General features: G+C 67.2%; 53 protein-coding genes and 1 tRNA gene (2 of these 54 running past the window's edge). 37 read left to right on the plus strand and 17 right to left on the minus strand.

Annotation, left to right across the window (positions count from 1 at the left end):
- The 15 genes from secY to G5B40_RS20455 all read left to right on the plus strand — a co-directional run.
- Positions 1 to 354: the 3' portion of a preprotein translocase subunit SecY gene (gene secY / locus G5B40_RS20385; protein WP_165102806.1), read on the plus strand. Its footprint begins 1,014 nt before the window's first position; the window shows 354 of its 1,368 coding nt (coding positions 1,015–1,368); its start codon lies off the left edge, out of view; the stop codon is at positions 352 to 354.
- Complete coding sequence (locus G5B40_RS20390; protein ID WP_165102809.1) at positions 354 to 1,007, plus strand: adenylate kinase; 654 nt, start codon at positions 354 to 356, stop codon at positions 1,005 to 1,007. Before secY ends, G5B40_RS20390 begins: the two co-directional genes overlap by 1 nt.
- 177 nt (positions 1,008 to 1,184) lie before the next feature.
- Positions 1,185 to 1,553 (plus strand): 30S ribosomal protein S13, encoded by a 369-nt coding sequence (gene rpsM / locus G5B40_RS20395; protein WP_165102812.1) that lies wholly within the window; start codon positions 1,185 to 1,187, stop codon positions 1,551 to 1,553.
- A 12-nt stretch (positions 1,554 to 1,565) separates the two neighbouring features.
- Entirely contained in the window at positions 1,566 to 1,955 is a 390-nt protein-coding gene (gene rpsK, locus G5B40_RS20400) for a 30S ribosomal protein S11 (protein ID WP_165102815.1), read from the plus strand.
- A 121-nt stretch (positions 1,956 to 2,076) separates the two neighbouring features.
- On the plus strand, positions 2,077 to 3,096 hold the full coding sequence (locus G5B40_RS20405; RefSeq protein ID WP_179961591.1) for a DNA-directed RNA polymerase subunit alpha: 1,020 nt from the start codon (positions 2,077 to 2,079) through the stop codon (positions 3,094 to 3,096).
- 160 nt (positions 3,097 to 3,256) lie between these two features.
- A complete protein-coding gene (gene rplQ / locus G5B40_RS20410; RefSeq protein WP_165102821.1) occupies positions 3,257 to 3,682 on the plus strand; it encodes a 50S ribosomal protein L17 in 426 nt (141 codons plus the stop codon).
- A 320-nt stretch (positions 3,683 to 4,002) separates the two neighbouring features.
- Positions 4,003 to 4,665, plus strand: a complete 663-nt coding sequence (locus G5B40_RS20415) for a VPLPA-CTERM sorting domain-containing protein (RefSeq protein WP_165102824.1) — start codon at positions 4,003 to 4,005, stop codon at positions 4,663 to 4,665.
- Between the two features lie 136 nt (positions 4,666 to 4,801).
- Entirely contained in the window at positions 4,802 to 6,052 is a 1,251-nt protein-coding gene (locus G5B40_RS20420; protein WP_165102826.1) for an adenylate/guanylate cyclase domain-containing protein, read from the plus strand.
- Positions 6,049 to 7,149, plus strand: coding sequence for a trypsin-like peptidase domain-containing protein (locus tag G5B40_RS20425; protein WP_165102829.1), 1,101 nt, complete (start codon positions 6,049 to 6,051; stop codon positions 7,147 to 7,149). Before G5B40_RS20420 ends, G5B40_RS20425 begins: the two co-directional genes overlap by 4 nt.
- A 1-nt stretch (position 7,150) precedes the next feature.
- Positions 7,151 to 8,461 (plus strand): replication-associated recombination protein A, encoded by a 1,311-nt coding sequence (locus tag G5B40_RS20430; RefSeq protein ID WP_165102831.1) that lies wholly within the window; start codon positions 7,151 to 7,153, stop codon positions 8,459 to 8,461.
- A 58-nt stretch (positions 8,462 to 8,519) separates the two neighbouring features.
- On the plus strand, positions 8,520 to 8,894 hold the full coding sequence (crcB, locus tag G5B40_RS20435) for a fluoride efflux transporter CrcB (protein ID WP_165102834.1): 375 nt from the start codon (positions 8,520 to 8,522) through the stop codon (positions 8,892 to 8,894).
- Positions 8,891 to 9,931: an RluA family pseudouridine synthase gene (locus tag G5B40_RS20440; RefSeq protein ID WP_165102837.1), complete on the plus strand. Its 1,041-nt coding sequence runs from the start codon at positions 8,891 to 8,893 to the stop codon at positions 9,929 to 9,931. Before crcB ends, G5B40_RS20440 begins: the two co-directional genes overlap by 4 nt.
- Positions 9,928 to 10,632, plus strand: coding sequence for an alpha/beta fold hydrolase (locus tag G5B40_RS20445; protein WP_165102840.1), 705 nt, complete (start codon positions 9,928 to 9,930; stop codon positions 10,630 to 10,632). The genes G5B40_RS20440 and G5B40_RS20445 overlap by 4 nt, the downstream gene beginning before the upstream one ends.
- A 112-nt stretch (positions 10,633 to 10,744) precedes the next feature.
- Entirely contained in the window at positions 10,745 to 11,152 is a 408-nt protein-coding gene (locus G5B40_RS20450; protein WP_165102843.1) for a (R)-mandelonitrile lyase, read from the plus strand.
- A 135-nt stretch (positions 11,153 to 11,287) separates the two neighbouring features.
- Complete coding sequence (locus G5B40_RS20455) at positions 11,288 to 11,929, plus strand: VPLPA-CTERM sorting domain-containing protein (protein ID WP_165102846.1); 642 nt, start codon at positions 11,288 to 11,290, stop codon at positions 11,927 to 11,929.
- A gap of 246 nt (positions 11,930 to 12,175) precedes the next feature.
- On the opposite strand, the gene polA is transcribed toward G5B40_RS20455, so the two are convergent.
- The gene (gene polA / locus G5B40_RS20460) at positions 12,176 to 14,998 is read right to left on the minus strand and encodes a DNA polymerase I (RefSeq protein ID WP_165102848.1); all 2,823 of its coding nucleotides are present in this window, start codon (positions 14,996 to 14,998) and stop codon (positions 12,176 to 12,178) included.
- Positions 14,999 to 15,052: 54 nt separating this feature from the next.
- Entirely contained in the window at positions 15,053 to 15,661 is a 609-nt protein-coding gene (locus tag G5B40_RS20465) for a CDP-alcohol phosphatidyltransferase family protein (RefSeq protein WP_165102851.1), read from the minus strand.
- A 156-nt stretch (positions 15,662 to 15,817) separates the two neighbouring features.
- Between G5B40_RS20465 and G5B40_RS20470 the strand changes: the two genes are divergently transcribed.
- The 6 genes from G5B40_RS20470 (at position 15,818) to G5B40_RS20495 (ending at position 23,472) form a co-directional block, all read left to right on the plus strand.
- Entirely contained in the window at positions 15,818 to 16,270 is a 453-nt protein-coding gene (locus G5B40_RS20470; RefSeq protein WP_165102853.1) for a (2Fe-2S)-binding protein, read from the plus strand.
- A gap of 3 nt (positions 16,271 to 16,273) precedes the next feature.
- A complete protein-coding gene (locus tag G5B40_RS20475; protein ID WP_165102856.1) occupies positions 16,274 to 18,598 on the plus strand; it encodes a xanthine dehydrogenase family protein molybdopterin-binding subunit in 2,325 nt (774 codons plus the stop codon).
- 176 nt (positions 18,599 to 18,774) lie between these two features.
- Complete coding sequence (locus G5B40_RS20480) at positions 18,775 to 19,212, plus strand: universal stress protein (protein ID WP_165102858.1); 438 nt, start codon at positions 18,775 to 18,777, stop codon at positions 19,210 to 19,212.
- A 10-nt stretch (positions 19,213 to 19,222) separates the two neighbouring features.
- Positions 19,223 to 20,773, plus strand: coding sequence for an alanine/glycine:cation symporter family protein (locus tag G5B40_RS20485; RefSeq protein WP_165102861.1), 1,551 nt, complete (start codon positions 19,223 to 19,225; stop codon positions 20,771 to 20,773).
- Positions 20,774 to 21,113: 340 nt separating this feature from the next.
- Positions 21,114 to 22,589, plus strand: a complete 1,476-nt coding sequence (locus G5B40_RS20490; RefSeq protein ID WP_165102864.1) for a hypothetical protein — start codon at positions 21,114 to 21,116, stop codon at positions 22,587 to 22,589.
- 187 nt (positions 22,590 to 22,776) lie between these two features.
- The gene (locus G5B40_RS20495; protein ID WP_165102867.1) at positions 22,777 to 23,472 is read left to right on the plus strand and encodes an NAD-dependent deacylase; all 696 of its coding nucleotides are present in this window, start codon (positions 22,777 to 22,779) and stop codon (positions 23,470 to 23,472) included.
- Between the two features lie 25 nt (positions 23,473 to 23,497).
- Here the strand turns inward: G5B40_RS20495 and G5B40_RS20500 are convergent, their stop codons facing one another.
- The 6 genes from G5B40_RS20500 to G5B40_RS20525 all read right to left on the minus strand — a co-directional run bounded on the left by G5B40_RS20500 (position 23,498) and on the right by G5B40_RS20525 (position 28,080).
- On the minus strand, positions 23,498 to 24,010 hold the full coding sequence (locus tag G5B40_RS20500; protein WP_165102870.1) for a copper chaperone PCu(A)C: 513 nt from the start codon (positions 24,008 to 24,010) through the stop codon (positions 23,498 to 23,500).
- A 42-nt stretch (positions 24,011 to 24,052) separates the two neighbouring features.
- Positions 24,053 to 24,382, minus strand: coding sequence for a hypothetical protein (locus tag G5B40_RS20505; RefSeq protein WP_165102872.1), 330 nt, complete (start codon positions 24,380 to 24,382; stop codon positions 24,053 to 24,055).
- A gap of 68 nt (positions 24,383 to 24,450) precedes the next feature.
- Positions 24,451 to 24,738 carry a 50S ribosomal protein L28 gene (gene rpmB / locus G5B40_RS20510; RefSeq protein WP_165102874.1) on the minus strand — a complete coding sequence of 96 codons (288 nt, stop codon included), beginning with the start codon at positions 24,736 to 24,738 and terminating at the stop codon, positions 24,451 to 24,453.
- Between the two features lie 93 nt (positions 24,739 to 24,831).
- On the minus strand, positions 24,832 to 26,058 hold the full coding sequence (locus G5B40_RS20515; RefSeq protein ID WP_165102877.1) for an MFS transporter: 1,227 nt from the start codon (positions 26,056 to 26,058) through the stop codon (positions 24,832 to 24,834).
- Between the two features lie 58 nt (positions 26,059 to 26,116).
- Entirely contained in the window at positions 26,117 to 27,109 is a 993-nt protein-coding gene (gene meaB, locus G5B40_RS20520) for a methylmalonyl Co-A mutase-associated GTPase MeaB (protein ID WP_165102880.1), read from the minus strand.
- Between the two features lie 86 nt (positions 27,110 to 27,195).
- Positions 27,196 to 28,080, minus strand: a complete 885-nt coding sequence (locus tag G5B40_RS20525; RefSeq protein ID WP_165102883.1) for a hypothetical protein — start codon at positions 28,078 to 28,080, stop codon at positions 27,196 to 27,198.
- 220 nt (positions 28,081 to 28,300) lie between these two features.
- Here G5B40_RS20525 and hrpB point away from each other — a divergent pair, with 220 nt between their 5' ends.
- A complete protein-coding gene (gene hrpB, locus G5B40_RS20530) occupies positions 28,301 to 30,766 on the plus strand; it encodes an ATP-dependent helicase HrpB (RefSeq protein WP_165102886.1) in 2,466 nt (821 codons plus the stop codon).
- 7 nt (positions 30,767 to 30,773) lie between these two features.
- On the opposite strand, the gene G5B40_RS20535 is transcribed toward hrpB, so the two are convergent.
- Positions 30,774 to 31,463 carry a FadR/GntR family transcriptional regulator gene (locus G5B40_RS20535; protein ID WP_165102889.1) on the minus strand — a complete coding sequence of 230 codons (690 nt, stop codon included), beginning with the start codon at positions 31,461 to 31,463 and terminating at the stop codon, positions 30,774 to 30,776.
- A 77-nt stretch (positions 31,464 to 31,540) separates the two neighbouring features.
- Between G5B40_RS20535 and G5B40_RS20540 the strand changes: the two genes are divergently transcribed.
- Entirely contained in the window at positions 31,541 to 32,290 is a 750-nt protein-coding gene (locus G5B40_RS20540; RefSeq protein ID WP_165102892.1) for a sulfite exporter TauE/SafE family protein, read from the plus strand.
- A gap of 161 nt (positions 32,291 to 32,451) precedes the next feature.
- Here the strand turns inward: G5B40_RS20540 and G5B40_RS20545 are convergent, their stop codons facing one another.
- The 5 genes from G5B40_RS20545 to G5B40_RS20565 all read right to left on the minus strand — a co-directional run bounded on the left by G5B40_RS20545 (position 32,452) and on the right by G5B40_RS20565 (position 37,307).
- Positions 32,452 to 32,748, minus strand: a complete 297-nt coding sequence (locus G5B40_RS20545) for an antibiotic biosynthesis monooxygenase family protein (RefSeq protein WP_165102895.1) — start codon at positions 32,746 to 32,748, stop codon at positions 32,452 to 32,454.
- 65 nt (positions 32,749 to 32,813) lie between these two features.
- Positions 32,814 to 35,072: an NADP-dependent malic enzyme gene (locus G5B40_RS20550; RefSeq protein ID WP_165102898.1), complete on the minus strand. Its 2,259-nt coding sequence runs from the start codon at positions 35,070 to 35,072 to the stop codon at positions 32,814 to 32,816.
- A 126-nt stretch (positions 35,073 to 35,198) separates the two neighbouring features.
- A complete protein-coding gene (locus G5B40_RS20555) occupies positions 35,199 to 35,336 on the minus strand; it encodes a hypothetical protein (protein WP_165102901.1) in 138 nt (45 codons plus the stop codon).
- A gap of 107 nt (positions 35,337 to 35,443) precedes the next feature.
- Entirely contained in the window at positions 35,444 to 36,619 is a 1,176-nt protein-coding gene (locus G5B40_RS20560; RefSeq protein WP_165102904.1) for a type III PLP-dependent enzyme, read from the minus strand.
- Positions 36,620 to 36,851: 232 nt separating this feature from the next.
- Positions 36,852 to 37,307, minus strand: coding sequence for a GNAT family N-acetyltransferase (locus tag G5B40_RS20565; protein ID WP_165102907.1), 456 nt, complete (start codon positions 37,305 to 37,307; stop codon positions 36,852 to 36,854).
- A 92-nt stretch (positions 37,308 to 37,399) separates the two neighbouring features.
- Between G5B40_RS20565 and mutS the strand changes: the two genes are divergently transcribed.
- Entirely contained in the window at positions 37,400 to 40,057 is a 2,658-nt protein-coding gene (gene mutS, locus G5B40_RS20570; protein WP_425500097.1) for a DNA mismatch repair protein MutS, read from the plus strand.
- Between the two features lie 105 nt (positions 40,058 to 40,162).
- On the opposite strand, the gene G5B40_RS20575 is transcribed toward mutS, so the two are convergent.
- The 3 genes from G5B40_RS20575 to G5B40_RS20585 form a co-directional block, all read right to left on the minus strand.
- On the minus strand, positions 40,163 to 40,525 hold the full coding sequence (locus G5B40_RS20575; protein ID WP_165102910.1) for a YbaN family protein: 363 nt from the start codon (positions 40,523 to 40,525) through the stop codon (positions 40,163 to 40,165).
- 51 nt (positions 40,526 to 40,576) lie between these two features.
- A tRNA-Arg gene (locus tag G5B40_RS20580) sits at positions 40,577 to 40,653 on the minus strand.
- Between the two features lie 20 nt (positions 40,654 to 40,673).
- A complete protein-coding gene (locus G5B40_RS20585; protein WP_165102913.1) occupies positions 40,674 to 40,982 on the minus strand; it encodes an ETC complex I subunit in 309 nt (102 codons plus the stop codon).
- Between the two features lie 353 nt (positions 40,983 to 41,335).
- On the opposite strand from G5B40_RS20585, the gene xrtD reads away from it, so the two are divergent.
- The 13 genes from xrtD to G5B40_RS20650 form a co-directional block, all read left to right on the plus strand.
- Positions 41,336 to 42,955, plus strand: coding sequence for a VPLPA-CTERM-specific exosortase XrtD (xrtD, locus tag G5B40_RS20590; RefSeq protein WP_165102917.1), 1,620 nt, complete (start codon positions 41,336 to 41,338; stop codon positions 42,953 to 42,955).
- Positions 42,956 to 43,227: 272 nt separating this feature from the next.
- Positions 43,228 to 44,115 (plus strand): ExeA family protein, encoded by an 888-nt coding sequence (locus G5B40_RS20595; RefSeq protein ID WP_211907379.1) that lies wholly within the window; start codon positions 43,228 to 43,230, stop codon positions 44,113 to 44,115.
- Positions 44,116 to 44,188: 73 nt separating this feature from the next.
- The gene (locus G5B40_RS20600; RefSeq protein ID WP_165102920.1) at positions 44,189 to 45,793 is read left to right on the plus strand and encodes a GumC family protein; all 1,605 of its coding nucleotides are present in this window, start codon (positions 44,189 to 44,191) and stop codon (positions 45,791 to 45,793) included.
- A 30-nt stretch (positions 45,794 to 45,823) separates the two neighbouring features.
- On the plus strand, positions 45,824 to 46,690 hold the full coding sequence (locus G5B40_RS20605; protein ID WP_165102923.1) for a CpsD/CapB family tyrosine-protein kinase: 867 nt from the start codon (positions 45,824 to 45,826) through the stop codon (positions 46,688 to 46,690).
- Between the two features lie 120 nt (positions 46,691 to 46,810).
- Entirely contained in the window at positions 46,811 to 49,225 is a 2,415-nt protein-coding gene (locus G5B40_RS20610; RefSeq protein WP_165102926.1) for a tetratricopeptide repeat protein, read from the plus strand.
- A 158-nt stretch (positions 49,226 to 49,383) separates the two neighbouring features.
- Positions 49,384 to 50,199: a cyclase family protein gene (locus tag G5B40_RS20615; protein ID WP_165102930.1), complete on the plus strand. Its 816-nt coding sequence runs from the start codon at positions 49,384 to 49,386 to the stop codon at positions 50,197 to 50,199.
- Between the two features lie 65 nt (positions 50,200 to 50,264).
- Complete coding sequence (locus tag G5B40_RS20620) at positions 50,265 to 51,047, plus strand: MBL fold metallo-hydrolase (protein WP_165102933.1); 783 nt, start codon at positions 50,265 to 50,267, stop codon at positions 51,045 to 51,047.
- Between the two features lie 150 nt (positions 51,048 to 51,197).
- Positions 51,198 to 53,000: a DNA polymerase III subunit gamma/tau gene (locus tag G5B40_RS20625; protein ID WP_165102936.1), complete on the plus strand. Its 1,803-nt coding sequence runs from the start codon at positions 51,198 to 51,200 to the stop codon at positions 52,998 to 53,000.
- A gap of 21 nt (positions 53,001 to 53,021) precedes the next feature.
- Entirely contained in the window at positions 53,022 to 53,357 is a 336-nt protein-coding gene (locus G5B40_RS20630; protein WP_165102939.1) for a YbaB/EbfC family nucleoid-associated protein, read from the plus strand.
- 462 nt (positions 53,358 to 53,819) lie between these two features.
- Positions 53,820 to 54,293 (plus strand): division/cell wall cluster transcriptional repressor MraZ, encoded by a 474-nt coding sequence (locus tag G5B40_RS20635; RefSeq protein ID WP_165102942.1) that lies wholly within the window; start codon positions 53,820 to 53,822, stop codon positions 54,291 to 54,293.
- On the plus strand, positions 54,290 to 55,306 hold the full coding sequence (rsmH, locus tag G5B40_RS20640) for a 16S rRNA (cytosine(1402)-N(4))-methyltransferase RsmH (protein ID WP_165102945.1): 1,017 nt from the start codon (positions 54,290 to 54,292) through the stop codon (positions 55,304 to 55,306). Before G5B40_RS20635 ends, rsmH begins: the two co-directional genes overlap by 4 nt.
- A complete protein-coding gene (gene ftsL, locus G5B40_RS20645; RefSeq protein ID WP_165102948.1) occupies positions 55,306 to 55,851 on the plus strand; it encodes a cell division protein FtsL in 546 nt (181 codons plus the stop codon). The genes rsmH and ftsL overlap by 1 nt, the downstream gene beginning before the upstream one ends.
- A protein-coding gene (locus tag G5B40_RS20650; protein ID WP_165102951.1) for a peptidoglycan D,D-transpeptidase FtsI family protein crosses the window boundary here: on the plus strand, positions 55,848 to 56,371 show its beginning. It continues 1,273 nt past the right edge of the window; only the first 524 of its 1,797 coding nucleotides appear in the window; it begins with the start codon at positions 55,848 to 55,850; its stop codon lies beyond the right edge, outside the window. The genes ftsL and G5B40_RS20650 overlap by 4 nt, the downstream gene beginning before the upstream one ends.

Here is a 56,371-nt window from a genome sequence, read left to right on the forward strand (position 1 = left end):
GAAGATGTGGCGGAGAACCTTAAGAAGCAGGGCGGGTTTGTGCCGGGTATCCGGCCCGGCAAGCGCACGGCTGAATATCTCGACTACGTGCTGACGCGCATCACCACCGTCGGCGCGGCCTATCTGGCGGCGGTCTGCGTCCTGCCTGAGATCCTGATTTCGCGTTTCGCGGTGCCGTTCTATTTCGGTGGAACTTCGCTGCTGATCGTCGTCTCGGTCACCATGGACACGATCAGCCAGGTGCAGAGTCATCTTCTGGCGCACCAGTACGAAGGCCTCATTGAAAAATCGCGGCTCGGCGGCAAGAACCGGGCGAAAGCGAGAGCGGGGCGGAAACCGGAAAGGCGGCGCTGATGAATGTGATACTTCTTGGGCCGCCTGGCGCGGGCAAGGGGACGCAAGCGCGCCTCCTGACGGAATCCCGCGCTATGGTGCAGCTTTCCACCGGCGATATGCTGCGCGCCGCCGTCGCCGCCGGAACCGAGGTTGGCCGCGCGGCCGATGCGGTGATGAAGGCCGGCGGACTGGTCTCCGACGAGATCGTCGTCGGCGTTGTCGGCGAGCGGCTCGATCAGCCCGATGTGGCCGCCGGGGTGGTGTTCGACGGCTTTCCGCGCACCACGGGTCAGGCGGAGGCTCTCGACAAGCTTCTGGCCGAGAAGAACATGTCGCTCGACTCGGTGATCAATATTGAAGTCGACGACGAGGCGATGATCGAGCGGATCTCCGGCCGATACACCTGCGCCAATTGCGGCGAAGGGTATCACGATACGGACAAGACGCCGGCAACGCCGGGCGTCTGCGACAAGTGCGGCGGGACGACGTTCAAGCGCCGCAAGGACGACAACGCCGAAACGGTTCGCGCGCGGCTGCAGGAATACCACGGCGAGACGGCGCCGTTGATCGCCTATTACCGCGCGGCGGGAAAGCTGAGCGACGTCGACGGGATGGCTTCGATCGACGAGGTGGCCGGCGCGATCGAGTCGGCTCTGGGCGACGAAGAATAGCCCCGTTCCGGGGTTGACCGGGGGGCGCGCGGCCATATACTCCGCGCTTCCTTCGGCAGATATGGTCTGCGATGCGATAAAGTGTTGCGGAACAAAGGAATTCCGGGGGCGTCTGCGAATCGCGCGGTCGCTCTGTGAAGAAGATGGCCCGAAGGGGCGGAGAGACGGAGCTGGATCGTGGCGCGCATTGCAGGCGTAAACATTCCGACGAACAAGCGAGTGCATATCGCGCTCACCTATATTCATGGCATCGGCGAAAGCGGCGCGCGCGCAATCTGCGAGGCGACCGGCGTGGACACCTCGCGGCGCGTCAACGAGCTGAGCGACGCGGAAGTGCTGTCGATTCGTGAGCATATCGACGCCAATCTCGCGGTCGAGGGCGACCTCCGGCGCGAGAATGCGATGAACATCAAGCGCCTGATGGATCTGGGTTGCTATCGCGGGCTGCGCCATCGGCGCGGTCTGCCGGTTCGCGGCCAACGGACCCACACCAACGCCCGCACCCGCAAGGGTCCGGCGAAGGCCATCGCCGGCAAGAAAAAGTAAGAGGGCACAATAATGGCGCGCGAAAAAGTCCGCACGAAACGCAAGGAACGGAAGAACATCTCGACGGGCGTGGCCCACGTGAATTCTTCCTTCAACAACACGATGATCACCATCGCCGATGCGCAGGGGAACGTTATCTCCTGGTCCTCGGCGGGCACGATGGGCTTCAAGGGTTCCCGGAAATCGACGCCCTACGCGGCGCAGGTCGCCGCCGAGGATTGCGCGAAGAAGGCGCAGGACCACGGTATGCGCACGCTCGAGGTTGAGGTGCAGGGGCCGGGCTCGGGCCGCGAGAGCGCGCTGCGCGCCCTTCAGGCCCAGGGCTTTACGGTCACGGCGATCCGCGACGTCACGCCGATCGCGCATAATGGCTGCCGTCCGCCGAAGCGCCGCCGGGTCTGATCGCGAGATTTGTTTCTGAGCGGCCCGCCTTTTCGAAGGTGGGTCGTTCGATTTGACGGATGACTTTTCCTCGGGCGCGTCCCGACGCCGGATCCGGCAGGGCGCAAGGATGGAGGACCACATGACGATCCACAAGAACTGGCAGGACCTGATCAGGCCGACCGGCCTCGACATCACGCCGGGCGCCGACGCGATGCGTTTCGCCACCGCGACCGCCGAGCCGCTGGAGCGGGGGTTCGGGCTGACGCTCGGGAATGCGCTGCGGCGGGTGCTGATGTCGTCGCTGCAGGGCGCGGCGATCATCTCGATTCAGATCGACGGCGTGCTGCATGAATTTTCCTCGATCCCGGGCGTCCGCGAGGACGTGACCGACATCGTCCTTAACATGAAGGGCGTCGCCATCCGCATGGATGTCGAGGGCCCGAAGCGGCTCAGCCTTCGGGGCAAGGGGCCGGGCGCGCTGACCGCCGGCGACATTCAGGAGATCTCGGGCGTCGAGATCCTGAACAAGGACCATCACATCTGCCAGCTCGACGAGGGCGCGGATCTCCATATCGAACTGACCGTCACGGGCGGCAAGGGTTTCGTCGCGGCGGACAAGAACCGGCCCGAGGACGCGCCGATCGGTCTGATTCCGATCGATGCGCTCTACAGCCCGGTGCGCAAGGTTTCCTACAAGGTCGAGCCGACCCGCGAGGGCCATGTGCTCGACTATGACAAGCTGACGCTGAATGTCGAAACTGACGGTTCGCTGACCCCCGAGGACGCGATCGCCTACGCGGCGCGCATCCTGCAGGATCAGCTGCGCACCTTCATCAATTTCGACGAGCCGAAGGACGATGTGTCCTCCGACGAGCCGGAGGATCTGGAGTTCAATCCGCTTCTGCTGAAAAAGGTGGACGAGTTGGAGCTTTCGGTGCGTTCGGCGAACTGCCTGAAAAACGACAACATCGTCTATATCGGCGACCTGATCCAGAAGACCGAAGCGGAGATGCTGCGCACCCCGAATTTCGGGCGCAAGTCGCTGAACGAGATCAAGGAGGTGCTGACCGGCATGGGCCTGCATCTCGGCATGGATATCGTGGACTGGCCGCCGGACAATATCGAGGATCTGGCGAAGAAGTTCGAAGATCAGTTCTGATCGCACAGGCGATGAGCGCCGCCGCGGCCTGAGGTTGGGGCGGCGAAGACGGAGACGACCGGGCAATGACGCCCCAAGGAGGCGGTTCCCACGCAGGGCCGCCAGACAAAGTATAAACCGGATGCGGCTCACATCGTGAGGCGCGCACAGGAGACTAGAAATGCGTCACGGACACGGATACCGGAAGCTCAACCGGACCCATGAGCACAGAAAAGCCATGTTCGCCAACATGGCGGCCTCGCTGATCGAGCATGAGCAGATCAAGACGACGCTGCCGAAGGCGAAGGAGCTGAAACGCATCATCGACAAGCTGATCACGCTCGGCAAGCGCGGCGATCTGCACGCCCGCCGGCAGGCGATGGCCTCGATCAAGCAGGACGAGGCGGTGAAGAAGCTCTTCGCGACGCTCGGCGCGCGGTACAAGGATCGGTCCGGCGGGTACAGCCGGGTTCTAAAGGCCGGTTTCCGCTATGGTGATATGGCGCCGATGGCGATCATCGAGCTTGTCGACCGCGATACGGCCGCCCGTGGCGCCGGAGACAAGGCGCGTGTCGCCGCCGAAGAGGCTGAACTCGACGAGGCCTGATCGGAGGCGAACTAGCGCCGCCGGATTCCGGCGGCGCGCGCCCGCGGCGGGTCTGTGTGAAGCGGCGTCATTCCGTGAGGTGATTCGCACTAAGGCGCGTAGCCGAGGTGCGAAATGCGCTTGGCGACAACCTTAAATGGTCTCGCGGACATGGCTTCAATCCAAAGTGGTCAGCGCGCTCGTCGATGCCTGATTCCGGGCCGGAGTTGTGGCCAATTCTTCGGGATTCGGTTCGATTTTTAGGTGATTTGAGCTATTCTTGGCGCTCCCGATTTGTGGCGAGTGGTGTATTCGCCGTCGGGAATTGTGGGAGTGTCAACATGTCAAATCCAGGCAAGGTATTCGCCGTGGCGATCGCGGCGATGGGACTTTTCGGCGTCACGGCGGCGAGCGCCGCGACGATCGATTTCACAACCGCGGACCCGTTCACGCAACCGGACGTCTTCGGCGTTTCGGTCAGCGTGACCGCCAATGGCGGCTCGGGGACGGCGACTACTTTCGACGGCGGCGCTCTTGGAAGTGGCGCGCCGTGTCAGAACAGCCCGCTGGCTTGCATCTCCGACGGCATCGGCGTCGGCGACGATGAGATCACCGGCAACGGGGTTCAGTCCGTCGATGTCGCGTTCAGCGGGCCGCTCTCGGTCACCGGTTTCCATTTCCTCGACCTGTTCTTCGATCCGAACGCTAACGATCAGGAAGCGGCGCAGGTGCTGTTCAATGGCGATGTGGTGGCGAGCTACACCTTCGCGGCGCTAGAGGCGTTCCAGGTGGAAGGCGGCTATGGCTTCTTCGCGATTGCGCCGACGGTGGCGACTTCGCTGCGCTTCATCGCCGCTTCCGGCAATGACGGCGTCGGCAACCCGGATTACGCGTTGGCCGGGATCGACGTCAGCGCGGTTCCGCTTCCGGCGAGCGGTCTGCTGCTGCTCTTCGCGGTCGGCGGCTTCGGCTTCTTGTCGCGCCGGCGCGGCGCGGCGGCCTGAGCCCGCGATCGACGCGCCCCTGACGCGTTGTGTCGAGGGGGTTCTGAAAGAGGCGCCGTCCCTTCGGGGGCGGCCCTTTTCCTTTTCGGGTCGGGCGCCTATTTTCGCCGGGGTCGCCGTTTAGGAGAGTCGTTTCATGCAGGGCAAGCCATCCGCCGCGGCGGCTAGCATCGTTGAATGGATGGTCGGGGCCGCGCTGCACTCGAAGCCGTCGGAAGAGACCTTCGCGCAACTTGTCGAGGCGCTGCGCAATCATGGCATTCCGATCGACCGCGCATTCTTCGCGCATCCGACGCTACACCCGCTCTATCACGGGGCTGCGTTTGAATGGACGCCGGCGACCGGTCTGACGCGAGAGACCTATGGCGGCGACGTGGACGCGCCGCATGATATTCTGGCGAGAAGTCCGGTCCGCCATGTCATCGTGAACGAGGTGACGCGGTTCCGCCGGCGGCTGTCCGGCCCTGGCGCGATGCTCGATTTTCCGCTTCTCGAGGATTTCGCCGCGGAGGGTTTGACGGATTATCTTTTGCTCGCGGTCCGGTTCGACGGATTCCGAACCACCGCTGACGATGATCTGAAGGGCCGTTCCGGCATGGTCTGCTCCTTTGCGACGAAACGCCCGGAGGGATTCACGGACGAGGAGATCGAGACGCTCGACTGGCTGAGAAAGCCGCTCGCCATTGTCGTCAAGATCGCGGACCAGCGTCAGGTCGCGCTGTCGCTGGCCGAGTGTTACATCGGCAAGGAAGCGGGTCCGCTCGTTCTGGGCGGCGCGATCCGGCGCGGCGATTTCGCGACGACGCGGGCCGTGGTCTGGCTTTCCGACCTGCGGTCCTCGACCGAACTGGCGATGTCTCTTCCGCGCGAGGAGTTCGTCTCCACGATCAACGAATTCTTCGACTGCACCGCCGGTGCGGTGGAGGAAGAGGAGGGCGAGCCGCTTTCCTTCATCGGCGACGCCGCGCTTGCGATCTTCCCGATCGAGCGGCTGGGCGAGGCCGGCGCGCGCGCCGCCGCGCTGCGCGCCGCTTCGCGGGCGGCGGAGGCGAGCGAGGAGATGAACAACCGCCGGCGGGCGCGGGGAAAGGCGCCGCTGGCGTGGGGGCTCGCGCTTCATGCTGGCGAACTCGGCTACGGCAATCTCGGCTCACCGACCCGGCATTCGTGGTCGGTGATCGGCCCGGTGGTGAACGAGACCGCCCGACTGGAAGGGATCACCAAGCTGATCGGTGAACCGGTGGTGGCGAGCCGCGCTTTCGTCGAGGGGCTGGAATCCGCCGCGGACTGGCGGGCCATGGGCGCATTTCCGCTCGAAGGCGTGCCGCGGGCCTTCGAGGTATTCGCGCCGCCGGCGCGGATCTGCGCGCGCGAGGACGCGGCATGAGGCGCGCGGCCGCGACGATCCTCGTCGCTGCGCTGGCGTTTGGCGCGCCGGCGGCGGGGCAGCAGGTTCCGCAGACCCAGGCGGAGATCACGCTTTCTTTCTCTCCAGTGGTCAAACGCACGGCGCCGGCAGTGGTGAACGTCTACACCCGCAAGATGGTGCGGCGGGTCAACCCGTTCCAGGGAGATCCGTTCTTCGAGCGCTTCTTCGAGGAGTTTGGCCCGCGGGGCGGGCGACGAAGCCAGAATTCGCTCGGCTCGGGCGTGATCGTGACGGAAGACGGATATATCGTCACCAACTATCACGTCGTCGCCGGCGCGGACGAGGTGCGGGTCGTTCTCAACGACAAGCGTGAATTTGACGCGGATATCGTCTTCGCCGACGAACAGGCCGATATCGCGTTCCTGCGACTGCCGGGCGCCAGCGGGCTGCCGGTGCTCGAGTTCCGTGATAGCGACACGCTGGAGGTCGGCGATCTGGTGTTGGCGATCGGTAATCCGTTCGGCGTCGGTCAGACGGTGACATCCGGCATCGTCTCTGCGCTGGCGCGCTCCAGCGGGTCGAGGCGCTCGGGCGGGATCGGCGGTTATTTCATCCAGACCGACGCTGCGGTGAACCCCGGCAATTCCGGCGGCGCGCTGGTCGATATGGCGGGCCGGCTGGTCGGCGTGAATAGCGCGATCCTCACCCGGTCCGGCGGCTCGAATGGTATCGGTTTCGCGATTCCCGCCAATCTCGTGCGCCGGGCGCTGATGAGCGCGCTGGACGGCGAGACCTCGCTTCAGCGGCCCTGGGCGGGGATCATCGGCCAGAGCGTGACGGCGGATCTCGCGGAGGGGCTGGGCCTCTCGGCGCCGGCCGGGGTGGTGATCGCCGACATGCACCCCGAGAGCCCGTTGAAGGAGGCGGGGCTGAAAATCGGCGACGTGATCGTCGGATTCGACGGTCATCCGGTCAGCTCGATCGAGGGCCTATCCTTTCGCATGGCCGCGGTCGGGATCGGCGGCGAAGCCGAGGTCGAATATGTCCGCCGTGGCGTGCGCCGGACGGCGCGCATGCCGCTTCGCCGCGCGCCAAAAACACTGCGCCGGAACTGAGATGGCCGATCTTTTCGACCGGGATGAGCCGGCCCGGACGCCGGCCGCCACGGCGCCGCGCCCGCTGGCCGACAGGCTGCGTCCGGCGCGCCTGGTCGAGGTGATCGGGCAGGGTCATCTCCTCGGCCCGGACGGGTCGCTCAGCGCGATGATCGGGGCGGGCGCGCTCTCCTCGCTGATCTTCTGGGGGCCGCCCGGTGTCGGCAAGACCACGATCGCGCGGCTTCTGGCGGCGGAGACCGATCTCGCGTTCGAGCAGATCAGCGCGATCTTTTCCGGTGTCGCGGACTTGCGCAAGGTGTTCGAGGCGGCGGCGCTGCGGCGGCGGAACGGGCGCGGCACGCTTCTTTTCGTCGACGAGATTCATCGCTTCAACAAGGCGCAACAGGACGGCTTCCTGCCGCATATGGAATCGGGCGCAGTGACGCTGGTGGGCGCCACCACCGAGAACCCGTCGTTTGAGCTGAACGCCGCGCTCCTGAGCCGCTCGCAGGTGATGGTGCTGAAGCCGCTGGACAGCGCGGCGCTTTCGACTCTTCTCGACCGCGCTGAGGCGCTGGAGGTGAAGAAGCTGCCGCTTGACGCCGATGCGCGCGCCGCGCTGATCGACATGGCGGAGGGCGACGGACGCGCCCTCCTGAACATGGCGGAGCAGCTTTTCCGGCTTGGCGGCGATCCGATGGGCGCGGCGGAGATGGCGCTGCGCGTCTCTCGCCGGGCGCCGGTCTACGACAAGTCCGGGGATGGGCATTTCAACCTGATCTCGGCGCTTCACAAGGCGGTTCGGGGCTCGGACCCCGACGCCGCGCTCTACTGGCTCCGGCGGATGCTCAACGCGGGCGAAGACCCGCGCTACCTGGCGCGGCGGATTATCCGCATGGCGGTCGAGGATATCGGCCTCGCCGAGCCGGAGGCGGTGAAGCAGGCGCTGGCGGCGGCGGAGGTCTACGAGCGGCTCGGCTCGCCCGAGGGGGAGCTGGCGCTGGCGCAGGCGGCCGTCTACCTGGCGCTCGCGCCGAAATCCAACGCGCTCTACCGGGCCTATGGCGCGGCGGGAGAGGCGGCGCGGAAATCCGGCGCAGCCGCGCCGCCGAAGCATATCCTGAACGCGCCGACAAAGCTGATGAAGGAAGAGGGCTACGGCGCCGGGTATGAATACGATCACGACGCAGAGGACGGGTTTTCGGGCCAGAACTATTTTCCCGACGGCATGAAGCGCGGCGTGTATTATCTGCCGAAGGATCGCGGGTTCGAGCGTGAGCTGGCGAAGCGTCTCGACTGGTTCGCGAAGAAGCGGTCGGAGAAAAGCTGAGTCCGCCTTGACAGCGCCGCGCGCCGCGCGTTGAAGCGGATCGAAGGAGGGCGCGCGCATGAACCTGTTGATCATCGGTCTTGGCGGCGCGCTTGGCGCGGTGCTGCGATATCTGAGCACTATGGCGGCGATCCGGCTGTTCGGCCCCGGCTTTCCCTGGGGCACGGCGTTCGTGAATGTCGCCGGATCGCTGGTCATGGGCGTCGTGGCGGTTCTTCTGATCGAAGCGAGCGTGCTCCGCCCGCAACTCGCCCTGTTCGCGATGACCGGCGTTCTCGGCGGTTTCACCACGTTTTCGGCATTTTCGCTGGACGCCGCGCAACTGATCGAGGCCGGAAGGATGGGCGAGGCGACGGCCTATGTCGTCGGCTCGGCCGGGCTGGCCATCGCCGGGCTTTTCATCGGATTGGCGATCGGGCGGATGCTGACATGAGCGGCGTTCAGCATCTGACGGTGACCGAGGACGAGACCGACCAACGGCTCGACCGGTTTCTGCGCAGGCATTTCCCGCATCTTCAGCAGGGCCGGATCGAGAAGCTCTGCCGCAAGGGCGAGTTGCGCGTCGATGGCGGCCGGGTGAAGCCGTCGACCCGCGTCGAGGCGGGGCAGGACGTGCGGGTGCCGCCGTTGCCGGAGCCCGATGAGGCGGGCGCCGCGCCCGCGACCCGAAGGATCACCGACGAACAGGCGGCGATGATCCGCGACGCGGTGATCTACAAGGACGCGCATCTCATCGCGCTGAACAAGCCGCCCGGCCTCGCGACGCAGGGCGGGACCGGGCAGAGCGTGCATCTGGCGATGCTGGCGGAGGCGCTCTGTTTCGAGCGCGAGGATGCGCCGCGCCTCGTCCACCGGCTGGACAGGGACACCTCCGGCGTCATCCTCATGGCGCGCACCGGGCGCGCGGCGGCCGCGCTGGCGAAGGCGTTCCAGAGCCGCGAGACCGAAAAGACCTATTGGGCCGCCGTCGCCGGCGCGCCGCGCCCGCGCCGGGCGACGATCCGTTACGGGCTGGTGAAGGCCGGCGGGGCCGGGGCGGAGAAGATGCGCTGCATCCATCCCGACGAGGTCAGAAACACTGAAGGCGCGAAGCGCGCGGTGACCGACTACGCGGTGCTGGAGACGATGGCGCAGCGCGCCGCCTGGGTCGCGCTCCGCCCCGTCACCGGGCGCACCCACCAGCTGCGCGCGCATATGGCGGAGATCGGCCATCCGATCGTCGGCGACGGCAAATACGCCGGCAACTCCACCGTAAACGATGGCGACGGCTGGGGGGCGCAACTGGGCGGGGCGGTGAGCCGCAAGCTGCACCTTCATGCGCGGAGTCTGCTGCTGGAGCACCCGATGGAGCGCACCCGCCTGCTGTCGCTGACCGCGCCGCTCCCCGAGCACATGGCCCGGACGTGGGAGATGTTCGGCTGGCGCCCGGCCGATGCGCCGAAGGACCCGTTCGACCCGGACGAGGAATGACGAATTTCGTCCTCCTGCACGGCGCGTGGCATGGCGGCTGGTGCTGGGCGCGGGTCGTGGAGATCCTCCGGGCGCGCGGCCATCGGGTTACAACGCCGACGCAGACCGGGCTTGGCGAGCGCGCGCATCTTCTCTCCGACTGGATCACCATGACGACCTTTTGCGAGGATCTGCGGCTGCACCTGGAGTTCGAGAACCTGACGGATGTGGTTCTGGTCGGCCACTCCTTTGGCGGCTCGCCGATCTCCTACGCGGCGGAGCGGGCCGGCGACCGGATAAGCCGGCTCGTCTATCTCGACGCGCTGATCGTGCTTCCGGGGGAGAGCCCGTTCTCGTCGATCCCGTCCGATGTCGTCGCGCTGCGCCGGCAGCAGGCGGAGGATACGAGCGGCGGGCTGACCCTGCCGGCCCCGCCCGCCGCGGCGATGGGGATTTCGCGGAAAGCGGACGCCGCATGGATCGAGCGGCTGATGACGGCGCACCCGATCCGCACCTACGAGACGAAGCTGGAGATCGTCCGCCCGCCCGGCGCCGGCAAACCGGCGCGCTACATCACCTGCGTCGACCCGGTCTACGTGCCGCTTGCGGCGTCGCGGGAGCGCGCGCGGGCGCTCGGCTGGCGGATGGAGGAACTCGCCGCCGGCCATGACGCGATGGTGTCGGCGCCCGAAGCGCTGGCGGACATGCTGGAGGCGGGCTGAGCCCGGCCGCGTCCGGCGCTGCTTCGCGCCGGTGGTCGATTTCCCGCTTGCGTCCGGCGGGCCGGACCCGTTCAGATGGCGCCGGAACGGACCCGGGAGAAGGAGACCAGCGATGAAGATCATGGAGGCCGGAAGCCGGCCGACAAAGAAGGCGAGCGCGGACTGGTTCACCGGGACCGTCTGGCAGGACCCGGTGCACGAGGCCCCGGAGCCGGCCCGGCTGCGTGCGCTCCGTGTCGCGTTCGAGCCCGGCGCGCGCACGGCCTGGCACTCGCATCCGTTGGGGCAGACGCTGCACGTGCTTTCAGGGCTCGGCCTTGTCTGCACCCGCGGCGACGCGCCCCGCCGCATCCGTCCCGGCGACACGGTCTGGATTCCGCCGGGGGAAGAGCATTGGCACGGCGCCGCCCCGGGAACGGCGATGGTTCACCTGGCGATGCAGGAAGCGATGGACGGGGTGAGCGCCGACTGGCTGGAGCATGTCAGCGACGAGGACTACCAGCGTCCTCCGGCGGGGTGAGGCGACGCAAGAGAGTAAGACGTAACAAAATCAACTATAGGGTGTATTATTCAAATGCGTGTAGAATGACACTAGATTCAATCGAAAGTTTTCGGTAGCCGATAGCCTCTGTTTGTGTCAAATTGGGGTGTCATCATGAAACTGAATTTGCTTGCGCTCGCTGCTGCGGGCGTCCTGGCCATCTCGTCCGCTGCTTCCGCGGCGACGACCGGCTTCACCGTGGGTGTCACCGAAGGTGGCGGCAACCGCGATCTCGTCGACGGCACCACGCTGATCGCCGATGCGGCCAGCCCGAACGGGTCCAAGGACCTTGGCACGATCGGCGCCGGCGACGTCTTCGGCCTCTACGGCCGCATCGTCAGCGCGATCGATCGCTACAAGTTCGGCTTCACCGCCACCTCCGGCTTCGAGGTCAACTTCGATTTCGACGGCTACTACACCGACGGCGGAAATACGTTCGTCGCGAATTCGGGTCTCGTCAAAGAGAGCGGCTCGGCCCAGAAGGGCGTGATCTTCTCGCTTCAGGACGCGAACGGCGACGAGCTTTTCTCGACCGGCACGCTTCTGACGAACATCACCTCGGGCAACGCGTTCCTCTTCGGCGCGGGCGCGGGGGACTATTTCCTCGTCGTCGACGGCTCGCAGGGGCCGAACAGGAATGGCGCCGCGCTCTATGACCTCAACATCTCGGCGGTTCCGGTTCCGGCCGCGCTGCCGCTGCTGTTGACCGGCATCGCCGGCCTCGGATTCATGTCGCGCCGCCGCAAGGCCGCCTGAGCCGCGAGAGCGGAGAAGAATGCGAAAGGCCGTCCCGGATCGGGGCGGCCTTTTTCGTTTCGAACGGCTGTGTTCGGTGCGCCGCCCGCATCACCCGCCGTGACGGTGTCCCGGAGGCGAGATCGCCGCCGTCAGAATCAGCGGGTGCAAAGGCTGGTGGTTATCCAGCGCGCGAAGGCCGGGTGATGGCGTTCGTGTGCTCGCCGCCGTCGCGAAGGCAGGTGAAAACCAGTCGCATGGTTCTTATCAATGCGCCTCGGCCCAGTTCCGGCCCTTGCCCGCATCGGCGACCAGCGGCGTCGTCAGGGCGACGGCGGGGAGGTTGGCGCCTTCCATGACTTTCCGGACGGTCTCAGCGGTCTCGTCCGCCTCCGATTCAGGAACCTCGAAGATCAGTTCGTCATGGACCTGAAGGAGCATCCGCGCCGTAAGCTTCGCCTTGGCCAGCGCCGGCGGGATGCGGACCATCGCGCGGCGGATCACGTCGGCGGCGGAACCCTGGATCGGCGCGTTGATCGCGGCGCGGCGCTGGAAGCCGCCCATTGGCCCCTTCGCGTTGATCTCCGGCGTGTGGATGCGCCGGCCGAACACGGTTTCGACATAGCCCTGTTTCTTGGCCGTCTCGACGGTCGCATCCATATAGGCGCGGATGCCGGGGAACTTCTCGAAGTAGGCGTCGATGAAACGCTTCGCGTCCTCACGCGGTATGCGCAGGTTGTTGGCGAGACCGAAGGCGGAAATGCCGTAGATCACGCCGAAATTGATCGCCTTCGCTTGCCGGCGGATCATCGGGTCCATGCCTTCGACCGGAACGCCGAAAATCTCCGAGGCGGTGGCGGCGTGAATGTCCTGCCCCTCGGCGAATGCCTGTTTCAGGGCCTCGATATCGGCGATATGGGCGAGAAGCCGCAGCTCGATCTGGCTGTAATCGAGCGAGAGGAGGACGTTCCCCTCGTCGGCGATGAACGCCTCGCGGATGCGGCGCCCCTCCTCCGAGCGCACCGGGATGTTCTGGAGGTTCGGGTCGGTCGAGGCGAGGCGGCCGGTGGATGCGCCGGCGATGGAGTAGGAGGTGTGGACGCGCCCGGTCTCGGCGTTGATATGGGTCTGAAGGGCGTCGGTATAGGTGCCTTTCAGCTTCGAGAGTTGACGCCAGTCGAGAACGCGGGCGGGAAGGTCATGGCCCTCGGCCGCTAGCGTCTCCAGCACATCGGCGCCGGTGGCGTAGGCGCCGGTCTTGCCTTTCTTGCCGCCGTCCATGCCCATCTTGTCAAAGAGGATCTCGCCAAGCTGCTTCGGTGAGCCGACATTGAATTTTTCACCGGCGAGCTCGTGAATCTCCGCCTCCAGCCCCGCCATCTTCTGCGCGAAATTGTTGGAGAGACGCGAGAGCGCGTCGCGGTCGACCTTGACGCCGGCGCGCTCCATATCCGCCAGCACCGGGACCAGTGGGCGCTCCATCACCTCGTAGACTCGGGTGACGCGGTTCCGAACGAGACCCGGTTTGAGGATTTTCCAGAGCCGGAAGGTGACGTCGGCGTCCTCTGCTGCGTAGGGCGCGGCCTTGTCGATCTCCACCCGGTCGAAGGTGATCTTCTTCCTGCCGGCGCCGAGCAACGTCTTGATCGGGATCGGCTCATGGTCGAGATGGCGTTTGGAGAGCGCGTCCATGCCTTGCCCGCCCATCCCGGCCTCCTGCGCGTAGGAGAGCAGCATGGTGTCGTCGAAGGGAGCGACCCAGATCCCGTAGCGGGCGAGCACCTTCAGATCGTATTTCATGTTCTGCGCGATCTTCAGGATCGACGGGTCCTCAAGCATTGGCTTCAGGATCGCGATCGCGTCATCGAGCGCCATCTGCCCCGCCGCGCGCTCGGCGGCGCCCAGCAGGTCGCCGTCGCCGGTCTGGTGGCCGAGGGGGATGTAGCAGGCGCGGCCGGGGGCCGTGGCCAGCGAGACGCCGACAAGCTCGGCGGTCATCTCGTCGAGCGATGTGGTTTCCGTGTCGACGGCGACTTCGCCGCGCTCATAAATTTTTTCGATCCACGCCTTCAGCGCATCGGCGTCGCGGATGATCTCATAAGCGCTCGTGTCGATCTTCGCGGCCTCGACGGCGGCTTCGGCGCCCGGCTCCGCCGCCGGGACGGCCTCCGGTTCCGGGGCGGGCGCCGCGGCGGGTGGTTCAACCCCGAAGATCGCGGCGATGCGGCGGGTGAGGGTGGAGAACTCCATCTCGTTGAGGAAGGACAGCAGCATTTCGGCTTCGGGCTGGCGGCGGGCGAGTTCGTCATAGGCGGGAAGGTTGCCGACATTGTCGTCGAGAGTGACGAGACGTTTGGAGATGCGGATCAGCTCGGCGTTCTCGATCAGGCTTTGGCGTCGTTTCGGCTGCTTGATCTCCGCGGCCCGCTCCAGCAGCGTTTCGAGATCTCCATATTCGTTGATGAGAAGCGCGGCGGTCTTGACGCCGATGCCGGGCGCGCCGGGAACGTTGTCGACGCTGTCGCCCGCGAGCGCCTGGACGTCGATAACCCGCTCCGGGCCGACGCCGAACTTCTCGCGCACCTGTTCGACGCCGATGACCTTGCCCTTCATCAGATCGACCATGCCGATGCGCCCGCCCACCAGTTGCATCAGATCCTTGTCGGACGAGACGATCGTGACCTCCGCGCCGCCCGCAGCGGCCTCGCGGGCGTAGGTGGCGATGACGTCGTCGGCTTCGTACCCGTCGATCTCGATGCAGGGCAGGTTGAAGGCGCGGGTGGCGTCGCGGATCAGACCGAATTGCGGGCGAAGATCCTCCGGCGCGTCGGGGCGCTGCGCCTTGTATTCCGGGTAGAACTCGTTCCGGAAGGAAAAGCGCGAGGCGTCGAAGATCACGGCGACATGGCTTGGGGCGTCGTCCCCCTTCAGGTCCTGCAGCATCTTCCAGATCATGTTGCAGAAGCCGCTGACCGCGCCGACCGGCATTCCGTCGGATTTTCGCGTCAGCGCCGGGAGCGCGTGATAGGCGCGAAAGATGAAGCCGGAGCCGTCGACGAGATAGAGATGGTCTTCAGGCTTCGCGGGCATCGGTCGCTTTCCTTTCGCGGGTCGGGGAGAGCATGGCGGAAGGCGCGGGACCGCTCAAGCGCCGAAGATCCGCCAGGCCAGCAGCATCCGCGCCCCGGCCGAGACGAAGCAGAGCGCGCCGAAGCCCCAGGCGAGCGGGGCGAACCAGCTGGGGAAAAGACAGAAGAGGACGAAGAGCGCGATCGTCTCCCCCCCTTCGAGGAGGCCGCCGACGTAATAGAGCGTTTTCGCGCCCTGCGCCCGGCTTTCCATTCCGCGCCGCTCGGCGACGGCGGCGAAGGCGAGGAAGGCCGAACCGTTGGCGTAGAAGCTGGCGAGGAGGACTGCGCCGGCCGCGCCGTTGGCGACCGGGTCCGCCAGCACGAAGCCGAGCGGGACGGCGCCGTAAACGATGAAATCGCAGGTGATGTCCAGGAATCCGCCGAAATCGGTCCGCCCGGCCGTGCGGGCGATGGCGCCGTCGAGCCCGTCCGCGAGCCGGCCGAGAAGCAGCGGGACGAGCGCTGCGAGCGGCAGGCCGAACGCGATCAGCGCGACGGCGAGGAGGCCGAGAGCGAACCCCGCGAGGGTTACGCTATTGGCGCCGACGCCGGCGCGGGCGAGGGCGCCGCCAAGCCGGTCGAGCGGCGGGTCGATCAGCTTGCGGAGACGGGAGTCGAACATTCCTCCGATATGCCCGCGGGCGCGCCCCACGCCAAGGGGGGAGAGTTTTTTCCCTATGCGGGACGATTCGGAGGTAAGCTCACCCTGAGGATGCGCGCGCCCGAAGAACATGGGGCGAGGAAAGAACGCGTCCGGCAACTTCGGAGGAAACCCAGCATGGCGAAATTGTCGATCAATGGCGCCGACAGCGAGGTTGATGCGTCCGCGGATATGCCCCTCTTGTGGGCGATCCGCGACATCGCCGGGCTGCCGGGCACGAAATACGGTTGCGGCGTCGGGCTCTGCGGCGCATGCACGGTTCATGTGGACGGTGTGGCGCAGCGCTCCTGCCAGCTCACCGTCGGCGAGGTCGAGGGCGCCGAGATCACCACGATCGAAGGCCTTCATCCCGAGGGCGACCACCGCGTCCAGGTCGCCTGGCGCGATCTCAACGTGCCGCAATGCGGCTTCTGCCAGGCCGGGCAGATCATGCAGGCGGCCTCGCTCCTGGCCGAGAACCCGAAGCCGACGGACGAGGAGATACTCGAAGCGATGGCCGGCAATGTCTGCCGGTGCGGCTGCTATCAACGCATCGTCGCCGCGGTGCGCCTTGCAAGCACGGGAGCCTGAGCCATGCTGCATTTCCTGAAAGAGATAGACGCCGCGGCCGGGCCGCTGGCGCAATCGGCGGCGCAGGCGTTTCGCATCGAGAAACTCTCCAGGCGCGCCTTCATGGGTGGAACCGCGGCTTTCGCCATCGGCGCCTTCGCGTCGCGGGCCGACGCGTTTCCGAAATGGCCGACGGGCGGCGAGACGATGCCGCACGGGCTGGTCGACGATCCGCTGGTTTTCGTCTCCATCGACGCTGACGGCACGGTCACGCTGGTGGCGCACCGGTCGGAGATGGGAACCGGCTCGCGGACTTCGCTGCCGATGATCATGGCCGACGAGATGGAGGCCGACTGGGCGAAGGTGAAGATCGTCCAGGCCGAAGGCGATGAACCGAAATACGGCAACCAGGACACCGACGGGTCGCGTTCTCTGCGCCACCATATCCAGATGGCGCGGAAGATCGGCGGCTCGGTCCGTCACATGATGCGCGCCGCCGCGGCGGCGCGCTGGGGGATCGATCCGAAGGACGCGCGGGTCGAGAACCACGCGGTGATCGCCTCCAAGGGCGACGTGCTGACATTCGGCGATCTCGCGGCCGACGCGATGAAGCAGCCGGTGCCGGCGCATGAGGACATCGCCTACAAGACCGAGGCCGAGTTTCGTTACATCGGCAAGGGCGAGGTGCAGATCACCGATCTGCGCGACATCACAGTCGGCAAGGCGGTCTATGGGGCGGATGTCAGCCTGCCGGGGATGAAATACGCGGTCATCGCCCGGCCGCCGGTGGTCGGCGGCAAGGTGAAATCCGTCAACGACAGGGCGGCGCTGGCCGTGCCGGGGGTGGAGAGCGTGCATCAGATCGCCGGCTCCATCCCGCCGGCGAAATTCGCGCCGCTCGGCGGCGTCGCCGTCGTGGCCTCGAACACCTGGGCGGCGATGGAGGGGCGGAACGCGCTGGAGATCGAATGGGATGACGGCCCGCATGGCGGCTACGATTCCGCCGCCTATATGGCGGAGCTGAAGGCGACGGCGGAAAAACCTGGAACGGTCTTCAGGAAACAGGGAGACCCCGAGGCGGCGTTCGCCAGCGCGGCCAAGGTCCTTTCGCAAACCTATACGCAGGACCATATGGCCCACGCGCCGATGGAGCCGCCGGTGGCGCTCGCGTCGGTGACGGCGGAGGGGTGCGAGATCTGGGCTCCGGTGCAGTCGCCCTACGCGGCACGCACGGATACGGCGGAGGCGCTCGGCCTCGACCCGTCGAAGGTGAGGGTGAACGTGACGCTGCTCGGCGGCGGGTTCGGGCGGAAGTCGAAGGCCGACTATGTGACCGAGGCGGCGCTTCTCAGCCGCGAGGTCGGCGCGCCGGTCAGGGTGCAGTGGACGCGGGAGGACGATATCCGTCACTCCTTTTACCACACCACCTCGGCCGAGCGGATCGAGGCGGCTTTGGACGACAAGGGCAAGGTCACGGCCTGGCGGCATAATTCCGTCGCGCCCTCCATCCTCTCCACCTTCGCGCCGGATAGCGGGCACCAGTTCATGATCGAGAGCGGGATGGGCCATGTCGACACACCTTTCGACATCGCCAACGTCTCCTGCGAGAACGGCGAGGCGCTGGCGCATACGCGGATCGGCTGGTTCCGTTCAGTCTCCAACATCCCGCGCGCATGGGCCATCGGCTCATTTGTCGGGGAGTTGGCGGCGGAGCTCGGCAAGGACGACCGCGATATGTGGCTGGAACTGATCGGCGCGCCGCGCACGGTCGACCCGAAGGCGGAAGGCTACCCGGAGGATTTCTGGGATTACGGAGAGCCGTACGCCGAGTTCCCGATCGAGACCGGCCGGCTCGCGAATGTCCTGAACATCGCCGCCGACGCCATCGGCCAGAGCGGCAGGGTGGTGGAAGGCGAGGGGATCGGCCTCGCCGTTCATCGGAGCTTCGTCTCCTATGTGGGCTGCGCCGCGCGGGTGAAGCTGGTGGAGGGGCGCATCACCGTGCCGGAGGTGCATCTCGCCATCGACTGCGGTTTCCAGGCCAATCCGGAACGAGTCGAAAGCCAGCTTCAGGGCGCGGCGGTGATGGGGATGACGCTCGCGCTCCATTCCTCGATCACATATGAGAAAGGTCGCGTGCAGCAGTCGAATTATTACGACTACGATGTCGTGCGATCCGACAATTTCCCCGTGAACGTGGTCACGCATGTCGTGAAGCACCCCTTCGAAGTCCATTCGACTGGGGTGGGCGAGCCGGGCGTGCCGCCGATCGCGCCGGCCATCGCCAACGCGCTGTTCCACGCCACCGGCGTGCGGAAGCGGTCGCTGCCGTTCGGCGACATGGTCTGAGCCGGGGGCTCCAATCGTTGCGGGGCGCGGCGCCGGCGGGCGCCGCGCCTTTATCGTTTGACGAGAGCGAACTGTGTTTGACACTCGCCAGAATAGTGTAAAAACTTCGTCATTGCCGGGGGCTTTTCGGCCCGGCCAAAGTGCGAAGCACAATTTAAAGCAGGGGAATTCATGTCATGACAGTCAAACTTGTCGTCGGCATCGACGGCGGAGGGACGGGAAACCGCGCTCTCTCCTATGCGCGGAAGGTCGCCCGCCTTATCGGGGATTGCGAGCTTGTGCTCGTTTTCGTCATCGAGTGGTCGCCATACAGTTTCCACACGGCTGAAGAAAACGAGCAGCGCCAGAAGAGGCGGGTGGAGGAGATCGACTCGGCGCGCACCCGGATCCTCGACCCCGCCCTGGCGGAGATGAAGTCAGAAGGCATCGCCGCGCGCGGAATCGTCAGGCACGGCAATGTCGCGGATCTCCTGAACAGCGTCGCGCTTGAGGAGGGCGCGGAGCAGATCATTGTTGCGCGGTCTTCCGATGGCGGCTTCGCGGCGCGAGTCTTCGGATCCTCCACCGCCAACCTGGTGATGACCGCCAGCGTTCCCGTCACCGTCGTCGGTTGAGGAGATGGACATGAAAAGATCAGGCGCAGCAGCAGCAGCTTTCGCGCTCTTCGCGCACCCGGCGCTGGCGCAGGAGGCCGCCGGCGAGGTCAGCATCGACCAGCAGGTGAACGAGGCTTTCGCCGCCGCCACCGGGCCCTTCGTCAATTTCATCTTCGCGCCGCTACCCGGCACGAGCTTTCCCTGGATCGTCATGTGGCTGGTGGTCGCCGCTTCGATCTTCACGCTCTATTTCGGATTTATCCAGTTCCGCGCGGTCAGACATTCGATCCAGCTGGTGAAGGGGGACTATTCGGACCCGAACGACGCCGGCGAGGTCAGCCATTTCCAGGCGCTGGCCACGGCGCTTTCGGGCACGGTCGGGCTTGGCAACATCGCCGGCGTCGCGGTGGCGGTCGGCATCGGCGGACCGGGCGCGACATTCTGGATGATCCTCGCCGGGCTTCTCGGCATGGCGTCGAAATTCACCGAGTGCACGCTCGGCGTGAAATACCGCAATGAATATGCGGACGGCGTCGTCTCCGGCGGCCCGATGTACTACATGAAGAAAGGCTTCGCCGAGCGCGGGATGCCGGGCGGCGGAATCCTCGCCGTCGTGTTCTCGATCTTCTGCATTCTCGGCGCGCTCGGCGGTGGCAACATGTTCCAGGCCAACCAGGCGCACGCCCAGATCACCGGCATCGTCGGCGATTTTCCCGGCTGGATCACCGGGATCATCTTCGCCGGGGTCGTCTTCGCCGTGATCATCGGCGGCATCAAGTCGATCGCCAACGTGACAGAGAAGATCGTCCCCTTCATGGGCATCCTCTATGTCGGCGCGTCGCTGATCGTCATCGTGATGAACTACGACCAGATCGGTTGGGCCTTCGGGCAGATCTTCGCCGGCGCCTTCACCGGGCTCGGCGTCGCGGGCGGGCTTGTCGGGGCGCTGATCCAGGGGTTCAAGCGGGCGGCCTTCTCGAACGAGGCCGGCGTCGGCTCGGCGGCCATCGCCCACTCGGCGGTGAAGACCAACGAGCCGATCACGGAAGGGTTCGTCTCGCTGCTGGAGCCGTTCATCGACACGGTCGTCATCTGCACGATGACCGCGCTGGTCATCACCATTTCGGGCCAGTTGGTGACCGACCCGGAGACCGGGCGTTTCATCCTGACCGAAAACGGGATGATCCAGACGGTGACCGGCGTTTCCGGGGTCGAGTTGACTTCGGCGGCCTTCGGGACGGCGTTCAGCTGGTTCCCCTATGTGCTGGCGATCGCGGTGGTCCTCTTCGCCTTCTCGACGATGATCTCGTGGTCCTATTACGGGCTGAAGGCGTGGACCTTTCTCTTTGGAGAGGGGAAGACGGCGGAACTGATCTTCAAGGTGATCTTCTGCGTCTTCGTGGTGATCGGCGCCGCGGCCAGCCTCGGGCCGGTGATCGACTTCTCCGACGCGGCGATCTTCGCCATGGCGGTCGTGAACATCACCGCGCTCTACGTGCTGATGCCGATCGTGAAGCGGGAGATGAACTCCTATCTCGCACGGCTGAAATCCGGTGAGATCAAGCGGTTCAAACACTGAACGGACCAGCGGGTGGCGGCGCAAGCCGCCGCCCGCGCGATCGCGCGGCGGCCCGGCAGGGAGTGCGTTATCGCACGCGATAAGAACGCCATGTCATTGTAAAATAAGTGAAATGCGGAATCCGTTAACCGGATTTCAAGGATTTCAGGCGCGATATCGCGCTTTTTTCGGGTCCGGGCGAGACGCCCACGCAGCACCACTTCATCTGTCGAGATCCCGGGCTTGACCCGGGATCCCGCGCCGCCTCTCGGGGTCCCGGCTCAGGGCCGGGACCGTGAAAGGGTGGTGGTGGATTTTTGGTGCTGTGGGGATAGGGTGGCGTGGTTGAGGGAGGGGCGCTTTGGTCGATCTTGGGAAATTGGAAGGGCGAAAACGTTGGCAAGAAAGTACGAACCGCTCCACGCGCTCTGCCATTGCGGCGCGCACGCTATTGCGCGTGCTCCCGCTGGCGAACGGTTTTTCTGAATGGCGACGAAAGAATTTCGAGGGTTTAGATTACTTTGTTCGCGCCGCGTTGCTAGTAACGCTTGCGAGCCGAGAAATAGTATCCGCTGACGATTTACAGTCGGCGGCTGAAGCCGCGCTTGCGGCAGAGCCTAGTTTTCGCCATGATATGATTGAACGGGGCTTTTTTTCAAAATCTGCCGTGCATGCAATCTTGTCCGCGTACAGAGATGCTTCGTCTGGTGACGCGATTGGCAGTTCAAGCAACGCCGCCTCCACAATCGTCGATGATCCGGATGCGGGTCATGCTGTCATCTCAGCTGCGGCGGCGGACGCCGTCACAATCGAGGCGGGCGCAGCTGATGACACGCTGCTAACGTCTCCGCTCTGGCCGCAAGAAGCCCCCGACTGGTGGCAAGTCGGTTGGTCGAGGTGCCAAGCCGCCCTTGAAGTCGACCCCGCCTACGCCTTCTGGCTGCGCTGGTATCAGGCAGTACTCGACGGCGCGCCGCAGAACTGGGAGATGCTGCGCGAGATTGCGCTGATCGCGCCGGAGGATTGGGACGCTGGGCCGGAGCGGGTGGCGGAGCGGATCGCGGAGATCGAGGCGCGGTATCTCTCCGACGCGACACGGCTTGCGGAGCGGGTGGATGTGAACCCCGAGACGGGGCTCTTGCGCGTCACACCGATTGAGGTCGAGGACACGCCGCTCGTCTCCGCCCTGCTCGGCCATGTGGAGACGATCCTCGACGGAGCGCTGGCCGTGCCTGCCAACGGTTTACGCGAAGCATCGTTTGTTCCGCGCCTGATCCGGACCACAATCACGCGCCACGCGAACGATCCACAGCGGGTCGAGATGAGCATGGTGACGGCGGCGAAGAGTCTCCGGCGCGAGATACGCGAGACGGAGGAGTTGCCGAAATCGGAGGAGAATCTCGCGCTGCTCGACGCGGTGGAGGAGACGGCGCGCGGGGTGCGGAGCGCGCATCCGGAGGTCGCGGCTGCGCGAGAAAGGCTGGCGCGGCAGGCGCTGAATGAGTTGCCGGAGGGCGACAAGGCGAAGCTGGAAGTCTGGCGCCCGATCCTTGTCGATACGTCGGGCGGGCAAATGCGGGACGACTACACGGCGGACATTTCCGCACTAATCGCAGATCGCGATCTTCCGCCGATGGGCGATGCGCCGCCGCTCCTGGCCGTCGACGATGCGGCCGCCCGCATATTTAGCCGGGCCGCCGCTTCATGGGAATTGTTGCGTATCGCGGACGAGGCGCTGGAGGGAATTTCGGTTAGAACCGGGATGAAAAAGCATGAGATTCTGGGGACGCTGATGGGGGTCATTTCTCTCGGTCTCTCTATCTACGGCGTGCTTTAGCGCTGATGAAACGCATCGATTCCTTTTACGGTGGAGTATCGCGCGCCCTCGCCACCGTCACTCCGGGGCGCAGCCCCGGATCGCGCCCGCCCCTCCCCCCGGGAGGGCGCGATGCGCCCACCCCAGGGTCGGGCGCGATCCTCGCCGTGTGGTGGCGAGGTTGCGGCGGGATCAGGGAAGCCAGGCGATGAACATCGTCATTCTCACCGGCGCCGGCATCTCCGCCGAGTCGGGACTCGGGACGTTTCGCGATGTCGGCGGGCTCTGGACCCGGTATCCGCTGGAGGATGTGGCGACGCCGGAGGGGTTCGCGAAGGATCCGGCGCTGGTTCACGAGTTCTACAACATGCGGCGGCGGATCGCGCGGAGGGCCTCGCCGAACGCCGCGCATGCGGCGCTGGCGCGGCTGGAGGCGGGTTGGCGCGAAGCCGGGCGGGGCGGGTTCGCGCTGGTCACGCAGAATGTCGATGACCTGCATGAGCGGGCCGGCTCGCGGAACGTTCTGCACATGCACGGGGAACTCTTGCGCCAGCTTTGCGGGGCCTGCGGCGACCGGCGGGATTGCCCCGGCGATCTGAGCGCGGCGGCGCGCTGCCCGGCCTGCGGGGCCGGGGCGCTGCGGCCGGACGTGGTCTGGTTCGGGGAGATTCCCTATCGGATGGAGGAGATCGGCGACCTGGTTCCGGCCGCCGATCTTTTCGTCTCCATCGGCACATCGGGCGAGGTCTATCCGGCCGCCGGTTTCGCGGCGGAAGCGGCCCGCGCCGGGGCGCGGACGCTGGAGTTGAATCTCGAACCCTCCATCGGCCGGTTCGACGAGGCGCGGGAGGGGCGGGCGAGCGAGATCGTGCCGCTTTGGGTCGCGCAGATGCTGGCCGGGTGAAGGGTCGCCCGGCCAGCCCGTCCGATCAGTCGGATTTCTTCATGCCGGAATGACCGGAATGACCGGAATGGTCGGCGTGGCCGCCCATTTCCCCGCGCGCCTTCACCGGGGTCTCCACCTCAAGCTCGGCGCCGCTTTCGAAGACGAGCGTGATCGGAACGCTCTCTCCCTCGACCAGCGGGCGATGGAGGCCCATCAGCATGATGTGATAGCCGCCCGGCGCCATCTCTATCGCGCCGTCTTCGGGGAGGGGGAGGCCCTCCACCGCGCGCATCTTCATCACGCCGTCCTCCTGCAGGCTTTCATGGAGCTCGACCTTCGCGGCGACGTCGGATTTCACCCCGACGAGCCGGTCGGCGGGGCCGTGGTTCTCGAGGCTGACATAGGCGCCGCCGGTTTTCGCGGTCGCGGCGGTGGCGAAGGCGTAGGGGTGCACCGCCATGATGGCGCCGTCGCCGGCGGCGTGGCCGGAATGATCGGCGGCGGCGGACATGGGCAGGAGCGCCGCGAAGGCGGCGGCGAGAAGCTTGAGTTTCATCTTGATGGTCCCTTCGGGAAGCGTGGCTGTCGAATGTATGGCTCAGGCTTCGAAAGGGGGCGCGCGGGGACGGGGGGCGAACACGGCGCGCCAGGGTGCGGGCGGCGCGGCGGCGGGGCGTGGAGCGGGCGCGCGCGTCGCACGCCGGAGGGGCGGGCGGAACGCGGGCGGCGCGATCAGCGACTTCGCCGCAAGGCAGGCGTCGCAGCCGATCTGCGGCGGGGTGGAGGCCGGGCGCCCGGTCTCGAAATCGTAAGCGGCGACGCCCAGGCCGCAGACGACCTCGCCCGCCGCCGCGAGCGCGGGGCGGGGGCCGACCGTGAGGCCGATCAGGAGGGCGAGCAGTAGCCGGGGAAGAAAACCTGGTCGCATGACCCGCCTATGCGATGTGCGGCGTCGTGGATCAAGCGCCGCGCCGTCGCAGCAGGCGACGGAAGGCTTCAGGCGGTCGCCTGGGCCTTGGCGATTTCCTTCTTCACCTTGAGGGCGCGGGGCGAAAGATCCGCATCCTTCGCCTTGGCGAGATAGGCGTCGAGGCCGCCGCGATGATCCACCGTCCGCAGCGCCGAGGTGGTGACGCGGAAGCGGAAATTGCGGGCGAGCGTCTCGCTCTCCAGCGTCACGGTGCCGAGATTCGGCAGGTAGCGGCGGCGCGACTTGATGTTCGAATGGCTGACGCGGTTGCCGGTCAGCACGCCCTTGCCAGAGAGTTCGCAGCGACGGGACATCGGTTTTTCCTCGGCGTTCAAGACAGAAGGGCGACGCCCCTTGAGCGACGCCGGAATTCGGAGAGCGCTTCTTAGGCGCGACTCAGGCAGGCGTCAAGCCGGGCTGACGGCGGCGCGGGGCGCGCGCGGACGCGAGCGCAGCAGGATCGCCAGCGCAATGGCGAGATTGACGAAATTCCAGGCGACGCCGTTGATGAAGGCGGCGGTGTAGGAGCCGGTGAGGTCGTAGATCCAGCCCGAGCTCCAGCCGCCGAGCGCCATGCCGAAGATCGTCGACATGATGACCACGCCGACCCGCGCCCCGGCCTCCGCTGGCGGCAGGTATTCGCGCACGATGATCGCGTAGGAGGGGACGAGGCCGCCCTGCGAGAGCCCGAAGATCAGGCTGACGACATAGAGCGGCGCGAGCCCGTCATAGGGAATGTAGAGCATCAGCGCGATACATTGCAGCGTTGAGCCGATCAGCAGCGTCTTCAACCCGCCGATCCAGTCCGCGAGCAGGCCGGAGGCGAGGCGCGAGGCGACGCCGCCGAGCAGCATCAGCGACAGCATTTCCGCCCCCACGGCGGGGCCGTAGCCGAGATCGACGCAATAGGCGACGATATGCACCTGCGGCATCGACATCGCCATGCAGCAGGCGAGCCCGGCGAGGATAAGGAGCCATTGCAGCACGCGCGGCGAGAGACCGGCGCTCATCGCCGCGGCGCGGGCGCGCTCGCCGGCCGCCGCCATCGCCGCTTCCGGCGCGCGCCGGCGCAGAAGCAGCGCGAGCGGGATCACCGTGCAGACCACAATGGCGGCGAGCGCGAGATAGTAGACGCGCCAGCCCTCCGCCGCGAGGATGTCGGACAGCGCCCAGGGCCAGAGCGCGCCGGCGATGTAGTTGCCGCTGGCCGCCGCGGTGACGGCGAGGCCGCGCCGGCGCATGAACCAGTGCGAGATGTCGGCCATCAACGGGCCGAAGCCGGCCGAGGAGCCGACGCCGATGAAGAAGTGGATCGCCGTCAGCGCGCCGAGCGAAGGCGCGATGGTGGAGAGCGCGAACCCCGCCCCGAGCGTGAGCGCCGCGCCGATCAGCGAAAGCGTGACGCCGAACCGGTCGACCAGTTGGCCGACGAAGAGACTGCCGAGCGCGAAACCGACCATCGTGAGGACGTAAGGAACCGTCGAGGCGCCGCGCCCGCCGCCGAACTCCGCCTGCACCGCCGGAAGGATGGAGATGAACGTCCAGATGCCGACGCTGGAGACCGAGCCGATCACCAGGGTGAGAAAAAGCCGCCACCAGGAGTAGCGGCTGTCCAAAACGCTGGCGTCGCTCATATGGCGGGGTTAGCGCGCCCCCGCACGGTTGTCACGCGCAGATTGGTGATGCTTCGATTCAGCCCTGCTTATCCGAGAGGAAAAGCTTCAGAAGCTCCTCGGCCGCCAGTTCGGGGGCGAGATCGCCCGCGTCAATGCGGGCTTCGGCCTTCGGGGCTTCACGCGCGACGGCGGGGTGGGCGGCGAAGGCGGCCTTAAGTCCTTCCTCAAGCTCGAACCGCATCCAGCGCCTCGCCTGCGCGGCGCGGCGCCTCGCGCGATAGCCGCCGGCGCGGCGATGCGCGTCGAGTCCGGCGAGGCGGTCCCATACCGCCTCCAGCCCCTCGCCGGTCGCGGCCGAGACCGTGGTGGCGTCGGGGACGCCCTCCGGGTCGCCTTCGCGCCGTCGCATCAGCCGGAGCGCGCCGCGGTAATCGGCGGCGGTGCGCCGGGCGGCGGATTTCAAGTCGCCATCGGCCTTGTTGACGACGACGAGGTCGGCGATCTCCATGATGCCGCGCTTGACGCCCTGCAACTCGTCGCCGCCGGCCGGCGCCATCAGCAGGAGGAAGAGGTCGGTCATGTCGGCGACCATGGTTTCCGACTGGCCGACGCCGACGGTCTCGACGATCACCACGTCGAACCCGGCCGCCTCGCACAGGAGGATCGCCTCCCGTGTTCTGCGCGCGACGCCGCCGAGGGAGCCGCGCGCGGGCGAGGGGCGGATGAAGGCGTTCGGTTCGCGCGAAAGCCGCTCCATCCGGGTCTTGTCGCCGAGGATCGAGCCGCCGGAGCGGCTGGAGGAGGGATCGACCGCGAGAACGGCGACGCGAAGGCCCCTCCCGATCAGCATCATGCCGATCGCCTCGATAAAGGTCGACTTGCCGACGCCGGGCGTGCCGGTGAGGCCGAGACGGATCGCCGTTCCGGGGCCGGGATAGAGCCCGCCGATCAATTCGCGCGCGGTCTCCCGGTGGTCGGGGCGGGTCGATTCGACAAGCGTGATCGCCTGCGCCAGCGCGCGGCGCTCGCCGGCCTCGATCCGGGTTCGAAGGTCATCCGCTGCGCTCATTCCGCCTCCCGCGCCTCTGACGGTCGGTTCTGGCGGATTTGGGGCGGGCGGGCAATGGTAGGGCGAAAGAGGTGCGGACGCCTTGCCTATCGCAGCGGCTCCTGCGTCCAGCCCTCGCGCTCATCGTTCTCGATGCGCCATGCTTCCAGAAGTTCTTCAAACGCCTCTTCTGGCGCGAATGGCGAGGACCAGTTCTCAAGCACGTCGAATTGGGGAGTAGGCACCGCGCCGATGTCGGCGCTTCCTATAGCGATACTGATCCTGTTCGCCACTTTCAGGATAGCCTTTTGGCATGACCAGATGTCGGTCAGTGTGACCCCATCAATGGTTCTTGTGCGATTGATAGAATCGGCGGCGTGTAGAAGGAATTTATTCGCATAGCGCTGAACCTGTTCGAAGGGCGCATCCCTAATGGTCTTCTCGATGGCGTCGAAGAATGTGTCGCCGACAGTGTCGTCGCGATCGCGCGTTTCGGGGGGCGTATCCATCATACCGTCGAAATACTCATGCTGGACGTCAGACATCACGAAGGCGCGGGGGCCGGATGTGTCTCCCCAAAAATCGCCGCCGCCGGGCGGATTGTCTTCGATGAACCCCGCGGCGCCGTCAAACGGCAGCCCGTCATGGCAGACAAACATCTCGCGGGTGAGTATCGTGCGATGCGCTTTCAGATCGTCGATGAGGCGCCGAAGCGAGATCACCTGCTTCGCATCCTGTCGATTGGCTGGTTCGAGCAGGCGACGAATGGCGATAAGCTGCTCCGCGAGATAGCCGCGCGTGAGGGCTGACGCGATGACTCCGGATTGGGTGGCGAACCCGCCTCCCGCCTTCTGAGCGTACTTTCGCGAGTTGTTGATCAAACGGAACACCGCATCTGACCATAGCATTTCAAGGATCTGCTTCGAGATCGCATGATGCTCGTCATTTTCGAGCCAGAGCAGCCATTCATCGCGCTTTTCCCGAAAGCGCATGAGGCGATTCATACACCGGACGTCACAGTTCTTGGCATCGTATTTGTAATCCGAACTGGCGTTAACCGATATATTCTCTCTCCAACGATCTTGCTGACGTCAGTGTGTTCAACTCGATCTGATATTCGCTGACTATTTTACTGAAATGCGAGACGGCTACTCAGAATGACGAAGCAGGCAAAGGTTTGCCGTCTCGCCGGACTCGACATAATCAGACACCATGACCGCCCCTTTCGACCCCGCCGCCACCGGCTTGCCCGCCGCCGAGGCCTTGCCCGCGCTCCTTGCGGCGCTGGCGGGCGGGGGCTGCGTGGTGCTGACGGCGCCGCCGGGGGCGGGGAAGACGACGCTGGTTCCGCTCGCGCTGCTGGGGGCGGAGTGGGCGAACGGCAAGATCCTGATGCTGGAGCCGCGCCGGCTGGCCGCACGGGCGGCGGCGGAGCGGATGGCGGCGCTGCTGGGCGAGGCGGTCGGCGAGACGGTCGGCTACAGGGTGCGGGGGGAGTCGCGGCCGGGGGCGCGGATCGAGGTTCTGACCGAGGGGATTCTCACGCGGATGATCCAGTCGGACCCGGCGCTGGACGGCGTCTCGGCGCTGATCTTCGACGAGTTTCACGAGCGGTCGCTCCACGCCGATCTCGGGCTGGCGCTGGCGTGGGAGGCGCGGGGCGCGCTCCGGCCGGATCTGCGGATCGTGGTGATGTCGGCGACGCTGGACGCGGGACCGGTGGCGGCGCTGTTGGGCGGGGCGCCGGTGGTTTCGGCCTCGGGGCGGGTGTTTCCGGTGGAGACGCGCTGGCTGGAGGCGCCGGTTCAGCGGCGAATCGAGGACGAAGCGGCGGCGGCGGCGCGACGGGCGCTGGATGAGGCCGAGGGCGATGTCCTGGTCTTTCTGCCCGGCGCGCGGGAGATCGGCCGGGCGGCGCGGCTGCTGGAGGGGGCGACGGCGGATATCCGCCCGCTCCACGGCGCGCTGGGGCTCAGGGCGCAGCGGGCGGCGCTGGCCCCGGCGCCGGAGGGTCGGCGCAAGATCGTGCTGGCGAGCGCGATCGCGGAGACCTCGCTGACCGTCGAAGGCGTCCGGGTCGTGATCGACGCCGGGCTCGCGAGGCGGGCGCGGTTCGACCCCGGCGCGGGCATGGCGCGGCTGGTCACCGAGCGGGCGACGAAGGCCGAGGCGGAGCAGCGGCGGGGGCGCGCCGGGCGGCTGGCGCCGGGGCTCTGCCTGCGGCTTTGGACGAGGGGCGAGGAGGGCGCGATGGCGGAATTCGCGCCGCCCGAGATCATGGTCGCGGACCTTGCGCCGCTGGCGCTGGAGCTGGCGAACTGGGGCGCGGCGCCGGGCGATCTGGCGTTCCTGACGCCGCCGCCGGCCGGCGCGATGGCGGCGGCGCGCGGGCTGCTGGCGGCCCTGTGGGCTCTCGACAGCGCGGGGCGGATCACCGCGCATGGCCGGGCGCTGGCGGCGGCGCCGACGCACCCGCGGCTGGCGCATATGCTCCTGAGCGCGCCCGAATCGGAGCGCGGGCTGGCGGCGGCGCTGGCGGCCCTGGTCGAGGCGCGCGACCCGATGATGGGCGCGGGGGCGGACGCGGCGCTGTGGCTGGCGGGGCTGGCGACGCCGGAGCGGGCCGGGCCGGCGGCCGGGGCGCTTCGCGCGATCCGGGCGGAGGCGGAGCGGCTGGCGCGGCGACATCATACGCGGGCGGCGTGGCGGGGCGCGGCCGGGCCGCTGCTGGCGCGGGCCTTTCCCGACCGGATCGCCATGCGCCGGCCGGGAGCCGGGGCGCGCGGCGAGGCGCGCTATCTCCTCTCCGGCGGCAAGGGGGCCTTCCTGCCGGCGGATGACGCGCTGGCGGGAGAGGCGTTTCTGGTCGCCGTCGATCTCGACGGCGATGCGACGGAGGCGCGGATCCGGCTGGCGGCGTCGATCGGGCGCGGCGAGATCGGGTGGATATTCGACGAGCGGATCGCCTGGCGGGAAGAATGCCGTTGGTCGCGCCGCGAGCGCCGCGTGATCGCGCGGCGGCGGCTGAGGCTGGGCGCGCTGGCGTTGGAGGAGCGGCCGTGGCGCGGGGCGCCGGAAGCGGAACTGGCTGCGGCGATGATCGAAGGGCTGCGCGATCTTGGGCTGGACGCGCTGCCCTGGTCGGACGGCGCGCGGCGGTTGACGGCGCGGGTGGAGTGGGCGCGGGCGCGGGGCGCGGCGGCGCCGGCGATGAGCGCGGCGGCGCTGGAAGCGGAGCTGGAGGACTGGATCGGCCCGTATCTGGGCGGATGCCGGAGGGCGGAGGACCTCGCGAAGCTCGATCTGCTCGCGCTGTTGAACGCGCGATTGGACCATGACGGACGGCGTGAGGTGGATCGGGTGGCGCCGGAGGCGTTCATCGCCCCGGATGGCGGGGCCTGCCGGATCGACTACGAGGGCGCGCAGCCCTCTATCGCCGTGCGGCTCCAGGCGCTCTTCGGGCTGGACCGGCATCCGGCGGCGGGGGGCGAGGCGCTGAGCGTCGTCTTGCTGTCGCCGGCGGGACGGCCGGTGCAGGTGACGGCGGACCTGCCGGGATTCTGGCGTTCGAGCTACGCCGATGTGCGAAAGGAGATGCGCGGGCGCTACCCGAAACACCCCTGGCCGGAAGACCCGCTCGCGGCGGCGCCGACGCGCCGGGCGAAGCCGCGCGGGTGAGGCGGCGTCAGGCCTCAGCGCGGCCGATCAGCCGGCTTATCCCCAGCAGATGCGTCCGCATGGCGGCCCCGGCGCCGCTCTCGTCACGGTTTTCGATGGCGTCGACGATTCGCGCATGCTCGTCGCTGTGCCCGCCCTTGAACTCCGCCACGCCGATGCGCCGGTAGGTCCGGTCCCACTCCCTCTGCCAGCTGGAGCGGCGGCGCGTGTCGGACAGATAGGTCAGGACGGTGAGAAGAACCGGGTTTCCGGCCACTTTCGCGATCGAGCTGTGAAAGCGGTTGTCGGCGTTCTCGCAGGCGAAGCTGTCCACGCCGGCGCGACAGAGACGCACGGCGGCGCGTAGATGCGCGATATCGGCGGCCGTCGCCCGTCGCGCCGCTTCGCCTGCGATGGCCGGTTCGATCAGATAGCGCGCGCGCATCAGCTCCGCGGCCGTGCTCGCCGCGATCGCGAGATGGTCGCGCAGCGGTGCGGCGGCTGGTCGCGCGCCGCGAAAGGTTCCCTGTCCGACATGCCGCCAGATCAGGTTTTCGGATTCCAGAACCGTCAGCGCGGTTCGCAGAGTCTCCCGGCTGCATCCTAGCGCTTTCGCCAGCCTCCGCTCATCCGGCAGACGGTCGCCGACGGACGGCGCGAGGCGGTCCAGCGCGGACCGCAGCGCGACGAGAACGCTGGTCCGATCCTGACGCGCCATGGCTATCTCCAGACCAATTGGCAGACCAATACACGGTCGTGCGAGAGGACGCAAAACTCATTCCGGGGGAACGCCTGATGTTGACGATACTGGCCCTGACCGCGGCGGGATTCGCCGGCGGCGCCCTCAACGCGGTCGCCGGCGGCGGGACATTCGTGACCTTTCCCCTGCTGATCTGGGCGGGCGCGCCGCCCGTCATCGCCAACGCGACGGCGACGATGACCGCCGTCCCCGGCTATTGCGCGAGCGCCTGGGCCTTCCGGCGCGAGATCCGGGCGGAGGGCGCGCTCGGGGTGCGGGCGATCATCGCGCTCACGGCGCTTGGCGGCCTCCTCGGCGCCGGGCTGCTGATCTTCACGCCCGCCTCGTCCTTCGTCGCCCTTGTTCCCTGGCTGCTGCTCGCCGCGACGCTGCTTTTCATCGGCGCGCCGCGGCTTCTCTCCCTGCTCCGCGCGCGCGGCGTGGGACAGGCGGGGCCCTTGGTTTCCGCTGTCACGCTGCTGGCCGTGGCGGGCTATGGGGGCTATTTCAACGGCGGCCTCGGCATCATGCTGCTCGCTTTGTTCTCGATGCTGGGATTTCGCGATCTCAACGGCATGAACGGGTTGAAGAACCTGCTCTCGGTCGTTCTCTCCGTCACGGCGGTGGCCACATTCGTCGTGGCGGATGTCATCGCCTGGGACGCGGCTTTGCCGATGTCGATCGGAAACGCATGCGGCGCCTATTTCGCCTCCGATCTGGCGCGGCGGCTCGACCGGCCGCGCGCGCTGCGCATCGGCATCGCGCTGGTCGGGCTGGCGATGACGGCGATTTTCTTCCTGCGCTGACCCGCCGGCTTCATCCCGGTCGCGGCGATCTCGGCCACGCCGGGGCCGCGGCGTCGGCGCGCCGATCGCGACGCCGCGGGCTTTGCCCCCGATGCGGGGTCGTTCGATCGCCGCCACACGCGCGCCGGTGGCGCGGCGCATGTCCGGGCGGCGCGTTCGGGTCAGGCGTCCACCAGGTCGTAATGCCTGATCGACCGCGCTGCGACGAGCCCGGCTTCGGCCGGGTCGACATGCGGGCTCTGATAATCTTCGCCGGCAAACGCCTTGAGCGATTCGAGGTCTCTCCAGACCATCACGAAGCTGAACTCCGTCGGGCTTTCGGGCCGCGCGGCGCCCGGAAGGATGGAGACGACGCCCTCGGTCTCTCGCATCAGCGGGATCGCCTTCGAGTGGAAAAAGCGGGCGAATTCCGCCTCTTTGCCCGGGTGCGTCCGGACCTGGAAGATGCGCATGATCATGTTGGCCTCCGCCGTCAGCGCGCTCTCATGCGGATGGAGTATAGCACATCCGGGGTCGCCCGACGTCACCCCACCCCGGTCGCCGCGATCACCGCCATGTTCAGGATCTCCGAGACCGTGGCGCTCATCGAGCAGACCTGGACCGGGCGCTCCAGCCCGGTCAGGATCGGGCCGACCACCGTCGTTCCCTCCAGTTGCTGCAGCATCTTGGTGGAAATGGAGGCGGAGTGGCGCGCCGGCATGACGAGGACGTTCGCCGGGCCGGATAGGCGGCAGAACGGATAGGCGGCCATCGCGACCGGGTCGAGCGCGACATCGGCGGCCATTTCGCCGTCGAACTCGAAATCGACGCCGCGCTCTTCGAGAATCCGGACCGCGTCCCGGAGATTCGACGAGCGCTCCGAGATCGGGTAGCCGAAGGTCGAATAGGAGAGAAGCGCGACGCGCGGCTCCAGCCCGAGCCGGCGGGCGACGCGGGCGGACTGCTCCGCGATATCCGCGAGCTCGGAGCCGTTCGGCATCTCATGGACCATCGTGTCGGCGACCAGCACCGTGCGCCCGCGCGCCAGCACCGCCGAGACGCCGACCACCTTCCGGCCCTGCCGCGTGTCGAAGACCCGGCCGAGATCGGTCAGCACCACCGCGGATTTCCGGCTGACGCCGGTGACCATCGCGTCGGCGTGGCCCTCGGCCAGCATGCAGGCGGCGAAAATGTGCCGGTCGCGCGCGACGCGGCGATAGCAGTCGCGTTCCAGGAACCCGCGGCGCTGGAGCTTTTCGTAAAGCGCCGCGACATATTCCTTCAGATGCGGCGAGGTTTCGGCGTTGACGACCGTCAACTCGCTCAGCGCGTCGGGCTGGCCGGCCTCCTTCAGCATCCGCTCGACCTCTTCCACGCGGCCGACGACGATGGCCTGGCCAAGCCCGCCGCGGGTGTAGGCGAGGGCGGCGCGCACCACGCGCTCGTCCTGGCCTTCGGCGAAGACGACGCTTTTCTGCATGTTGCGGGCGCGGGTGGTGAGCGCCTGAAGCATGTTCGCCGTCGGGTCGAGTCGCGCGGTGAGGCTGTGGGCGTAGGCCTCCATGTCGATGATCGGCCGGCGGGCGACGCCGGTCTCCATCGCCGCCTTCGCCACCGCGGTCGGGATGACGTGGATGAGGCGCGGATCGAAGGGGGCGGGGATGATGTAGTCTGGCCCATAGACGGGATGCGCGCCATAGGCGGCGGCGACCTCGTCCGGCACGTCCTCGCGCGCCAGCATCGCGAGCGCCTCGGCCGCGGCGATCTTCATCTCCTCGTTGATGGTGCGGGCGTTCACGTCGAGCGCGCCGCGAAAGATGAACGGAAAGCCGAGGACATTGTTGACCTGGTTGGGGTAGTCGGAGCGCCCGGTGGCCATGATGACGTCGGGGCGGATCGCCGCGGCCTCCTCCGGCGTGATCTCCGGGTCCGGGTTGGCCATGGCGAAGATGATCGGGTTTTTCGCCATCGAGCGGACCATCTCGTCCGTCAGCGCGCCCTTGGCGGACACCCCGAGGAAGATGTCCGCGCCCTTCATCGCGTCCGCGAGGTTTCGCGCGTCGGTCTTGACGGCATGGGCCGATTTCCACTGGTTCATGCCGGCCTCGCGGCCCTGATAGATCACGCCCTTGGTGTCGCAGGCGATGCACTTGGAGGGGTCGGCGCCCAGCGATTTCACCAACTCGACGCAGGCGATGCCGGCGGCGCCGGCGCCGTTGAGGACGATGCGGCAGTCCTCGATCTTCCGGCCGGTCAGATGCAGCGCGTTGATCAGCCCGGCGAGGCAGATGATCGCGGTGCCATGCTGGTCGTCATGGAAAACCGGGATGTCCATGATCTCGCGAAGGCGCTGCTCGATGATGAAGCAGTCGGGGGCCTTGATGTCTTCGAGGTTGATGCCGCCGAAGGACGGACCCATCAGCTTGACCGCGTTGATGATTTCCTCCGGATCCTCGGTGTCGAGCTCGATGTCGATGGCGTTCACGTCGGCGAAGCGCTTGAAGAGGACGGCCTTGCCCTCCATCACCGGTTTCGAGGCCAGCGCGCCGAGATTGCCGAGGCCGAGGATCGCGGTGCCGTTGGTGATGACGGCGACCATGTTGCCGCGCGCGGTGAAGTCGAAGGCTGTCTCCGGATCGGCGGCGATGGCGCGTACGGGCGCCGCGACGCCGGGCGAATAGGCGAGCGAAAGGTCGCGCTGCGTCGCCATCGGTTTCGTCGCGGTGATCTGAAGTTTTCCGGCGGGCGCCTTGAAATGATAGGCGAGCGCCTCTTCGTCGAGTTGCTGCGATCTGTCGGTCATGCCGTCTCTCTCCTGAGCCGGCTTCTTTCGGCCGGATGGCGCGATGGATGTCGCGGGGCGGCGACGTTATCCCCGGCGGCGGAGGCTGGCAATCGCGGGTTTCCCGGTCGGGGTGGAACGGCGGGCCTACTGCGCGCCGGCGCCGTTCCCGCCGCCGTCGCCGACGAGCGCGCGGGCGTCGGACGCGCCCGAAGTCGTGATGCCGGCTTCGCAGGCGGCGAGGCCGAACGCGATGACGAGAAGGGCGAAACGCACATGAAGCATCGGCTCGGGCTCCGATCTGGAAAGACATCGCTTGCGCGGCGCATCATGGCGCCGTCCGGCGCGCGGCGCGACTCCGCCGCCGATCACGTTCGCGGCGCCGTCCGCCCTCAGATGCAGACCATGTCGAGCGGCGGAAAGCCGTTGAAGCCGACCGAGGAATAGGTGGTCGTGTAAGCGCCCGTGGCGCGGATGATCACCTTGTCGCCGGATTTCAGCGCGAGCGGCAATTCGACGGGCCGGCGCTCATAGAGCACATCCGCGCTGTCGCAGCTTGGCCCGGCAAGGACGCAGGGGCCGGCGGGCAGGCCGTCATGGTCGGTCGCGATCTGGTAGCGGATCGCCTCGCCCTCCGTCTCCGCGAGGCCGGAGAAGCGGCCGATGTCGAGATAAACCCAGCGGTGAAGGTCGTCCGGGCTTTTGCGCGAAACCAGCACCACCTCGGCGGCGATCACGCCGGCCTCGGCGACGAGGCCGCGGCCCGGCTCCGCCATGATCCGCCGCGCGCCCGGGAAGCGCGGCTCGACAAGCGCCATCACGTCGCGCGCATAAGCCTCCGGCGCATCGATCGCCTCGTTGTAAAATGCGGGAAAGCCGCCGCCGATATTCAGAAGGTCGAGATCGAAACCGGCGGCGCGGGCTTCGGCCCAGAGCGGCGCGAATTCGTCCACCGTCGGGCGCCACATCGCCGCCTGCCGGGTCTGCGAGCCGACATGGAAGGAGAACCCGACCGGGCGGAGACCGAGGGCGCGGGCGCGGTGAAGGAGCGGCATCGCGGCGCGGGGCTGGACGCCGAACTTGCGGCTGAGCGGCCAGTCGGCCTCGGACTGGCTGACGATGAGGCGGATGAAGATCTCCGCCCCCGGCGCGTTCTCGGCGATTTTCTCGAGTTCCTCCTCCGCGTCGGCGGCGAAGAGCGAGATCCCGGCGGTCCAGGCGAAGGCGATATCAGCCGATTTCTTCACGGTGTTGCCGAAGGAGATCTGCTCCGGCCGCGCGCCGAGCGAGAGGCAGAGCTCGATCTCGGCGCGCGAGGCGGCGTCGAAATGCGCGCCTTCCTCGATCAGGCGCGCGATCACTTCGCGGGCGGGATTCGCCTTCACGGCGTAGTGAATGGCGGCGCGGCCGAGTCCGCGCCGGATCGCGTGGAACTGGTCCGCGACCTGATCGACGTCGAGAATCAGCGTCGGGCGGTCGAAGTCATGCGCGCGCGCATAGGCCTCTGCGCGCCGGATGGGCGAGATATGGGAATGCGCGGGCGCAAGCCCGGTCGCGTATGCGTTCATGGTCATCTCCGTCAGATGACGACCGACCCATTGCGGGGCGGACGCGGCGTCCAAAAGAGACGTTACCGTCGCTACGTAACCGTAGAGGCGGGATGAACCCGCCCGTCTCGTGCCAGAGGCGCGTGCGTTGGCGTCGTGAGCGGCAATTGGGGCGCCCGGCGTCGAAATGCAAGCGAAGTTTTCGCCATTCGACGCAAGACGTTCGGTTGTGGCTTTCGGGCGGCGCTCGGGCTCACTCCGCGGGTGCGACATCCTTCTCGAAATACACCCTGTCAAAGCCGTTTTCACGCCGGCGGCCGGTCTCTCGCCAGCCGAGAAGCGTGTAGAGCGCCAGGTTCTCGGTCATCAGCGCGTTGGTGTAGAGATCGAGCTTGCCGAGACCACGCCGGCGCGCCTCGGCCTCGGCGAAATCGAGCAGCGTGCGGCCGTGCCCCTCGCCGTGGCGCTCCGGATGGACGGCGACGTTCTCGAGATGCAGGCTCTCGCCGATCTGGCGGAGGACGATGAAGCCGATGATGTCGGCGATCTCGGCGAGGGTCCAGACAGCGCCAGCAGCGATCAGCGCGGGGAAGTCGGCGAGCATCGGCGCCGGCTTGCGCCCGATCCGGCGGATATAGGGCGCATAGGCGGCGATCGCGACCTGGCGAATCGGCGCGACGTCTTCGGGGCGCGCTCGTTGCAGCTGCATCTCGTTCCCCCCTCCCGCATGCGCGCGCTTCCGCGCGTCACGCCGCCATGCTAGTCGGAAGCCGAAGCGAGGGTAAAGTGAAGACGCAGAAAATGACGGCGCGAAAAGCGGCGGAGATTCCCGCGGATGCGACGCCGATGATGGCGCAGTATCTGGCGATCAAGGCGGAGCATGAGGATGCGCTGCTCTTTTATCGCATGGGCGATTTTTACGAACTTTTCTTCGACGATGCGAAGGCGGCCGCAGCCGCGCTCGACATCGCGCTGACGAAACGCGGCAAGCATCTGGGCGAAGACATCGCGATGTGCGGCGTGCCGGTCCACGCCGCCGAAGGGTATCTGCTGACGTTGATCCGCAAGGGATTTCGCGTTGCGGTTTGCGAGCAGCTGGAGGACCCGGCGGCGGCGAAGAAACGCGGCGCGAAAGCGGTGGTCAAACGGGGCGTCACGCGGCTGGTGACGGCGGGCACGCTGACCGAGGAGGCGCTGCTGGACGCGCGCGCGGCGAACTGGCTGGCGGCCTGGGCGGAAATCAGGGGCGAGGGCGCGCTGGCCTGGTGCGATCTCTCGACCGGAGAGATGCGGGTCGGCGCGGCGCGGCGCGCGGAACTGGGGCCGCTGTTGGCGCGAATCGGACCGAGCGAGGTCCTGGTCGGACCGACGGCGGAAGAGGACCCGGCGCTCCTCGATCTGATCGGGGAGGCCGGCGCGGTCGCGACGCGGCTTTCCGCCGCCGCCTTCGACAGCGCGGCGGCGGAGGCGCGGCTGAAGGCGCTCTACCGGGTCGGAAGTCTGGACGGGTTCGGGGCGTTCTCGCGTGTCGAGACGGCGGCGCTGGGCGCGGTGGCGGATTATATCGAGATCACCCAGAAGGGCGCATTGCCGCTGCTCCGCCCGCCGCTCCGGGAGGCGGGCGAGGGGACGATGCGGATCGACGCGGCGACGCGGCGCAACCTGGAGCTGGCGCGCTCGCTATCGGGAGGGCGCGAGGGCTCGCTCCTTCATGCGGTGGACCGGACGCGGACCGGGGCGGGGGCGCGGCTGCTGGCGGCGCGCCTCGCCGCGCCCTCGACCGATATCGGCGAGATCGCCGAGAGGCTCGACGCGGTCTCGTTCTTCGCCGACGACGCGGCCCGCCGCGAAGCCGCGCGCGACGCCCTCGGTCGGGTCCCGGATATCGAGCGGGCGCTGAACCGGTTGGCGCTGGAGCGCGGCGGGCCGCGCGATCTGGCGGCGATCCGGACCGGACTGGATCAGGCGGCGGCGCTGGCGGCGACGCTCACGGGCGCGGAGGCGCCTGTCGTCGCCGGCGCCGCGGCTGCGATGAAGGGGCATGAGACGCTGATAGAGCGGCTGGCGGCGGCGCTCGCGGATGAGCCGCCGCTGATGGCGCGCGACGGCGGCTTCATCCGCGCCGGGTTCGACGCCGGCCTCGACGAGGCGCGCTCGCTGCGCGACGAGGGGCGCTCGGTCATCATGGCGCTGGAGGCCGAGTATCGCGAGTTGAGCGGCATCGGCGCGCTGAAGGTGCGCCACAACAATGTCCTCGGCTATTTCATCGAGACGCCGGCGGGGCACGCGCAGAAGATGACGTCGGCGCCCCTTTCCGACACGTTCATTCACCGCCAGACACTCGCCGGGCAGGTCCGTTTCACCACTGCGCCGCTCTCGGAGATGCAATCGAAAATGCTGGAGGCGGGGGGGCGGGCGCTCGCCATCGAGCTTCGGCTTTTCGGCGAGCTTCGCGAGGCGGTGATCGGGGCCGCGGCGGCGATCGCGGAGACGGCGCGCGCCCTGGCGGAAATCGACCTCGCGGCGGCGCTGGCGGCGTTGGCGGCGGCGGAGGGCTGGACGCGCCCGGTCGTCGAGGCGGGCCGCGGGTTTCGCATCGAGGGAGGGCGCCATCCGGTCGTCGAGCAGGCGCTGCGCCGCGCCGGCGGCGACTTCATCGCCAATGACGCCGATCTATCGGAAGAAGCGCGGCTCTGGCTTCTGACCGGACCGAACATGGCGGGAAAATCCACCTATCTCAGGCAGAACGCGCTGATCGCGATCTTGGCGCAGATGGGAAGTTTCGTGCCCGCCGCTTCAGCGCGGCTCGGCGTCGTCGATCAACTCTTCAGCCGGGTCGGGGCGGCGGACGATCTGGCGCGCGGGCGCTCCACATTCATGGTGGAGATGGTGGAGACGGCGGCGATCCTCAACCAGGCGGGCGAGGGGGCGCTGGTGATCCTCGACGAGATCGGCCGCGGCACCGCGACCTACGATGGGCTCTCCATCGCCTGGGCGGTGCTGGAGCATCTCCATGACGTGAACCGCTGCCGCGGGCTGTTCGCGACGCATTACCATGAGTTGACGGCGCTCTCCCAACGGCTCTCCTCGCTCGCCAACGCGACGATGGCGGTCCGGGAGTGGGAGGGCGAGGCCGTCTTTCTGCACGAGGTCCGGCCGGGGGCGGCGGACAGATCCTACGGCGTGCAGGTCGCGCGGCTCGCCGGGCTGCCGGAGCCGGTGGTGGCGCGGGCGCGGGACATCCTGGAGACGCTGGAGGAAGGCGAGCGCGAGGGCGGGGCGAAGGCGGCGCGGTTGATCGACGATCTGCCGCTCTTCTCGGCGCGCCCGGCCGCGCCGGCCGCGCCGAAAAGGCCGTCGCGGCTGGAGACGGCGCTGCGCGAGATCTCGCCCGACGATCTCAGCCCGCGCGAGGCGCTGGAGGCGCTCTATCGGCTGAAGGCGGTGTTGGACGAATAGAGGGGCGCGCGCCGCTCCTTCGATCCCGACCACGAGCCAGAATCCCGATGGGACATGCTCTGAAGGTCGTGGTCCCGGCTCAAGGCCGGGACCTTGCGAACCGGCTCAGCCCCTCGCGCCATCCGGCCGGGTCCAGATGAAGATGAGGACCGCAGTCAGGATGGCGCCCTCCAGCGCGATCATCCACCAGGGCAGGCCGATGACGAAGGGCGGGATCAGGGCGGCGGCGATGGAGGCGGTGGACAGCCATTTCGCCCTGCGCCCGATCGCGCCATGCGCCCGCCAGTCGGCGATCGGCGGGCCGAAGATGCGGTGACTAAGCAGCCAGTTGTAGAACCTTTCCGACGAGCGCGCGAAGCAGAAGGCCGCGAGGAGGAGAAACGGGACGGTCGGCACGATCGGCAGCACCGCCCCGATTACGCCGAGCGCGACGGCGAAACAGCCGAGGATGAGCCAGAAGCCTCTCACGACCCGCTCCTTCGCGATGGCCCTCATCGTCGGGCCGGATGACAGGCGCGCTGGCGACCCCGGCAGGACTCGAACCTGCAACCTCGGACTTAGAAGGTCCTTGCTCTATCCGGTTGAGCTACGGGGCCGGGATGGCGCGTAAACGGCTCTAGTGGGTCCATGCGCCGCGCCGGTTATAGGCGAAGTTGCCGCCATAGCCGCCCGGTCTGACGATGTGCTTGCGCGTTTTCGGCGTCTCCACCTGATAGGCGAGGCCGTGCTTCTCGGCGTAGGCGATGGCCGCTTCGGCGCTGTCGAAGCTGAGCCGGACCTGGCGGCGCATGTCGCCGGAGCCGGTCCAGCCCATCAGTGGGTCGATTCTCTGGGCCTCACGCGGGTCGAACAGGAGCACCCAGTCGTCCTTGGCCTGGCCGGACTGCATGGCGGTGCGGGCTGGTTGCAGGATGCGGGCGATCATGGCGTCCTCAGGCTCGATTTCATCGCCGGCATGTATGTCGGATCGCCCGCGCGCGCGCAAGCCGGTCGGAGGTTCCGCCGGCGCGGGGCGGCCGGTTCGCGCGCTTCGTCCCCCTTCTCCCGGGCGTCCGGGCCGCGGCTTTCTCGACCGGGCTGCGCGGATGCGCGGTTCCGACCGGCGCCCGGGGCGCGCCAGACCGGCTTCCCTCTTCAGCTTGTTGACAAAATCGCGAATATAAATCGGGTAAAGTGACTGGCGGCGGCGTGACGCGCGATGATAAGGATGTCGCAGCGGCGCGTTTGTTGCGAGCTTTTGTGGAATTGAAGGCCGAAGGCCCTTGTTGGAGCAACTGGATGGTCGCGATCAATAGCGGAAACAATACCGCCGGTGCCGCCGCTGCGCACGCAGCCCGTCGTTTCGGCCCGGGGTTCTTTCTTTTCATCCTTTTGATCGTCTCTGGCGTCGCTCTGTTCTGGAACGGGTTCTTCGCGCTGTTCGAAGCGTGGCGCCTTCCCGAATACAGCCACGGCCCACTGATTCCGGTGCTATCCTTCTATCTCTTTCTGCGCCAGTTGAACGCCACGCCACCGCCGCCGCAGCGCGTCGCCGACCGCTGGCCGGGCGTCGCGGTCGTCGTTTTCACGCTGCTCATCGCGCTGCTCGGCAACGTCACCCATATTCCGGACATCGTCACCTACGCGATGATCCTCTGGTTCTATGGCGTTTTGCTGGTCGGTTTCGGCTGGCGGTATGGCCGGCAATACTGGCCGCCGGTGCTGCATCTCGTCTTCATGCTGCCGCTGCCGGCTTTCATGTACTGGCAGCTGTCGATCAATCTTCAGTTCGTCTCTTCCGAAATCGGCGTCGCCCTGATCCGCCTGATGAACATTCCGGTGTTCCTCGACGGCAACGTGATCGACCTCGGCGTCTACAAGCTGCAGGTGGCCGAGGCCTGCTCGGGGCTGCGCTATCTCTTCCCGGTGATGAGCTTCTCCTACATTTTCGCGGTGCTCTATCAGGGCCCGGTCTGGCACAAGGCGGTGCTGCTGCTGTCCGCGGCGCCGATCACCGTTCTGATGAATTCTTTTCGGATCGGCATGATCGGCGTCATGGTCGATAGCTACGGGATCGAGCAGGCGGAGGGGTTCCTGCACTTCTTCGAGGGTTGGGTGATCTTTATCTCCTGCGTCCTCATTCTCTTCGGCATGGCGCGGCTGATGCAGAAGATCGGCGGGGACCGGCGGCCGCTGGCCGAGGCGCTCGACCTGGAGTTCAGCGGTCTCGGCGGCCAGATGGCGCGGATCCTGTCGATCCGGATGTCCGCCGGGCTGGCGATGATCGTCTTGCTGACCGGCGGAGCGGGACTTGGCTGGCATCTGGCGCCCGAACGGCAGATCGCCGAGATCCAGCGCGATCCGCTGGTGCTCTTCCCGCGGGAGATCGGCTCGTGGCGCTCCGGACCCGCCCAGATACTGGACCCGAACGTCGCGAACGTGCTCGGCGCGGACGATTATCATTCGGCCGCCTTCGCCTCGCCCGACGCGGCGGCGCCTGTCGACCTCTTCATCGCCTATTACTACCGGCAGACCGAGGGCGACGGCATCCATTCGCCGGAAGTCTGCATCCCGGCCGGCGGGTGGGAGATGTCGAAGATCACGCCGGCGGCGATCCAGGTCGAGGGAGCCGATGGCGAGACGACGCGGTTCTCGGTCAATCGCGCGGTGATCCAGAAAGGGCTCAGCAAGCAGCTGGTCTATTACTGGTTCGAGGAGCGGGGCCGTCGCCTGACCAGCGATTACATGGCCAAGGCGACCACGGTTGTCGACGCGCTGACAATGGGGCGGACCGATGGCGGCCTTGTCAGGGTGATCACGCCGATCGGGCGAGGAGAGCCGGAAGGGGAGGCGGACGCCCGGTTGCAGGCCTTTCTCGACGACATGCTCGACGTGTTGCCGCGATTCGTGCCGGACTGAGGCGAAGATGCGACCCGATACCAAAGAATGCGTCTTTATGTAGCGATTAGCACATCGTTGGTTGTTACTATATGATATGACAAACGTGGATTGCGCCGCAATCCTCCAGGGAATGGTCGAATTGCCGCCTTGGTTTTGAGTCAGTGTAAGGATCGTCGACGCAGCATGACCCTGATCCGGGAACGCAGTTGGAAGCGGCGCTGCTTCAGGACTGACGCTCAGAGGAGTTTCAGACAGGGTCGGTCGACGAGGTGGGAAAGCCGGAGGACGGCATGAGTTCAAGTGGCGGGACGATCATGTACGAGTCGTTCTACGGCTTGTCGCAGCGACCATTTCTGACTCTGCCCGACCCGGATTTTCTGTTCTGGTCGGATAGTCACGTCATGGCGTTCACCATGCTGCGTTACGGGGTCATGACGCGCGCGCCGATCACCGTGATCACCGGCGATGTCGGCGCCGGCAAGACGACGCTGCTGCGCAAGCTGCTCCGTGAGGTGCCCGAGGAGGTGACCACCGGGTTGATCTCCAACATGCAGGACGGGCGGGGGGAGCTGCTCCACTGGGTGATGATGGCGCTGGAGCAGCCGTTCGACGCGAACGAGCCTTACGTCACGCTGTTCAAGCGGTTCCAGGATTTCGTGATCGAGGCCTACGCCGCGAACCGCCGGGTGTTGCTGATCTTCGACGAAGCGCAGAACATGGGCGCGAAATCGCTGGAAGAGTTGCGGATGCTCTCCAACATCAACTCCGAGAAGGACGAGTTGCTGCAGATCATCCTCGTCGGCCAGCCGGAGTTGCGCGAGCTGATCATGCGGCCCGAGCTTCGCCAGTTCTCCCAGCGGATCAGTTCCGACTTCAATCTGGGGCCGCTGTCGAAACCGGAGACCGCGAAATATATTCGCCGTCGGCTTGCGATCGCCGGCGCGACGACGGAGATATTTCCGGAGCGGACCTGCGAATTGATTCACGAAGCGACTGGAGGCGTGCCACGGCTCATCAATATTCTTTGCGATTTTTGCCTGCTCTACGGATTTTCCGCGGAGAGACGGGTGATCGATGAAGATCTGTTGAACGAATTCCTCGAAAGCGCGAAAGTCCGCGGCATCTACAATCAATTCGCCGCGCCGCGCCCGATTCCGAAACTGGTGAGCGAAAAATAGACCTGTCGCATGGGGTATGGGATAGGCGTTGAAACCGCCGGCGCCGAATGCGCCGGGAGCATGAGTGTATGGCATGGCTGACGGCGCGAGTATGGGTCTGGGTGACATTCTGGGGATTGTGCGGCGTCGCGCCTGGATCGTCGCGTTGTGCTTTGTGCTGCTGACGCCGCTCGGGGTCGGGGTCGCCTATATCCTGCCGCCGGTTTACTCGGCGACGGCGCGGATTCTCGTCGAGAGCCAGCAGATTCCGGACGAACTCGCCCGCTCCACGGTGACCGCCTCCGCGGCGGAGCGGCTCGAACTGATCCGCCAGCGCCTGATGACTCGGCGGAACCTCATCGAGCTGATCGACAAGTACAAGCTTTATGACGGCTTCGAGGGCATGAGCATCTCCGACAAGGTCGACCGCCTGCGCGAAGACGCGGTTTTCGCGAGCGTGGCGTTCGGCGACAGCAGCGCGCGCCGCGCGCCCTCGGGGGTTGCGGCGTTCACGATTTCCTTCGACGCGCCGTCGCCCGTTCTCGCGGCGAAGATCGCGAACGAATTCGTCACCATGGCGCTCGATCTCAACCTGAAGCAGCGAACGGAGCGCGCGACGGAGACTGTCGCCTTCTTCAGATCCGAGACCGGCAGGCTCTCGCGGCAGATCCTCGACCTGGAGAACCAGATCGTCGCCTTCAAGGGCGAACATGCGGACGCGCTACCGGATACGGTGCAATATCGGGCCGGTGAACTGGCGCGGCTCGAAGCGGAAATTTCCGACGGCGAGGAACGGCGGAGCGTGCTGGAGGAGCAAAGACGGGAGATCGAACTTGCGCTGTCGCGGGGCCTCGCCGGCCTGACCGACGAGACTCTCTCGCCAGAGCAGCAGCAGATCAAGGCGCTGCAGAACACGCTGGCGCAGCAACGCGGCATCCTGGCGCCGACGCATCCGACGATCCGCGCGCTCGAAGCCCGTATCCAGGCGCTTCAGAGGGAGATCACTCCGGCGACCGATGAGAACGGCGAACAGGTCGATCCGCTGGAGTATCAGAAAGCCCGGCTGAAAAGGCAGGCCGAGCTGATCACCGCCGAGATCGAAAAGCTCGAACAGCGCGGAGCCGAGAACAAGAAGAAGGCCGACGATCTGCGCGTATCGATCAGCCGCGCGCCGCAGGTCGAGGTCGAGCTCAGCTCGCTCACCCGCCGACTCGGCGAGCTGCGCAACCAGTACACCGTGGCCGCCGCCAAGCTCGCCGAAGCGGAGACAGGTGAGCGAATGGAGGTCAACAGGCAGGCCGAAAGGCTCGTCGTGATCGAACAGGCGCAGGTGCCGACCGAACCGAAATCGCCGAATCGCCTGATGATCGCCAGTCTGGGCGCCGGCGTTTCGATCATGATCGGGGTCGCGTTCGTCGCATTGCTGGAATTGTTGAACAATACGATCCGGACATCGGGCGATCTCCAGCGCAAGGTCAATCTCCGGCCCGTCGTCGTGGTTCCCTATATCCACACCCGACAGGAGATCAGGTCACGCCGCTGGCGGCTCGCATTGATCGCCTTCGCGATTCTGGTCGGCGTTCCCGCGACCCTCTTCGCCATCGATCAGTATTATTTGCCGCTTTCCGTCCTGGCCGAGAAACTGGCGGAAAAGACCGGGCTCAATGAGGTTATCTCCATGATCGAGCGCCGATTCTAGGTGGCGAGCGGGCGACAAGGATAAAGACAGATGGTCGAAAGACTGAAGCATGCGATAGAAAAGGCGAGGGCGCTGCGCGAGGCCCAGGCGGCCGAGCAGCCGGCTGCGGGCGTCGCCGCCGCGCCGCGCCCCTCGTCGCCCGCCGCTTCCGCGCCCGCGGGTTCGTCGGCCGCCGTCTCCGAGACCGACGCCTTCTGGTCGTCGCTCAGGGAACTCGAGCTCAGGCCCGAGCGGCTTCACCGCTCGCGCATCGTCACGCACGACAAATCCGACCTCGCGCATATTCCCTTCGATCTCCTGCGGACGCGGCTCATGAAGGTTCTCCGCGACAATGGCTGGCGGCGCGTCGCCATCACGTCCCCGACCAAGGGCTGCGGCAAGACGCTGGTGGCCGCGAACCTGGCGTTCAGCCTCGCGCGGCAACCCGACTACCGCACGTTGCTCATCGACATGGATCTCAAGGCCCCGGAAATGGCGCGCATCCTCGGTCAGAAGGAGGCGTCGCCGCTTGCCTGGCTGCTGAGCGGGCGGACCCAGCCGGAAGCGGCGCTGATGCGGGTCGGCATGAATCTCGCGCTCGGCCTCAACGGAGAGCGGGTGCGCGACTCCACCGAGATGATCCAGGACGAGAAGACGGTGAGTCTGCTCGCTTCGATCACGGAGCGGCTTGATCCGGACGTGGTGATCTACGACCTGCCGCCGCTGCTGGTGAGCGATGACGCCATCGCGTTCGTCCAGCATGTCGATTGCGTGCTTCTCGTCGCAGCGGCCGGTCAGACCACGGCGAAGGATATCGAGAGCTGCGAGCGTATGTTCGCGGGCCAGGTGAATTTCCTCGGCGTGCTGCTTAACAAGGCTGAAGACGGGGTGAACCGCAAGGCCTATGAATACGCCTGATGCATGGGCGGAAATTTGCGGCCGTTATCCGCGGCGCGCATCACTTGACGCACGGCGTCGCACGCCCGGACGCGGTCGAAGAGGACCCGCGGGCGTGTCAAGGATTGGAGGTCACGTCCGATGGGCGCAGTTTCTAGAAATGTGAACCGCCTGGTGATGATCGCCGGTCTGGCGTTCGGAACCATGGCTCTCGCCGGTTGCGACAGCGCCGAGGAGCGGCTGGCCAAGCACGTCGCGAGCGGCGAGGAGCTGGTTCAGGACGGCGCGCTGGCGAAGGCCACCGTGGAGTTCCGCAACGCCCTCGCGATCGACGCGAACAGCGTTGCGGCGCATTCCGGGATGGCCGAAGTCTATGAAGCGCAGCGCAATTATCCGGCGATGATCGCGCATCTCAACAAGATCGTCGAGATCGACCCGGTGAATGTCGGCGCGCTCGTCAAGCTCGGCCAGATGATGTTGCTTGGCGGTCAGCTGGACGAGGCCCTCGCCAACGCCGACTCGGCCATCGCGGCCGAGCCGAAGAATGTCGACGCGCTGGTGCTGAAGGCGGGAATCTCGCTCCGGCTCGGAAACACCGACACTGCGCTCGACTTCGCGCAGCAGGCGATCGCGCTCGATCCGGCGAATCCGACCGCGCATGCGGTGCTGATCGGCGAGCGGCTGCAGGCCGAAGACATTGAACGCGCGCTCGCCATCGCCAACGACATCACCGAACGGGCGCCGCAGGACATGGGCGTCGCGCTGGTCAAGTTGCAGGTGCTGGAGAAGCGTGGCGACGCCGAGGAAGTCGGCGCCTATCTGCAGCAGCTGGTTGAACGGTTCCCCGATCAGGTCTCGCTCCGCTCGGCGCTTTCGCGCTGGTACGCGGAGCGCGGTCAGGACGCCGAGGCCGAAGCGCAGCTTCGCGCGATCGCCGAAGCGAATCCGGACGATTCAGACGCGGCGCTGCGTGTCGCGCAATTCATCCTCGCCAAACAGGGGGATGAGGCGGCGCGCGCCGAACTGGAGCGCCTTGTCGCGGAAAAGGACGAGAAGACGCCCTATCAGGTGGCGCTTGCGCAGATCGACTATGAGGGCGGTGAGCAAGAGGCGGCGAAAACCCGGCTCGCCGGGGTGATACAGGACGCCGAAGACGCCGGAAACTCGGCCGATGCGAACAGCGTGCGGCTGATGTTGGCGCGGTTCCTGCTGCGGGAGAACGCGCGCGACGAAGCGAAGGCGCTGGTCAAGACCGTGCTCGAAGGCGATGCGGCGAACGCCGATGCGCTCGCCCTCCGCGCGGCGCTCCGCTACGATGACGAGGATTACTCCAACGCGCTGCTCGACATTCGCGCCGCGCTGGCTTCGGCCCCGAACAATCCTCAGCTGCTGCTGTTGTCGGCGCGCACGCATCTCAAGACCGGCAGCACGGATATCGCCGGCGAGAATTTCGCAGCGGCCATGCAGGCGGCCAACTATGCGCCCGACATCACGATGGAGTATGTGAAATTCCTGCGTCTCGACAATCGCGACGATGCGGTGCTGACCGTTCTGACGCAGGCGGTTCGCGCGCAGCCCGGGAACGAGAAACTGCTGAACGCGCTTGCGGCGGAGCAGCTTCGCGTCGGCGACTGGGCGGCGGCCGACGAGACGGCGAAGCAACTCGCCCAGATCAACTCCGAATCGTCGATCAGAGTGCGGGCGGCTACGCTGAGCGGGCGCGAACGCTATGACGAGAGCCTGGCGCTTCTCGACAGTCTGTCGAAGGAGCCGGGCCAGAGCGACGGCGCGCTCGCGGCCATGGTTCAGGTCTATTTCAAGGCCGGCAAGATCGACGAGGCGATGGACTTTCTCGGCGGCGTGCTGGCGGAGAACCCGGCCAACGCGCAGGCGCTGATGCTGCGTGCGGCGCTCAACATAAGTGAGAAGAAAACGGCGGCGGCCGAGGCGGATTACAAGGCCGCGCTCGCCGCCGCGCCGACGGTGGCGCCGCCCTATCTGGCGCTCGCGCGTCTCTATCTGCGCGAAGGGCGCGAGGACGAGGCGGTCGCGATGTTGAAGGAGGGGGTCGAGGCGACGGACGATCCGAGCGGCCTGATGCTCTTCCTTGGCGGCTACTACGAATCGAAGCAGCGCGTCGACGACGCCATCGCGCAGTACCGCGCGCTCTTCGAGGCGAGGCCGGATTCGCTCGTCGCGGCGAACAACCTCGCGAGCCTGCTGGTCGAGTACAAGGCGGACGATGAAGCGGCGAAGGCGGAGGCGGCCAAGATCGCCGGGAGCCTCCGCGGCGTCTCTGTTCCGGCCTTCCAGGACACTTATGGCTGGGTGCAGTATCAGCTCGGGAATTACGAAGAGGCGTTGCGCTATCTCGTTCCGGCGGCGGACGCGCTCTCCGACAATCCTTTCGTCCGCTATCATGCCGGCCTCGCCTACGCCGCGCTCGGCGACGGGGCCGCGGCGCGCCCGCATCTCGAAGCGGCGCTCGCGACGCCGGATTTCGCCTTCGCGGACGAGGCGAAAGCGGCGCTCGCCACCCTGGACGCGAACCAGTAGCGCGCGGCGCGCCCGCCTGCATCGCGCGGGCGGGCGCGTTCGATGAAGCCGGCGAAGCGCTCGACCGGAAGATTCAGGCGTCCGGACGCTTTTTGTTGAAAGCTCGCCTTTCTCGGGTAACCTTGTGGTTGCGATATCCGCAATTGAGGGAGAGGGCGATGTGCGATGTCTGTGTGATGAACGCCGTGAAGGACCGCATGCTGTCGCGGCGCGATCTCTTCCGGACTGCGACCGCCGCGGCGGCCGTGACGGCGGTTGGCGCCGCCGCCGCGCCGAAGGCGCTCGCCGCAGGGCATGAACGCGTCGAGGACATGACGCATGAGCTTTCGGCCGATTTTCCGACCTATTTCGGCTCGCCGGGATTTTCGGCGGATCAGAAGTTCCATTTCGACAAGGACGGCTTCAACCTCTTCGAGATGACGATCAACGAACATACCGGCACCCATGTCGACGCGCCCTTGCACTTCTCGGCGGACGGGATGTCCGTCGCGGAGATTCCGGTCACGTCGCTGGTCGCGCCGCTCTGCGTCGTCGATATCGCCGCGAAAGCCGACGACGATCCGGATGCGCAGGTGACGCCGGACGATCTGAAAGCCTGGACCGACGCCAACGGTCCGATTCCGGACGGCGCCTGCGTCGCGCTCTATTCCGGCTGGGGCGCCAAGGTCGGAACCGACGCGTTCCGGGGCTTCGACGGTGAGAAGCAGCATTATCCCGGCTTCCACAGCGACGCCGCCGCGATGCTGATCGAGGAGACAGGCGCCGGCTCCATCGCGGTCGACACGCTTTCGCTCGACCACGGGATGTCGGCGGACTTCGCGACGCATTACCTTTGGCTGCCCTCGGGCCGTTTCGGCGTCGAGTGCCTGGCCAATCTCGACAAGGTTCCGGCGACGGGGGCGACGCTGGTCGTCGGCGCGCCGAAACATCGCGGCGGTACTGGCGGGCCGGCGCGGATATTCGCGATGGTGTGACGCGGGGCGGCGGCGCGGTCTCTCTGTCCCGCGCCATCCTTCGCTTGACCGCTGGAAGGTCGGCCATGATGCGCTTTCTGGTCGCGCTCGCGCTGCTCATCGCCGCGCCGGCGTCTGCTTCGCAGTGCATCCAACTCGCCGGCGCGCCGGCGCCAAAGTTGTGGCGCGCCGCGCTCGCGCCGGGCGAGGTGCGGATCCGCTATATCGGTCACGCGGCGCTGCGGATCGAGACCGGTCAGGGCCGCGCCGCCGTCACGGATTTCTACGGCGACGCCGGGACCGGGCCGACGCCGGACGCGGTGACGATGAACCACGCGCATGCGACGCATTGGATGCGGAACCCGCCCGCGGAGATCCCGTACCGCCTGAAAGGCTGGAGCGAAGGCGCGGAGCCAGTGCGCCACTGGGTCCAGATCGACGATCTGCTCATCCGGAACGTCACCACCGACATCCGCGCCGGCGCGGGGTGGGAGCGGGATGGCAACTCGATCTTCATCTTCGAATACGAGGGGCTCTGCATCGGCCATCTCGGTCATCTGCATCATCTGCCGACGGACGGACACTACGCCGAGATCGGCCGCCTCGACGTGGTGCTGGCGCCGGTCGATGGCGGCTACACGATGTCGGTTCCGGATATGATCACGGTGTTGAAGCGTGTGCGCGCGCGCGTCGTCATTCCCATGCACATCTTCTCCGGTTATGCGCTGGAGCGCTTTCTCGCGGGCATGGCCGACACGTTCGAGATCGATGCGCGGCCGGGGTCCGAGATCACGCTCTCTGCGACCAGCATGCCGGACTACCCGGTGATCCGGGTGCTCACCCCCGAGCGCGCGCCCTGGGCGGAGTAGCGCGCCGGCCGGCGCGCCTTTCGGGACGCGGCGGAGGGAAGGCGCGGCCCGGAAAAGATCGGCCGCAGGGCGCGCTGTTCGCGCCCGCCCGCCTTGCGGCGCTGCGCCAGCCCCCATACCCTCTCACCGTGAATTTCAGGGAAGGGCGCGATGGCCGAAGATTCCCCCAGCGTTGACGAGGCGTCGCCGGAAGCGGAGGTCGATTCCGACGCCGCCTACCAGGTGTTGGCCCGCAAGCACCGGCCGCAGAGCTTCGCCGATCTGATCGGGCAGGAGCCGATGGTCCGCGTGTTGACGAATGCTTTCAAGCACGACCGGATCCATCACGCCTTCATCATGACCGGCGTGCGCGGGGTGGGAAAGACCACGACGGCGCGGATCATCGCCAAGGGCCTGAACTGCATCGGTCCGGACGGGACCGGCGGGCCGACGACCTCGCCCTGCGGGGTGTGCGAGCCCTGCCGGCAGATCGCCGAGAGCCGGCATGTCGATGTGCAGGAGATGGACGCCGCCTCGCGCACCGGCGTCGGGGACATTCGCGAACTGATCGATTCGGTCCGTTATCGCGCGACCTCGGCGCGCTACAAGGTCTATATCATCGACGAGGTGCACATGCTCAGCCCCTCGGCCTTCAACGCGCTGCTGAAGACGCTGGAGGAGCCGCCGCCGCATGTGAAATTCATCTTCGCCACCACCGAGATCCGCAAGGTGCCGGTCACCGTGCTGTCGCGCTGCCAGCGCTTCGATCTGAGGCGGATCGAGCCAGAGCTGATGATGGCGCATCTGGAGGCGATCGCCGCCAAGGAGGGCGCGAAGCTGTCGCGGGAGGCGATCGCGCTCATCACCCGCGCCGCCGAGGGCTCGGTTCGCGACGCGCTCTCCCTGCTCGATCAGGCGATCGCGCACGGGCGGGTGGAGGAGACCGGGGCGGACGAGGTGCGCGCCATGCTCGGCCTCGCGGACCGGGGCCGGGTGATCGATCTTTTCGAGACGATCATGCGCGGCGAGGCGGCGGCGGCGCTGGGGGAACTTTCGAACCAGTATGCCGACGGCGCCGATCCCGTCGCGGTGCTGCGCGACCTCGCGGAACTGACGCACTGGATCAGCGTCGTGAAGATCAATCCCGAGAACGCCGACGACCCGACCGTCGGCGCGGATGAGCGCGACCGCGGCCGCGCGCTGGCGGCGGCGCTTGAGATGCGGGCGCTGGCGCGGATGTGGCAGATGCTGCTGAAGGCGCAGGAGGAGGTCGGTCGCGCGCCGAACGCGATGATGGCGGCGGAGATGGCGGTGATCCGCCTCACCCATGTCGCCGAATTGCCGACGCCGGAGGAGATCGTTCGCAAGCTCGGCGATGGCCCGTCGGGCCCGCCCGCGGGTCCGCGCCCGGTCGGGCCGGGCGGCGGCGGGGGCGGCGCGCGGGCAGAGTCGCGCGGCGGCGCGCAGGCTGCGGAGCGCCCGACGGAGGCGCCCCGCGCCGCCGTCGCCGCGCCGCTCATCCGTTATGAAAGTTTCGCCGACGTCGTTGCGCTGATCCGCGAGAATCGCGACATGAAGCTTCTGACGGATGTCGAGGACTTCGTGCATCTGGTGCGCTACGCGCCGGGCAGGATCGAATTCGCGCCGGCCGAGCGCGCCCCGGCCGACCTGGCGCAGGTCCTCGGCGCGCGGCTAACCGCATGGACCGGCGCGCGCTGGATGGTGGCGGTGACGCGCGAGCCGGGCGAAGCGACGATCTCCGAGGCGCGGCGGGCGGCGGAGCGCGCGGCGGTGGAGGCGGTGGCGGCGCATCCGCTGGTCGCCGCCGCGCTCGCGGCCTTTCCAGGCGCGCGGATCGCGGCGATTCGCGACCCTGTTCAGGCCGACGCCGCGCCGGCGCCCGACGAGGACGGGATCGACGACGATGAGGAATATGGCGACGACTGGTCGCCGGTGGACCCGTTCGCGGGCTGACCCCGAAAGGATAGGCTGAACATGTTCAAGGGTATGGGCGATATCGGCAAGCTGATGAAGCAGGCCCAGGAAATGCAGTCGAAAATGACCGAGGCCCAGGCGGAACTCGATTCCATAGAAGTGACGGGGGAGGCGGGCGCCGGGCTGGTGAAGGCCGTCGCCAGCGCAAAGGGCGCGCTCCGCTCGCTCTCCATCGATCCTTCGCTCTTCAAGCCCGAGGACCGCGAGGTGGTCGAGGACCTGATCGTCGCGGCGGTGCAGGACGCTCAGGAGAAGGCGAGCCGGCGCGCCGCCGAGGAAATGGGCAAGTTGACCGAAGGCATGGCGCTGCCGCCGGGCATGAAACTGCCGTTCTGAGCCTCTGAACCCGCGGATTTCGCCGGCCTCATGGCCGGAAGCGTCGGGCCGATGGGTGCGGCGCTATGCGATCTGACGCGATCGCATTAGAACAAAACATGAATATTTGATGAATAGATCGGAACCCGCGCCGCGCGGGGGGCGTTCCCTGTTGCATTTTACACATCAAACCCAAATCGGACCATGAATTCAGCACAATAATCACTTGTGTCCCATGATATCCCATGCTATCCCAAATTCCAGCAGCGGCCTCCGGCTCAAACGATAAAAGAGCAGGTTCATACAGGCGCCGAGGGTGCTGCGGCGAGGCGAATACGACCGCAAAAAACGCGGCGGACGCAGTCAGAAGACGTCGAGGGACAGGCTGCGGGCCGCGCATCGCAATGGATGCGCGGCCCGTTTCGCATCGGGCGGGCGAGGCGGGACAAGCGGTGTCGAAACCGGCGGGGAGGCCCCGGGCGCGTGTTGAAATTCTTCTCCTCCAGCGCGACCAACAAGGTCGACGGCAAGGGCCGGGTTTCGATCCCCGCGCCTTTCCGAAAGGTGCTGCAGAGTGAAGATAGCCCGATCCTTTTCCTCATGCCTGAACTCCTCGGCGGGCCGACCATCATTGGCTTCGGCCAGAGCCATTTCGAGAATCTGGCCCGTTCGCTGACAAAGATGAACCCTTTCAGTCCGGAATATCGCGCGCTCGCCAACGCCGTGGCCGGCAAGGCGCATCAACTGCCGCTCGACGAGACCGGGCGCATCGTTCTGCCGAAGGAGCTGCGCGCGCTCGCCGGGATCGAGGGCGAGGCCTATTTCATCGGCACGCTGAACACGTTCCAGATCTGGAATCCGGACACCTACGCCGCCGATGAGGCCGCGATGCTGGAGATCGCGCGGGCGAATGTCGACAAGCTCGACTGGGCCGGCGCGATGGGAGGAGAGTCATGACCGCGCCGGCGCTCTCCGCGCTCGCGGCGGCGCGGGCTCTGCATGATCCGGTGATGCTGCAGGAGGTCCTGACGGTTATGGAGCCCGCGCTGGCGGGCGTCATCCTGGACGGCACGTTCGGGGCGGGCGGCTACGCTTCGGCGCTGCTCGACGCCGGCGCCGCGCGGGTGATCGCGCTCGATCGCGATCCGGAGGCGGTGGCGCGCGGGCGCGAATGGGCGCCGGCCTATGAAGGCCGTCTGGAGATCGTCGAAGGGCGGTTCGGGGACCTGGACCGCTTGATCGAGGAGCCGCTCGCTGGCGTCGTTCTCGATATCGGCGTCTCCTCGATGCAGATCGACGAGGCGCGGCGCGGATTCTCCTTTCAGAAGGACGGCCCGCTCGACATGCGCATGGGCGGCGCGGGGCCGAGCGCGGCGGATCTGGTCAACGACGCGCCGGAGGCTGAACTCGCGGATATCTTCTTCCTCTATGGCGAGGAGCGCGGCGCGCGGCGGCTGGCGCGCGCCATCGCCCGCGCCAGGGCCGATGCGCCGATCACCGGCACGCTGGCGCTGGCGACGCTGATCGAGCGGAACGCGCCCCGGCCGAAGCCCGGCCGCCCGCATGCGGCGACCCGCGTCTTTCAGGCGCTCCGCATCGCGGTCAATGACGAGCTTGGCGAACTGGCGCGCGGGCTTTCGGCGGCCGAGGCGCGGCTCGCTCCGGGTGGGGTGCTCGCGGTCGTCACATTTCACAGCCTGGAGGACCGGATCGTGAAGCGGTTTCTGCGTATTCGCGGCGGCGCTGCGCCTGGGGTCTCTCGTCACGCGCCGGAGGCGAAGGCGCATCCGCCCGGGTTCGAAATCATCACCCGAAAGGCGCTGGAGCCCTCAGCCGAGGAAATCGCGCGAAACCCGCGCGCCCGCTCCGCCCGGCTTCGCGCCGCGCGGCGCACCGGCGCGCCGGCGGCGCGGGTCGAGAGCGCCGCGCTCGGTCTGCCGCGAATTCGGGCCGCGGGCGGAGACGGCTGATGCGGTGGGCGCTTTACATAGTCGGCGCGGTGCTGATCGTCGGGGCTTCGTTCTGGTCCTATAGCGTCACCTACGCGACGCAGGATCGGCTGGACGCGATCGAGAGAACCAACCGGGCCATCGCCGAAGAACGGATGGCGATCCAGGTGCTTGCGGCGGAATGGGCGTGGCTCAACGCGCCTGATCGGCTGACGCGGCTGGTGGCGGCGCATCAGGGCGAACTGGGCCTGACGCCGATGAAGCCCGACAGCTATGCGGAACTCTCCGAAACGCCGATGAAGCAGCCCGATGATGGAATGGCGCCGGTCGCTCTTATCGATCTCGACGCGCTTTCGCCCGAAGAGCCGGCGGCGCGGCGCAAGAGCCCAAGGCCCGCGCGCGAGGCGCCGAAACCGGTCGTGACGGCGGAGGCGCGCGAGCCCGCGCCGCATCGCGCCGCGCCGCCTCCCGCGCGGGCGACAGCCGCCGCGCCGCGCCGCGCCGCGCCCACTGCGCCTGTCGCGGTGCGCGCTCGGGAGAGCGACAAGATCAGGATCGAGCGGTGAGCGCCGGCGCGGATCTTGTTCGCGTCCTCGGCGACGGCGCCGAGACGGCGCTGGCGCGCCGCGCGGAACGGCGCGAGCGGGCGCGCGAGGAAAAGCGGCGCGCGCGCGCCGATCGCGCCGAATGGCGGCTGCTGGTCGTCTCGCTGTTCTTTCTCGTCGGGTTCGGCGTACTGGGCGGGCGCATGGCGCTGCTGGCCGTCGCGGAGCCGAAGGAGCCGCGCCTTGAGACCGCCGCGTCGCGCGTCGTCGCGACGGAGCGCGCGGCGATCACCGATCGCAACGGCCGGCTCTTGGCGGCCAACCTGCCGACCTGGGCGATTTACGCGCATCCGCACGAGACCGCGCTCGCCGGCGTCGACGCCGACGAAGCGGCGCGTCGTCTCGGCGCCGTCCTGCCGGAGATCGGAGAAGAAACGTTCCGCGCTCGCTTCGCGCCGGGGCGAAAATTCGTCTGGATCAAGCGCCCGGCGACCCCGGACGAGCGCCAGGCGGTGCACGACCTCGGCATTCCGGGAATCTA

The sequence above is a fragment of the Pikeienuella piscinae genome (genome assembly GCF_011044155.1).
GTDB classification, from domain to species: domain Bacteria; phylum Pseudomonadota; class Alphaproteobacteria; order Rhodobacterales; family Rhodobacteraceae; genus Pikeienuella; species Pikeienuella piscinae.

Coding starts and splice junctions, on each gene's coding strand:
- G5B40_RS20475 (WP_165102856.1), top strand. CDS start 16,274: ATGCTGCATTTCCTGAAAGAGATAGACGCCGCGGCCGGGCCGCTGGCG.
- rplQ (WP_165102821.1), top strand. CDS start 3,257: ATGCGTCACGGACACGGATACCGGAAGCTCAACCGGACCCATGAGCAC.
- G5B40_RS20625 (WP_165102936.1), top strand. CDS start 51,198: ATGGCCGAAGATTCCCCCAGCGTTGACGAGGCGTCGCCGGAAGCGGAG.
- G5B40_RS20405 (WP_179961591.1), top strand. CDS start 2,077: ATGACGATCCACAAGAACTGGCAGGACCTGATCAGGCCGACCGGCCTC.
- G5B40_RS20600 (WP_165102920.1), top strand. CDS start 44,189: ATGGCTGACGGCGCGAGTATGGGTCTGGGTGACATTCTGGGGATTGTG.
- G5B40_RS20560 (WP_165102904.1), bottom strand. CDS start 36,619: ATGAACGCATACGCGACCGGGCTTGCGCCCGCGCATTCCCATATCTCG.
- crcB (WP_165102834.1), top strand. CDS start 8,520: ATGAACCTGTTGATCATCGGTCTTGGCGGCGCGCTTGGCGCGGTGCTG.
- G5B40_RS20525 (WP_165102883.1), bottom strand. CDS start 28,080: ATGCGCTTTCGGGAAAAGCGCGATGAATGGCTGCTCTGGCTCGAAAAT.
- G5B40_RS20470 (WP_165102853.1), top strand. CDS start 15,818: ATGGCGAAATTGTCGATCAATGGCGCCGACAGCGAGGTTGATGCGTCC.
- G5B40_RS20605 (WP_165102923.1), top strand. CDS start 45,824: ATGGTCGAAAGACTGAAGCATGCGATAGAAAAGGCGAGGGCGCTGCGC.
- G5B40_RS20455 (WP_165102846.1), top strand. CDS start 11,288: ATGAAACTGAATTTGCTTGCGCTCGCTGCTGCGGGCGTCCTGGCCATC.
- G5B40_RS20610 (WP_165102926.1), top strand. CDS start 46,811: ATGGGCGCAGTTTCTAGAAATGTGAACCGCCTGGTGATGATCGCCGGT.
- G5B40_RS20415 (WP_165102824.1), top strand. CDS start 4,003: ATGTCAAATCCAGGCAAGGTATTCGCCGTGGCGATCGCGGCGATGGGA.
- G5B40_RS20585 (WP_165102913.1), bottom strand. CDS start 40,982: ATGATCGCCCGCATCCTGCAACCAGCCCGCACCGCCATGCAGTCCGGC.
- ftsL (WP_165102948.1), top strand. CDS start 55,306: ATGCGGTGGGCGCTTTACATAGTCGGCGCGGTGCTGATCGTCGGGGCT.
- G5B40_RS20450 (WP_165102843.1), top strand. CDS start 10,745: ATGAAGATCATGGAGGCCGGAAGCCGGCCGACAAAGAAGGCGAGCGCG.
- G5B40_RS20515 (WP_165102877.1), bottom strand. CDS start 26,058: ATGAGCGACGCCAGCGTTTTGGACAGCCGCTACTCCTGGTGGCGGCTT.
- G5B40_RS20500 (WP_165102870.1), bottom strand. CDS start 24,010: ATGAAACTCAAGCTTCTCGCCGCCGCCTTCGCGGCGCTCCTGCCCATG.
- G5B40_RS20420 (WP_165102826.1), top strand. CDS start 4,802: ATGCAGGGCAAGCCATCCGCCGCGGCGGCTAGCATCGTTGAATGGATG.
- G5B40_RS20615 (WP_165102930.1), top strand. CDS start 49,384: ATGTGCGATGTCTGTGTGATGAACGCCGTGAAGGACCGCATGCTGTCG.
- G5B40_RS20495 (WP_165102867.1), top strand. CDS start 22,777: ATGAACATCGTCATTCTCACCGGCGCCGGCATCTCCGCCGAGTCGGGA.
- G5B40_RS20390 (WP_165102809.1), top strand. CDS start 354: ATGAATGTGATACTTCTTGGGCCGCCTGGCGCGGGCAAGGGGACGCAA.
- polA (WP_165102848.1), bottom strand. CDS start 14,998: ATGCCCGCGAAGCCTGAAGACCATCTCTATCTCGTCGACGGCTCCGGC.
- G5B40_RS20550 (WP_165102898.1), bottom strand. CDS start 35,072: ATGACCGACAGATCGCAGCAACTCGACGAAGAGGCGCTCGCCTATCAT.
- G5B40_RS20555 (WP_165102901.1), bottom strand. CDS start 35,336: ATGCTTCATGTGCGTTTCGCCCTTCTCGTCATCGCGTTCGGCCTCGCC.
- G5B40_RS20485 (WP_165102861.1), top strand. CDS start 19,223: ATGAAAAGATCAGGCGCAGCAGCAGCAGCTTTCGCGCTCTTCGCGCAC.
- hrpB (WP_165102886.1), top strand. CDS start 28,301: ATGACCGCCCCTTTCGACCCCGCCGCCACCGGCTTGCCCGCCGCCGAG.
- G5B40_RS20630 (WP_165102939.1), top strand. CDS start 53,022: ATGTTCAAGGGTATGGGCGATATCGGCAAGCTGATGAAGCAGGCCCAG.
- meaB (WP_165102880.1), bottom strand. CDS start 27,109: ATGAGCGCAGCGGATGACCTTCGAACCCGGATCGAGGCCGGCGAGCGC.
- G5B40_RS20465 (WP_165102851.1), bottom strand. CDS start 15,661: ATGTTCGACTCCCGTCTCCGCAAGCTGATCGACCCGCCGCTCGACCGG.
- G5B40_RS20540 (WP_165102892.1), top strand. CDS start 31,541: ATGTTGACGATACTGGCCCTGACCGCGGCGGGATTCGCCGGCGGCGCC.
- mutS (WP_425500097.1), top strand. CDS start 37,400: ATGACGGCGCGAAAAGCGGCGGAGATTCCCGCGGATGCGACGCCGATG.
- G5B40_RS20425 (WP_165102829.1), top strand. CDS start 6,049: ATGAGGCGCGCGGCCGCGACGATCCTCGTCGCTGCGCTGGCGTTTGGC.
- G5B40_RS20620 (WP_165102933.1), top strand. CDS start 50,265: ATGATGCGCTTTCTGGTCGCGCTCGCGCTGCTCATCGCCGCGCCGGCG.
- rpsK (WP_165102815.1), top strand. CDS start 1,566: ATGGCGCGCGAAAAAGTCCGCACGAAACGCAAGGAACGGAAGAACATC.
- G5B40_RS20445 (WP_165102840.1), top strand. CDS start 9,928: ATGACGAATTTCGTCCTCCTGCACGGCGCGTGGCATGGCGGCTGGTGC.
- G5B40_RS20430 (WP_165102831.1), top strand. CDS start 7,151: ATGGCCGATCTTTTCGACCGGGATGAGCCGGCCCGGACGCCGGCCGCC.
- rsmH (WP_165102945.1), top strand. CDS start 54,290: ATGACCGCGCCGGCGCTCTCCGCGCTCGCGGCGGCGCGGGCTCTGCAT.
- G5B40_RS20505 (WP_165102872.1), bottom strand. CDS start 24,382: ATGCGACCAGGTTTTCTTCCCCGGCTACTGCTCGCCCTCCTGATCGGC.
- G5B40_RS20565 (WP_165102907.1), bottom strand. CDS start 37,307: ATGCAGCTGCAACGAGCGCGCCCCGAAGACGTCGCGCCGATTCGCCAG.
- rpmB (WP_165102874.1), bottom strand. CDS start 24,738: ATGTCCCGTCGCTGCGAACTCTCTGGCAAGGGCGTGCTGACCGGCAAC.
- xrtD (WP_165102917.1), top strand. CDS start 41,336: ATGGTCGCGATCAATAGCGGAAACAATACCGCCGGTGCCGCCGCTGCG.
- G5B40_RS20480 (WP_165102858.1), top strand. CDS start 18,775: ATGACAGTCAAACTTGTCGTCGGCATCGACGGCGGAGGGACGGGAAAC.
- G5B40_RS20595 (WP_211907379.1), top strand. CDS start 43,228: ATGAGTTCAAGTGGCGGGACGATCATGTACGAGTCGTTCTACGGCTTG.
- G5B40_RS20545 (WP_165102895.1), bottom strand. CDS start 32,748: ATGATCATGCGCATCTTCCAGGTCCGGACGCACCCGGGCAAAGAGGCG.
- G5B40_RS20440 (WP_165102837.1), top strand. CDS start 8,891: ATGAGCGGCGTTCAGCATCTGACGGTGACCGAGGACGAGACCGACCAA.
- G5B40_RS20535 (WP_165102889.1), bottom strand. CDS start 31,463: ATGGCGCGTCAGGATCGGACCAGCGTTCTCGTCGCGCTGCGGTCCGCG.